Below are 55122 nucleotides of genomic sequence, written 5' to 3' on the forward strand. Positions count from 1 at the left end.
TCAGGGCAACGATGATCACCTTGGTGAGCTTCTGTTTCAGCCCATCGAGGTCTTGTCAACGCTGGGGGTGGTGCTCACCACACCACTGAACGTGTGAGCGGATATGGACAACCCTTTGGGATTAAACCTCCGGAGCATTTGAGAGGTCCTAGAGGTCCACAAGGTCCTCTAGGTGAAAAAGGTCCAAGAGGTGAATCACCAAAAGGTCCTCAAGGTCCTGAAGGTAAAAAAGGTCCTACAGGTGCCATAGGTGAAACCGGCGTGCCCGGTCCTGATATTGATATGGAACCTGCACTAAAAGACAAACTCAAATCTCTGAAGGCACTTTTAGAGCGTCTTGAACAGATTCACTCAAGTAAGTGAGTTCAATAGGAGCACTCCCACATCAAACTTTTTTGGTGTGGGAGTGCTCCCTTCTTAAACAGTTACAGGTAGACACCTGCTTAACTTACTTTGCATCTGCAATTCTATTCACAGTTCAAATCCAAAAGTGTAAATACTCTTGCTAAGCGTTCTTTCCCCAAGGGAACATTAGCGTCGTAATCTTTCTCAAGTGTTTCTAGCATTTTAAAATATAATTCTTTGGCAATACACTTGTCTATTGCTCCATCGTTCCCAGGAAGACAGATATTATTTGCTACAGCAGCAATATTTTGACTTTTTATCTCCACTTCACTGCAAGCAGTTGCTGGGGTCGCAAATAAGAGGCTTAGAAGAAGGACTAGTTTTTCATTAGTTCATTGTATCCCGCATCTTTTGCATCAGCAATTAATAATCTTTTTCATAGCGAAAGTGTTTGACAACCTTTTGGTTAGACCTTACTAACTCTCCATTGCCCATTATTCCTTTCTGCCTCATCTCTTCTGTATAACCAATATACTCCTTTTTATCTTCGTCTGGACTGCATCCTGCAAATAGCATTAACTTACCTTTGTCTTCTTTATCCCTTTTTGCTTCTAGTTGCTCTACTTCTTTTTCAAAGTCTTCAAGTTTGAAACCTTCTTTTAAATCAACAGTAACCCCCTTATCGGATTTGCTTACATTAAAGTATTTGTCTTCAAGTGCATAATATTGCTCATCGATGTCTTTTGATTGAGGCCTGATTGATCTGGTGGTCTCAGCCCATTTAATACAAGCATCATTGGCTTCTTGTTTTGTCTTGTATCTACATCCAACTAAAACAAGTATTAGCAGAAGAGGCGCTAGGCGACTCATGGCTTCATCATTCAAAAAATTCTATCTTAGGATAACAGCAAAAAGCCTTTGATGTTTTCGTCTATTTGACACATCAAGCTTAACCGTTTCTAAGCGGGTTATCTATGTACTTCACGGATAAATGCTGTGCCGAGATAAAACTATTAATGTGAATAGCAGTAATGAAAAAATCTAGGCGATATCATCATGACACTTGGAAGCTAAATAGATTTGCTCTAATACCCTCTGAGAGGGCTTCGTAAGCGTATCTGGCAGGCTTTAAGTATCTATTAGCTGTCATCCATTCATCTAGGTATGTGACACCTTCTAGAGCCTTAATTGTTCGTTTCAGAAGGTTTGGCTAAGATAAAATATCTGCAATAATCCAAATGTCAGAAGAGCAGCTCAAAGCCTTCCTTGAAAAAGTCAAGGGCGACACAAACCTTCAGGATAAGCTCAAAGCTGCAGCAAATGCCGATGCAGTGGTAGCAATTGCTAAAGAATCGGGATTTGTGATTTCGACGGATGAATTGAAGAAAGCCGAAGCAGAGATTTCCGACAAGGAACTTGAAAAAGCAGCTGGCGGCGATTGCATTTTAACCCACAAAATTATTGAAGATTATACAAATTTATCCTGCTGGATAATCTGTTAATGGCGACCTTTTGATGCGACGGGTCCAACAGGAGTGTGTAATCACTGCGCTACAGATAATGAAAACATCAGCCTCTAGTGCCTGGCACCATTGAGCGCAGTAAGCATAAGCCAAAGACACTGCAGCAGACCGTTGCTATGACTGCTGGACAGGCCTCATACCCATGTCAGAAGAGCAACTCAAGGCATTTCTCTCCAAAGCCAAAGGCGATTCCAGTCTTCAGGAGAAACTAAAAGCAGCTAAGTCACCTGAAGATGTTGTAGGTATTGCTAAAGAACATGGTCATGAATTTACTGCTGATAAGATTAACCAGCTCAGTGAAGAGGAGCTAGAAAGTGTGGCTGGTGGTGCAAATATTTGCACTGGTTGCCAAATTGCAACAACTTGCATAGATGATAGCCAGATGCTTAAATATACTAATTCTGGCTGAGGAGCATTGGTCTTCAAAATGACAGAAATCTCTGCATTCAAATATGCGGATTTTATTGATTTAGAAAACTCATAAATTGCCTCCAGTATCTAATGCGATTGTGCGCAGTTTTGGAAATAATGCCCAAACTAAATCGCAGTCTTACTTGCTAAATTTTGGCATAATTTCCTGATGCCTATTATCGTATGTGGAAGGAGGCAAATTCCTCCAGGGCATGGGTGCGATCCTCTGTAAGTACCTGCACGCCAGGACATAAGGCAAGGTATTTAGATCACCAAGTGCCATTTCGGCAGCTTTCCGAAAGGATGCAGATGACCACACCTACTGCGAATACTTGCATCTGCTAATACTATTGATGATGGTCATTGCTATTTAGATATGTAATCTAATGGTTCGACACAGTCGTGCCGCTGAACAGGCAGTGCCAGCACATAACACCACTATGTTGCACACTGGCTCTACAATCGCCCGTAACAGGCCTAAGGCATGTTACGGGCAGGGATTTTCTCCTAAGCACTGCCTTCCGCTTGATACAGGTGCATACAGATGCCATTCGTATCGATATAACTGGGATCTCAGGCGCTCAGCTGCTAGGTGCATGCCAGCCATTCACTGCTACCCATTCAAACAGTGCTTGTTATCGCTGTGTTGGACATGGTTCCTGCAGTTTCTAGTGAATTGAACTGTTGACTGGCTAATAGATAGCGACACAATGACTGGTGCTATGTATAAACAATAGGCACTATCCATGGTGTGCAAATTTTAAGAGTATCGGCTAGAATTAAAGGTTGATTATCTTTCATCAGTTTTGTATTTATTTCCTTTCTTTAGTGGACATGAAAGAAGAGGAGAGATTTGCTCTTGCCCTCCTCTTTCTTTATGCCCTATTCTTATCATTCTCCAAAGCAATCAATCAGGACCAGGAGTATCTCGTTAATCAGGACCACCAGGGTCCCATGGTGGTGGTGGTGGCATCCCTTCTAGTCCAGAACCTCCTCCAGATATTCCCTCTAGGTCTTCCTCACTCAACTCTTGCTTGAGTTCAGGTGACTCCTTCTCTTTCTTGTCGTCCTTGATGTTCTTGGGGTCTTCCATGGTGTTGCTACAGGCCTTGTATTAGTGATAGCAACGCTGTTGGCTGCTGGCATGCCAACCACAGGTTGTGACTATTTGATAGCTGAGGTGATAGGCAATGCCTGAAAGGTGTAGTTGGTATTTACCGATTTGTTCACTAGCTGTTCTCAATACCAACTGCTTTTTGCGATACCAACAGCAGAAGTTCATACCAGCGCCTTACCAGCTGCAAAGCACCGTTGAGAGTCACTGCTACTACTCAGACCATGTGACAGCCAGGGGATTCGCAAGATTTGCAGCCTGTCTCTGCGGTAATGCTTGATCTGCCCTGTGATCCTCGGCATCGCGTAGCTGCTGATGCGGTGGCCGCGACCGGCCTCAAAACGTTCAAGAGCGCGAATCAGCCCATAGCGGCCTTCTTGCACCAGATCGTCCTGTTCGCCAGATCCGTTGTGCAGCAGACGGTTGGCACCGAGATGGGCCAGTCCCAGGTGCATCAGCACAGCGTCATTCCGTTGCAGGATGTGGGCAGGGATTGGGCGGCGGCGTTCATGACGTCGTTGTCGTTCAAGCCGTCGTTGAATGGCCGCTGGTGGTGTGCTGGTGGTCATGATTGACATCAAGCAGGAACCCCTTCACGGTCTGCTGAGTCCTGGTTGGCTCACCTCCCTCCTGCGGATGAAAGGATTCGTCCTTGGGGGGGATGAATGGGCATTGCATCAGTGCTTGCCGGTGCGCCCGATCAAGTAGGAGCTGAACGCCAACATGAGCACACCTGCGCAGTACTGAATCAGTTCGGTGATCGAGGTCACCTCAAAGCTCACCATCACCTTGAACGCCGTCACGATCAGGGCAACGATGATCACCTTGGTGAGCTTCTGTTTCAGCCCATCGAGGTCTTGGATGTTGAGCAGGTTGCGTCTTGAAGTCGATGCATCGTTCTGTCGCGGGTCGATGTCGGAGATCACCAGCTCGTAGATGCCGTAGCCGAAAATCAGCAGGGCGATGCCGATCAGGTAGTAGTCGATGCCTCCCACCACCTTTCCGATCAGCAGAGTGCTGTTGTCATGGGTGAAGTCACCTCGAAAGACTTTCTGGAGAACGCTGATCTCTGCATAGGTCCCGATCACAAAACAGCTGATGCTCCCCAGCAGGCTCATCAGAACGGGAATCAGCGTGACCAGTCGGAATTTCCAGATCAGCCCTTCAAACCTGCGTTCCAGTCGGTTCGATCGGTTCATGCTCGGCTTGTTCATGGGGGGCTTGGTCTGGAATCGGGCAGCTGTGGAGGGATGACTTAAGCGAGGGTCTCCGATCTGGGAGGTCTGGTTGGAGGTGGCGGGCCCAGAAGCGCTGGTATGGAGAGTCCCACAAGGGCTGAGCTCACAGCCAGAAAAACAGCCAAGGGAAGGGGCTTGATCAGTGGCTGCCGTTCCATCACGGTTCCGCAACGGGAGCAAACAGGCAGGGCCCCTTTTGGCGGGTGCAGAACGACCGCTGGACCACAACAGCAATCAGGGCAGCGGAATCGAGGCATGGCCGAAGAGCGCGTCGTGATGCACGCAGTGGCGAACAGTGAATTGCGACAATCATGCGTTGCCGTCAGTGGTCCTGCCATGCCCCTCAGCTCCCTGGTGCGCCTGCTGCAGTGCTCAGCGCTGACCAGTGAGCTCGGCGAACGCATCGATCGGCCCGATCGGCTCTTGCTCCGCGGAGGCGGCCGGGGAGCAAGGGCTCTTGTGGCTAGTGCCCTGGCGCGGCAACAGGACCGGCCTCTGCTAGTGGTCGTGCCGACCCTCGAGGAAGCGGGTCGTTGGACGGCTCTTCTGGAGCTGATGGGTTGGCGCAGTGCCCAGCTCTATCCCACCAGTGAAGGTTCGCCTTATGAACCGTTTGATCCCACCAGTGAAATCACCTGGGGGCAGTTGCAGGTGCTCAGTGAGTTGCAGCTCGATCAACAGAGCCGTGATCTGGCGATTGTGGCCACTGAGCGTTGCCTGCAGCCACATCTGCCTCCGCCGCAGGCTTTGTCTGATCGATGCCGAACCCTGCGTAAGGGTGAGAGCGTCGACCTTGAAGCCTTGGCCATCAGCCTGGCCCAGCTGGGTTATGAACGGGTTTCAACCATCGACCAGGAAGGCACCTGGAGCCGCCGTGGCGACATCGTTGATGTGTTTCCTGTCAGCAGTGAGCTGCCAGTGCGTCTGGAGTTCTTCGGTGATGAGCTCGACAAGCTGCGTGAATTCGATCCCGCCAGCCAGCGTTCCCTCGATCCAATCGAGAGTCTGCGACTGACGCCGACTGGATTCAGTCCCTTGATCGCTGAACAGCTGCGCGATGCCATGCCCGATGGTTTGGATCTGCTTCTGAGTGAGGAATGTCTGTCTGAACTCCTGGATGGGGGCACACCCGAAGGCATGCGCCGCCTGCTTGGTCTGGCTTGGCAGCAGCCCGCTTCCTTGCTCGATTACCTCCCGGATGGCTGTTGTGTGGCGATCGATGAGCGACGCCATGGCCGCTCCCATGGAGACCAGTGGCTCGACCATGCCAAGGAGCATCACGACGAACTGGCGTTGCCGTTGCCGATCCTGCATCGCGACATCGAGGAGGCGATGGGGCTGGCAGAAGCGTTTCCTGGCTTTGATCTGGCTGAGTTGCAGGAAAGTGATTCCCATCCCAACGCCTTTGATCTCAACAGTCGTCCTGTGCCGGCCTATCCCAATCAGTTCGGAAAGCTTGGTGAACTGATCAAAAGCTATGGGAAGGAGAAACAGGCGGTCTGGCTGCTGTCTGCCCAGCCGAGCCGAGCCGTTGCTCTGCTCGAAGAGCATGACTGCATCAGTCGCTTCGTTCCCAATTCTGCGGATGCGCCCGCGATCGAGCGTTTGATCGAGCAAGGAACACCTGTGGCTCTGAAGACCCGTGGCACCGCTGATCTCGAGGGGCTGCAGCTTCCTGCCTGGCGGGTTGTTCTCATCACGGATCGCGAGTTTTTCGGCCAGCAGACGCTCACGAGCACTGGCTATGTGCGCCGCCGCCGCAAGGCGGCCAGTCGCACGGTGGATCCCAACAAGATGCAGCCCGGGGATTTCGTGGTGCATCGCAATCACGGCATCGGTCGCTTCCAGAAGCTGGAGAAGCTGGCGATTAGCGGCGAGGTGCGTGATTACCTGGTGGTGCAGTACGCCGACGGCATCCTGCGTGTGGCGGCAGACCAGCTGGGCAGCCTCGGCCGTTATCGCGCCAACAGTGATGCTCCACCCCAGCTCAGCAAGATGGGTGGATCGGCTTGGGTGAAGGCCAAGGAGCGTGCTGGCAAGGCCTTGCGCAAGGTGGCGCTCGACCTGGTGAAGCTGTACGCCGAGCGACATCAGGCGCCAGGCTTCGCGTTTCCTGTTGACGGCCCCTGGCAAAACGAGCTGGAGGAGTCATTCCCCTATGAACCGACCCCAGATCAGCTCAAGGCCACAGCGGATGTGAAGCGGGATATGGAGAAGTCGCAACCAATGGATCGGCTGGTATGCGGCGACGTGGGCTTTGGTAAAACCGAGGTGGCGATCCGGGCCATTTTCAAGGCAATCACGGCCGGCAAGCAGGTGGCGATGTTGGCTCCCACAACAGTGCTTGCGCAGCAGCACTGGCGAACGCTTTCCGAGCGTTTCGCGCCCTACCCCATCAAGGTGGCTCTTCTGAATCGCTTCCGAACCACCAGCGAGCGCAAATCGATCCTTGAAGGTCTCAAGCAAGGAACCATCGATGCTGTTGTTGGAACGCATCAGCTGTTGAGCAAGAGCACGGTGTTCGACAAGCTCGGCCTGCTGGTGGTGGATGAGGAACAGCGCTTCGGTGTCAACCAGAAAGAAAAGATCAAAGCACTGCGCAAGGACGTTGACGTGCTGACACTTTCAGCGACACCGATTCCGCGCACGCTTTACATGAGCTTGTCAGGAGTGCGGGAGATGAGCCTGATCACCACGCCTCCCCCACTGCGCCGTCCGATTAAGACCCATCTGGCCTCCCTTGATGAAGAGGCGGTTCGCAGTGCCATCCGTCAGGAGCTCGATCGCGGTGGGCAGGTGTTTTATGTGGTTCCGAGGGTCGAAGGGATTGAAGACGTGGCTGGTCAGCTGCGTCAGATGCTTCCCGGCCTGCGTCTGCTCGTGGCGCACGGTCAGATGGCCGAGGGTGAGCTGGAGAGCGCCATGGTGGCATTCAACGGCGGAGAAGCTGATGTGATGCTTTGCACCACGATTGTGGAAAGCGGACTCGATATCCCCCGCGTCAACACAATTTTGATCGAAGATGCCCATCGATTCGGTCTGGCGCAGCTTTATCAGCTGCGGGGACGTGTCGGTCGCAGTGGCGTGCAGGCTCATGCTTGGTTGTTTTATCCAGGCAACGCCTCCCTCAGTGAGGCGGCACGGCAGCGACTGAGGGCCATTCAGGAATTTGCCCAGCTGGGCAGTGGTTATCAGCTGGCGATGCGGGATATGGAGATTCGCGGGGTTGGAAACCTGCTGGGAGTCCAGCAGAGCGGGCAGATGGAAGCCATTGGTTTTGATCTCTACATGGAGATGCTCCAGGAATCCCTGGCCGAGATCCAGGGGCAGGACATCCCAGCGGTCGACGACACCCAGGTGGATCTACAGGTCACTGCGTTCATTCCCGCCGACTGGATCACTGATGCCGACGAGAAGATGGCGGCCTATCGATCGGCAGCAGAGTGTGTCACCAGCGAGTCTCTGGTTGAACTTGCCGCGATCTGGGCCGATCGCTACGGCGCTCTGCCCGGTCCGGTTCAGTCGCTGCTGCTGCTGATGGATCTGAAGCTTCTGGCCAAACGCTGCGGTTTTTCACGCATCCGTCCAGAGAAGCCGAACATTGCCTTGGAAACACCGATGGAAGAGCCGGCTTTCCGCTTGTTGCGCCAGGGTTTGCCGCAGCATCTCCATGGTCGGCTTGTGTATCAGCCTGGCTCTGGTGCAACGGCCAAGGTGATGGCCAGAGGTCTCGGCGTGTTGCCGATGGAGAAGCAGCTTGATGAAATCAAGAGCTGGCTTGAGCAGATGGCAGCTCAGATTCCTGATGCCGATGGACTCACCGCCGACGAGCGTGACAAGCAGCAAACTGAGCGTAATCAGGCCGTTCTCAGCGTTTAACGCTTGGCCCTGATCGCGCTCGACGGGCCAAAATGAGAAAGTTCCTACACAATGCGCAATTCTTCGTTACACTACGCCGAGATAATCAGACCTCGTGGGCGAATTCATCGATCCGATCAGCACAGTGGGTCCAATGGGTCTCTTTTCAAGCCTGATTGGTGCTGCCGCTCTTGGCGTCTACGCCCTCTGGCAAGACGATTCAAAGAACAACGATGACGATGATTCCACGCCTGGTGGTGGCTTGATGCAGCCAGTGGCTTGACCTGCTTTACACCCTTCAAATTGTTCTCAGTCACATTCCCTCATAACCATCACCCATTTGGGTGATGGTTTTTTTGTATCCCCATAAGAGCTTGGAACAGTCCCACGCTGTTCAGGGCATTTGAACCGACCTTTACTTCGATGTTGGTGGTGTTGGCTTCCAGTGGTCTGCCTGCCCTTTCTTCTTGCCATTCCTGCGCAGGCGGCGTCCTGGGAGGCCATCGATGTGTTGCGCAACAAGCTCACGCGGGCTGGCGTGCGCGTGGTTCAGAAAGACTGCTCTCAACGTGGGCTTCAGGGCCTGTATCACCCAAGCAGCGACACCCTTGTGGTCTGTCGGGCGCACAAGTCCCCAGCCCAGGTCTGGGACACCCTTGCCCATGAGGCGACCCATCGTATGCAGCGCTGCGCGGGAGGCCCTATTTCGGATCAGAAACACCATCGCGCCATGTATTCAGCGCTTGCGCGCAGTCATCCGGCCGAAGTGCGTTCGATCCGTGTGTATCCCCGTCAGCAGCAGTTAGCTGAACTAGAAGCCAGGTACACCGCCAAACTCCCTCCCCGCGATGTTCTGCAGCTGTTCGATCGCTATTGCGGAACTCAGGTCCGCGTCTGAACGACGCAGACACCACTTTTTTCACACACATCCACAGGGATCAATCATGAATTCATTACTGATGCAGCTGGCGCTGGCTGCGCTCGGTCAGTTCGGTGGCAATGGCCCCGTGCCGATGGGCGGTTTGTCCACCGGCGGTTTTCCCATGGGTGCTGTGCCGATGGGGGGGCTTCCCATCGGAGGCTTTCCTGCCGGCGGGGGACGTCCCGTTATGACCGTATCCAGGCCAATGCCCCGTTACCCCACGGCACCGATGCCAGGGCGAACCTCATCGCTTCAACTCGCTTCACTGGCCACAGCCACCTGTCTGCTGCGAGAGCGGCAGTTGAGCCGTGCGCAGGCTGTTGAGCTTCTTGACCGTCAGGGGCAGGTCTGGGGATGGGAACCGCGATGGGGACAACGGATTCAGCTCGCTGCAGTGGATGGTGCCATCAACGCTGCCGGAGGCTGCAGAAGCATGGTGCGTAGGATCAAGGACAGTCCAGTGTCCATGCCGCCGATGGCGACAGCTCCGGTGAATCAACGCCCGGTGCGCAGCGGCAGTCGCAGTGAACGGGAGGGGTTCGGGTTGTACCCCTACCGCTGAAGCGCGGAGTGGAGGTTTGCGGATCCCGGTTGATAGGCCTGACCGCGCCCCGGTGAGCGCAGGGCTTTGATCAAGGTGGTTTCGGCAGCTCGGTACTGACTGTCTTTGCCAGTGCCAAGCTGCTCGACGGTTAGCGATTGGATCTCTTGATCGCTCAGTTTTACGTCCACATCCGGGCGAATGCCGTTTTTGTGGATATCGGTGCCTTTGGGCGTGAGGTACTTGGCAATGGTGACCGTCAACCCGGATCCATCCGAGAGGCCGCGGACAGACTGGACCAACCCCTTCCCAAAGGTTTTCTGACCCACCAGAACGGCTCGCTTGTTGTCTTGGAGTGCGCCAGAGAGAATCTCGCTGGCACTGGCTGAACCTTCATTCACCAGCACCACAACAGGACTGTTGGTCAGTGCACTGCCAGTGGCACGTCGGACATCCTGGATGCCGTCTCTTGTTTTGGTGCTGACGATGGTGCCTTCATCTAGCCATTGCCGTGCAATGTCGATGCTGGCTTCCAGCAGCCCACCAGGATTACTGCGCAGATCAAGCACATAGCCTTAAGCACCTTCAGCCTCGAGTTCGCGGATCGCCGCCCGCATTTCTCTTGAGGCATTGGCATTGAACTGCTTCAGTCGGATGTAAACGATCTTTTGGCCGTTCTTGGTTGTGTTCAGTCGACTGTCAACAGCCTTCTGTATTCCAATTGTGCTTCCTTTTGTCTATCTCTCGGAGTGAATGTCGGATGCCTGACTCAAATCTCGGGATGACTGCAGAGGTAATGAGATCGAGCTACGTTAGAAAAAAGTATGTTGACAATGCCAACAAACCTTTGTGATGGTTGTCATGGTGGATGTTGCCGACACTACATCCTTCTAGTGACAGCATTTGACATTATTAGGATTGCTGATGCGCTGGGATTAAGAGAGGTCGATATATGTTCCTTTATCCCTATTAAGGATCAGGACCACTCGCAAGGCGTAATCCTCAAAGAAAATTCTAAACAATTTCCATTCAGCCTACTAACGTTGAAAAAAATAGACAGTGAGGTTATTAAAGGGTCAACGCGCTGTCTTTTTCTTGTTGAAGGTCGCCGCAAGCAACCTTTAAATGGACATGAAACCAATGACCATCCAGGCCAGAACTACTTTGGTAAATGTGGAATCTATCCATTACGACCATTGATGTGCCAAACGTACCCTTATGCGATGGCTAATGATAACGACATGTCATTGATTTCACGCAGCATCAGTGAAGAGAGAATCCTAAAGAATGGATATGAATTATGTCCGTCAACTATGAACTGGCCGTGGGGAGAACAAAACAGCTTCTCTGATGTTGATAGAATTTCTAGCCAACTTGCTCGTGAACAATTTGAACTAAATACATATAAAAGGTTTGTTAAAGTTTGGAACAATAGTGTTAACCTTCATAGTCAAAATGAGTTTTTTAAATTCATGAGAATTGAATGGTCCAACCTGATTAAACGCGGAGCTTGTGAAAATTTTAACGCAAATAATGTTGGAATATTGACGGGTTCTGATGCCATCAGGCAAAATAACAAAGTGCTTAGTCGACTCGATCAAGCTATTAAAAAGAAAAAACTAAATCAATAAGAAGATAAGAGATAGAAAGTAATTAATTGATTGATTGACGCCAACTATAAGATTCTGGTTTAACGATTATGCTAAAGTATTTTTACTGCTATTTGGAGAATGCTTGTATAAGTTGAAATAAAATTTAGATTATTTTTCAATGAGTTTGAACTTAAAGCTTGTAAATCTGATGTGATAAGCCAACAACTCTTGCGAAAATAAAGGCTTTCTAAACATATTTCAAAGTACTGTGCATTGATCATTTTCCAGTTCGTGATAAGGAATGATCAGGCGCACCATTGGTTCTCTGCGTTCCAACTACCCCTACTCAACCCCTTGATCTGGATTAGCCGGTATTTTTGTTGCAATCGGTCTAGCTGGCCCACCGACCTGTGAATGACCGATCCCCTTTCTTATGCGTGCTTTTGCTGCTATTGTATCCGGCGAAAATAGTCCACCTGCGACAGATTCTAATTCATCTAGGTCCATATCCTCAGGAACAGTTGGAATGGGTAAAATAATGGATCCCGCAGGTTCTTCAACAATTTTGAAATCGATATCTTTTAAATCTGATTCATCAAGATCAGTAAGACGAGCAAGAATAAATGATTTTGGATCTTTGATCAATTCTTCCTTTAGACTCGGATCTTCATAAATGCATGATGCAACATGTTCACGCAATGAAGAAAGAATAGAGAGATCTTCTTGAACAGTCATGGTGCAATAGGAAGCTTTTGACTGAAAAGACCAAAGTGGAGTCGGATCACATAATACATTAATATGTTATTCAGATTTCTTTTATTCAGGACGAGTGTTTTGTGGGTTTTTTGTGTTTTTTGGACGTGCAAGGTCCCGCATGCCATCGTCGTTTAAAGCATTGATCGCAACCCCTGCGGCTACTGCGCCAGCTGCTGGAGCTGCTGCTTTGGAAACTGCTGTGATTCCGGCTGCTATTGCCTTGGCAGTAAAGATGAATCCACCTGCGACAGACTCTAATTCATCTAGATCCATATCCTCAGGAACAGTTGGAATGGGTAAAATGATGGATCCCGAAGGTTCGTCAACAACTTTGAAATCGATATCTTTCAAATCTGATTCATCAAGATCAGTAAGACGAGCAAGAATAAATGATTTTGGATCTTTAATCAATTCTTCCTTTAGACTTGGATCTTCACAAATGCATGATGAAACATATTCACGCAATGAAGAAAGCATAGCGAGTTCTTCTTGTACAGTCATGTCGCAGTAAAAATACTGCTTTAAGCTAACGCCGCGGAAAAGAGTGAATTGTATTAACCAATACTTTCAATGGATTCTGAGTGATATTTGCGTTAGAGCAAATAAACAAAAATAAATTATTAAATTCTTTCCGTTATTGGCAACGTTGTTGCTAAGAACAATTTTATGAGTTGTTGATCATGCGCGCAAACTTCTGGAAAAAAATCAGAATTTTGGTCATCAATATGATATTCAGATTTCTTTTCTAAGACGTTAAATTTTTTGATTATTCGTTGTTGCGTGCATCCCTAATTGCATCATTGGCTTGCCCGGCTGCAACCCCTGAGGCAGTTCCAATCGCTACCGTGCCAGCTGGTGTTTTTGCTGCTGCAGTTGCTGCTTTGGAAGCTGCTTTGATTCCGGCTGTTATTGCCTTGGCAGTAAAGATGAATCCACCTGCAACAGACTCTAATTCATCTAGATCCATATCCTCAGGAACAGTTGGAATGGGTAAAATGATGGATCCCGAAGGTTCGTCAACAACTTTGAAATCGATATCTTTCAAATCTGATTCATCAAGATCAGTAAGACGAGCAAGAATAAATGATTTTGGATCTTTAATCAATTCTTCCTTTAGACTTGGATCTTCACAAATGCATGATGAAACATATTCACGCAATGAAGAAAGCATAGCGAGTTCTTCTTGTACAGTCATGTCGCAGTAAAAATTCTGTTTCAAGTTAACTACGCAGAAAAGAGTGAATTGTATCAACCAATACTTTTAATGGATTCTGAGTGTTGTTTGCGTTAAAGCAAACAAACAAAAATAAATTCTTAAATTCTTTCCGTTATTGGCAACGTTGTTGCTAAAAACAATTTCATGAGTTGTTGATCATGCGCGCAAACTTCTGGAAAAAAAATCAGAATTTTGGTCATCAATCGGCAGTTGTTATCGATATTCCAATCAAACTTACCCTTTTTGTTCTCACATTTTTAGGTGCTTGGACTGCATTATGGGCAGTCTTTAGCAAAATACCGATCAATGTAACTGCTGCTGGAATTTTAGTTCCATCAGAAGGTCTTATGGAAATCAAAGCACCCGGTAACGGGATGGTTCTTTTTCCATTTGAGAGTCGCAAAAATCCTTCAAATCAAGAACCTACACGCCCTTTAGACCGTACTGAGCTGATTCCTCCTGCCTGGAGCAAAGAGGCCTACGACTTCCAATGGGGTGTGTCGACAACCGAGCGTTCAACACTGAAAGCAATCCAATTGGCACGATCAATCGTTAATACGATTAATACTGCGACTTGGGCCAGAATCGATAGTAGTAGTCGTGGAGTGAATCTTCAACTTGAATATGGCGGAGATATAGAAGTCGAAAAATATGATCTTGTAGCACTTATCGACAATGCAGCTGTCAGAAATAATCTGATAACTTCTTATGATGAATACATCAAGTCTCAGTCTGTTTTTAAAGACAATCAAGTGATTCTTCGGGCTGACTTAGATAATGCCTTGAAGTTATATAAGACAATGCTAGAGAGATACGATGCCAATGTTTCTCTTCTTAAACAAGGAGCCGTTAATGCCGAGCAGATTCTCAGTTTACAATCAGATTACATTCGACAGGAAACTAGTATTAATGATTTACGACGTCAGCTTAAAAGTAATGAGGAAAAGGCGTTAAATACAGCCAACGAATTACTGTCATCATTAACTTCTTATCTTCAATCTTCTGCTGTTTATGCTTTGGAGGATGCACGAATCACCTCATTTAATGTTGGGCAGAGATCGACTGTTAGTCAAGGAGCACCACTAATGCTTTTAGGTTGGAAAAACGAATTATCTCCTGATGAGGTCCCCATTTTTCTGAACGAGCGTGCATTCGCACAAGTTGCTCCAGGTATGGAAGCTCTAATTACGCCAATAGGATTTAGTGCTTCTGAAATTGGTGGCATTCGAGGCGAGATAACTTCAATCGAAACTATGCCGTTGAGTACTGAGACTATTTCAAGACTTTTAGCTGGTAGTGGAACTACGAATTTATTGCAAAGAGGTTCTCCTAGCAATTATCTTGCTACCGTAAAGCTTTTACGATCTGATAGCGATCAGTTTCAGAAAACGATATCCAGATTTAGAGAGCAAAATGTAAATGATTTGACAGGCGGGTATGTTTGGAATAATAGAAGTGTGCCTCCAAAGCCACCGAGAGAAGGCATACTCTTCGATGTGCAGATAGTGACGAGAGAAATGTCCCCTCTTGAAATATTCTTACCGAAAATCAGGGAGCTTACTGGGTTAATTAGACCACAAAGATTTACTGACTTAGAAAATCAGAATCCATCTTTTGATTGATAAACATGTTGGGTCAGCAACGTTTTACTAAACGAAAGAAAGTTCCATCTGTTCTCCAATTTGAAGCTGTTGAATGTGGTGCAGCCGCATTGTCGATGATATTACGGCGCTGGGGTTTATATCTTCCTTTGAGCGAGGTTCGACTAGGCTGTGGTGTTAATCGCGATGGCTGTAATCTTAAAGATATTGCTCTGTATGCCCAATCCCTTGGTGTCAAGGTTCAAGGCAAACGTCTTCATTACAAACAGCTTCTGAAGCCGAACCAACCTATTTACCCCTGTATTGCTTTTTGGAACTTTTCTCATTTTGTTGTTCTTGAAGGTGTTGGAAGGAATGGAAAGATCTTCATATGTGACCCTGCTCAAGGTCACTACACACTGAGTGAATCAGATTTTTCAAAACGATATACCGGTGTCATCCTTGTTGCGACAAAAACTGATAGTTTTGTCGCTCGTGGAAAACCTGAAAATGAACTGGCTTCACTCATTTATTATCTGAACGATTTCAAATACTCTTTACTGGCCACTGCTGTATTGACCCTTGTATCCGTTATTCCTATCATCATTGTCGCTGGTTTAAAAGGAGCTTTTGTCAATCAGTTTCTAATAGATCGCCGATATGGTTTTGGAATACCAATTATATGGTTGACATTGGCGATGCTTTTATTGACATTTTTCACTTCGCTTACATATAAATTTATTTTTAGAAGAATGCTTTTGAAGTTGATGAGAAAGTTGTCAATATCTATCGCAAAGAAGGTTTTTACTAACGACTATAATTTTTATCTATCAAGGTTGCGTGGTGATATCGCGAGCCGATTTACTCTAGGAATTTATATAGCTCAGACTCTTATTACTGAACTCGTGGCATCTCTTCTCCAGGTTATTAGTGCTTTGCTGATATTACCAATTCTTTTTGTCATGTCGTGGCAACTTGCTCTTGCATCTGCTTTCTATGTTGTTTTTGCTGTTTTATTAATGACATACTTTGCTGCTACATTAAAAGATGTCAACCGATCTATTGATTATGATTCGGCAAAGGTTGAAGGGAAAATAGCCTCCTTTATAAACGAAAGAGAATTGATTGTTTCTACTAGTCAAGAGCAAAATATCATCTCCAATTGGCTTAATAGTTTTGCCTTGGTCTCAACTAAACTTCAAATAAATTTTGTCAAAGTTAATATTTTTGAGTTCGTGTTTTCATTCATGAATTCAGTATATCGCTATGGCACAATTGTTTTGTCTGGTCTTTTAGTTATTAAGGGAGAACTGAATCTTGCTGGATTTATGGCTTTTCAGGCTCTTCGTAGTTATGTCATTGATCCCTTGACTGGCTTAGCTTCCTTGTCGGCTAATCTTCAGGAAGCTGAGGCTTCCCTCGGGCGCCTCACAGATTTGTTTAGCGTTAAAGATGATCCCAAAGTAAGATCACTCAATTCAGTTCATTCACTTGTACGACTAACTGGAAAGATACCATCTTCGATTTCTTCCGAATCAGCTACAACGAAGCTACAGCTCGATCGCGTCTTAAATGGTGATCTAAATGTCAGACGTGTCTTTCTTCAATTTAGCAAGATCAGTAATCCCGTCATATCGGATATATCATTTACTCTAAAAAGTGGCCAGATGATGACGATCGTTGGCCCAAGTGGTTCTGGCAAATCAGTATTAATAAAGCTTTTAACGGGCCTTTATGACCCATCTTCTGGGAGTATTAATTACTCCCAAAAACATTGGCTTGACTATACTAATGAAGCGATCAGAACGCATATTGGATACGTGTCGCAAGAGACATCTGGATTTAGGGGTACAATTCAGGAGAATATTTCCATCTTTGATGATGGCATTCCATTAAATATGGTTCGGGAAGCGAGTCGGTTGGCTGAGATTGATCAAACCGTTATCTCCCTCGATCAATCCTACAATACTTTCTTAGGTGATGGTGGCAGTGGGTTGAGTGGTGGTCAATTACAGCGTCTTGAAATCGCTCGTGCAATTGTTCATCAACCTAAGTTGATTTTTTTGGATGAAGCTACAAGCAACTTAGATATTCCTACTGAAAAAAGAGTTTTGAAAAATCTTCGTGCCACAGGTGCCACTTTAGTATGTGTCGCCCATCGACTATTATCTGCAGAAATGAGTGATTTTGTGATGGTTTTAGACCAAGGTAAGGTTGTCGAATTTGGCTCACCTAGTGAATTAAGAAAGATGGATGGTATTTACACCAATCTATTAGAGCAGGAGAAAATCTATGACTGACAATAAAGGCAGCCGAAAGGAATCGCTGCAAATCTCAATTAATCGATCTGCAGACTCTCTGGATCTCTTCAATTCAAATACTTCACCAAATGATTGTGCTAATCCTACTCAGTCAAGGTTGATTCGTAGGATACGTAAAATTCTTTCAGTTGATCACACTCAGCCGATTCTAGGGGCTAATAATCTTGAAAAACTTTTAGAGATTAATTCGATTTTCTATCGGTTGGCTGAGGTTAATTCGAACAAAGAGTTTTCTCAGCTGCCTCATCTAAGATTTGATCTCAATTTAAAAACTGTTTATTTTGTGTATTTTAAGCAGGGACGTAGGAAGATTTATGATCCCCAAAATGATGTGTTTATTGACCCATCTAATCTTCGATCCATTGCAAGTCCACTTGTTTACGAACTCTACCCTTTGTTGCCATGTCAATGTAGATCACGTTGGCAATTACTTGGATTTATATGGCCAGCAATAAAGAATCAGTTTTACCCTGCATTGATCCTTTCTTTTCTTTTGGCCTTGTTGGCAATTACTTACCCTTATATTACCTCAAATATATTGGGTGATGTAGTTCCATCAGGGAATATTTCTTTGATTGTTAATGCTTTTGTGTTGGGTATGCTTATTGCTACCCTAACTGCTTTTTTTACCTGGTGGAAGCAATATCTTGTTGGTAAGGCTAATTTTTCTTTGACATTGCGCCTTAAGGTTGCAATCTATGATTGGTTTTTCAAAATTCCCCTCCGAAAACTATCGGATTTTACGAACGGAGATTTGGCACTTAGAATTTCGGAGTTGGAAACAGTTGCTGAATTTTTATCCTCCGCCCTTATTCAGGGAACTGCTGATATTTTCTTGCTTATAGGTTTTGGAGCAATGATGATCTATTATGATTACAACTTATCTTTTTGGTTGATCGCTTATACGTTTTTGTGCGCACTTCCGACAATTGTTTTTTCCTATAAACTTTCTTACTATGATCATAAAGTCCAAGGCTTATCTGGTGACTTAAGTAATTTTTCACTTGAGGCATTGGGGTCCATCGTTCAAATTAGGTCGTCTGGAGCAGAGTCTTTTGTTCTTCATAAATGGGTCACTGTCTTAAAGCAATTATCTACGGATCAATATAAATCCCAGAGTGTTGCTGATTTCTTTAGTGCTTTAACGACCGCATTAAGTTCTGGTGGTCAAATTTTTATCTATATTATTATTCTTTGGAGGCTATGGCATGCTGACTCTCTAGAGGATGTGTTGTTGACGACAACAGTATTTATTGTTTTCGTAGGGTCTTACGGTGAATTTAATCGAAGTTTCAATAATCTTCTCTATATCGCTCTCTCCCAGGTTACTGCTATCGAAGTTCGGTGGAAGAGGGTCTTGCCTTTGTTTGAGGCTAGCTTTGCTGAACATGAAAAATTGTCAGAGTTAGAATTCATAGATAAAAAACGCGTCACTGGTGATATTTCTTTCCGGCAACTATCTTTTTCTTATCCTGGTCAAACGATACCCTTGTTTGATTCTCTGAACTTTAATGTGCATCCTGGTAAGGTGAATGCGATTTTTGGTCCTAGTGGTTCTGGAAAATCGACAATTTTTAAATTGATCTTGCGGTTAGAGCAACCTACAAAAGGCTCGATTGTTATGGATACAAAGCCAATCGAAGACTTTTATGTTAAAGACTATCGCCGTCTTTTTGGTGTCATCCCGCAGAAATCATCGCTTTCAGCAGGTTCGATCCGTGATGCAATCCTTGCAGGTCAGGATTACAGTGATGATCAGATTTGGGAAGCATTGGAGCTGGTCAATATACAAGATGAAATTTTCAATATGCCAATGAAGCTTTATACAGTACTTTCGGAAGGTGGAATGAATGTCTCAGGTGGACAGCGTCAACGCATTGCTATTGCCAGGGCAATCCTTCAAAGACCTTTGTTTCTTTTAGAAGATGAGGCAACGAGCGCTCTAGATAATCAATCTCAAGCAATCATATCAAATAATTTGTCTAAACTGGGTATCACAAGATTAGTCATTGCTCATCGTCTGTCTGCCATTGCTCAGGCGGACCACTTGATTGTTATTAATGATGGGAAAGTTGAGGCTGAAGGTAGTTATGCATCAGTGATTGAAAGGAGTGAATTCCTTAACTCAGTCGTTAATTAATATCTATTGATGCCTTAATTCTTAAGCGCTGATTGCAGGTTGGCTGAGCCGGGCTGATACGCCTGGCCTCGCCCCGGTGAGCGCAGGGCTTTGATCAAGGTGGTTTCGGCAGCTCGGTACTGACTGTCTTTGCCAGTGCCAAGCTGCTCGACGGTTAGCGATTGGATCTCTTGATCGCTCAGTTTTACGTCCACATCCGGGCGAATGCCGTTTTTGTGGATATCGGTGCCTTTGGGCGTGAGGTACTTGGCAATGGTGACCGTCAACCCGGATCCATCCGAGAGGCCGCGGACAGACTGGACCAACCCCTTCCCAAAGGTTTTCTGACCCACCAGAACGGCTCGCTTGTTGTCTTGGAGTGCGCCAGAGAGAATCTCGCTGGCACTGGCTGAACCTTCATTCACCAGCACCACAACAGGACTGTTGGTCAGTGCACTGCCAGTGGCACGTCGGACATCCTGGATGCCGTCTCTTGTTTTGGTGCTGACGATGGTGCCTTCATCTAGCCATTGCCGTGCAATGTCGATGCTGGCTTCCAGCAGCCCACCAGGATTACTGCGCAGATCAAGCACATAGCCCTGAGCGCCCTCTTTCTCGAGCTCCCGGATAGCGGCTCGCATCTCCCGGGCGGCATTGGCATTGAATTGTTTGAGACGGATGTAGCCGACCTTCTTGCCATCGCCTGCTGTGTTCAGCCGACTCTCGACCGCATGAATTTCAATGCGTGCTCTCTTGAGAGGCACCGTGACTACTTCACCCTTGCGGCGCAGGCCGAGGGTGACCTGGGTGCCTTCCTGGCCACGGATTAACTTGACCGCATCCTCCGTGGTCATTCCTTTCGTGGATTGGCCGTCGATCGAAACGATCACATCCTTGGGCTGCACTCCTGCTCTGGAAGCAGGGGTTCCTTCAATTGGAGACACCACAAGAATCTCTTTGGTGTCTTTGTCCAGCGTGATCTGGATGCCAACTCCCGTGAGCTCGCCGGAGGTGTCGATCTGCATCTCCTTGAACTCTTTTGGGTCCAAGAAGCGTGTGTAGGGATCGTCGAGGCTGGCGAGCATGCCTCGGATCGCTTCATAGGACTCATCAGTGCCTGCATAGCTCTTGGCCAGCAGATCTCTTCTCAGGCTGGTCCAGGTTTCAGGGGAATACTTTCCTGAAGAGTCAAGAAAATCTCTGTAGACAATCTGCCAGACCTGGTCGATGACCTCCTTGGGGCTGTTGGTGATCGAGGAGGAATTGGTGCTGGGAAGTCCGAGGCCTGGCGCCGCTACAGCAATGGCTGTGGTCAAACCACCTGCTCCAAGAATCAGCAGCAAACCTCTGTGCTGTGACAAAGGCGATCGAGGACTTTTAGTGGTCATTGATGTCCTTCAGGCCCGTGTCCTCAGATTAACGAGTTCAGGCAGGATCTACCCAGCGTCCGTCGTCTTTGATCAGCTGGATTAAAGCTTGAACACCATCGGCTTCCGGTACTTTGCGGATCTCTTCACGACCTCGGTAAAGCGCGATGGTGCCAGGCCCTTTGCCGACATAACCGTAGTCTGCGTCTGCCATCTCACCTGGACCGTTCACGATGCATCCCATCACGGCGATGTCCAGTCCGGAGAGATGAGAGGTTGCGTTTCTCACCTGATTCAGCACCTCCTCGAGATTAAACAAAGTGCGACCGCAGCTCGGGCAAGCCACGTATTCGACCATGGTCTTGCGTAAGCCAATGGCCTGAAGAATCGAGTAGCAGACAGGAATTTCCTTCTCAGGAGATTCAGTCAGCGAAACTCTGATCGTGTCTCCAAGTCCTTCGGACAACAGGGTTGCGATTCCCGCAGTGCTCTTGATGCGGCCGTAATCGCCATCACCGGCTTCGGTAACTCCAAGGTGTAAGGGGAAATTGAACCCTGCGTTGTCGAGCGTGTCGGCCATCATTCGATAGGCAGCGAGCATCACAGGGGCTCTGGAAGCCTTCATCGAAATCACGATGTTGTGGAAATCAAGGTCGTCGCAGATCCGCACAAATTCCATGGCCGACGCCACCATTCCCTCGGGTGTATCGCCGTAGGTGAACAACATGCGCTCCGCCAGGGAGCCGTGATTGACCCCAATGCGCAGGGCTTTGTTCTCCTTCTTCAGTGCCTCCACCAATGGGGAGAATTTGTCCTTAATGCGTTCTCCGATGGCATCGAATTCCTCTTGACTGAAGTCCTGCCGATTGGGGTCAGGTTTGTCAAACACGAACAAACCAGGATTGATCCGCACCTTGTCCACGTGCTTGACCACTTCCAGAGCAATACGAATGCCGTTGTGGTGAACATCTGCCACAAGCGGAACATTGCATCCCTGGGCGCGCAAAGCCGCACGAATCTGTCCCATAGCCTTGGCGTGGGCCAGCGTGGGCGTGGTCACTCGCACGATCTCGCAGCCGACATCAACCAGTCGACGAATGCCGGCCACGGACCCTTCGATGTCGAGGGTGTCCTCATTGATCATCGACTGAACCGCCACCGGGTGCTCACTGCCGATGGGGACTTCGCCGACCATGACCGTTCGCGTGCTTCGCCGGCGAATCACCGTGTCGTAACGGGGATTGATGGCAACTTCACTGCTGCTTTCAGGAGCACTGATCAAGGTGCCGGTCATGGATCGGGAGGGTTCTGAGCCAAACCTTGGCATAGACGTCAGCGCAATGACTTGCGTTTGTCCCAATCGTGCTGCTTTTGGAGTGGCACCGAACATCGATTTCGGTCCGGTTGGACGGTTCAGCTCCCCGTCAGCAGATGCAATCTGTGGCGGGCCTCTCGCAAATCCTGCAACGTCAGATCCTGCGGTGTTCCAGCCTCGCGAGAGCGGAATCGCAACAGGTACGAGGGATGAAACACGGGCATGAAGTCGCGGCCCTCATGGTTCTGCCAATGCCCCCTCAGCTTGCTGATGCCGCTCCGGACACCAAGCACCGCCTGCAGGGCTGTGGCTCCTGAAAGCAACACGAGTGCTGGATCGATCAGATCGATCTGTTGCTTCAGCCAGGGTCTGGAGATCTCGATCTCCTTGGATGTGGGCTTGCGGTTGTTGGGTGGCCTGCACTTGATCACATTGATGATGTAGAGCTCGTGCTGTTCATCCAGGCTTGCTTCTTTGATCAGTTCACTAAGCAGCTGTCCTGAGCGACCCACGAACGGCAAACCACGGGCATCCTCTTCAGCTCCGGGTGCTTCGCCGATCAGCATCAGGCGTGCATTTGGATTTCCGCGTCCAACAACCAGCCGAGGGTTCTGATCAGGACGCTTCAGCTGGTTTCGTTGTGGAGCTGTCATCGAATCGTCTTCTCAGCAGATTCAGTTCGGAGCACAAGCAGCAGGAACCTTTGCCCTTCTGGATCCTCCAGCCAACATTCCGCGCCGAAGCTTTCCAACCTCGGCTCTTCCGTGCTCTTGCCTCCGAGTTGCATCACGTGCTGTTGCCAGGACTGGAGCTCCAGCAGGGGGTCAGCCTTTGCCCGCCTTTGTAGGCATGGCGCCAGCGCTGACCCCGATTCAGGCCATGGACGGTTGCGTGATGGTGTGTAGATCTGGAGACTTCCCTGCGCCTGTAAAGGAACAATCCAGTGATGAGCGGCCACCCCCGGTTTGGGGCTGGTACCCAGCAGATCCGCATAAAACTTCGCCAGTTGCTCAGGCCTACGCGAGGCAAGCACCCAACTCAGAGCAATGTCGTCACCATTCATCCCGATATGTTCTCTGGTCTGGAGGCTGGCTGTGCGATCTGTTTCTTTGTTGTCTTTGACAACACGTCTTCTCTGTGGTTCTGACACCACATCAGGCAGGATGATCAAGCTTTTACCTGCGCATCCACTGGAGGGGTGCCGCTTCGATGTCACGCCCGCTATCCCTTTCAAGCCGGGCTGAAGCCCTCCAGCCTTCTCTCACCCTTGCAATCAGTGCAAGGGCCAAGGCCTTGCAACAGGAGGGTCGCGATATCTGCAGTCTGAGTGCCGGGGAACCCGATTTCGGCACACCCTCATTCATTGTCGAGGCCTCAATTCAGGCACTTCGGGATGGGGTCACGCGTTATGGGCCGGCTGCTGGGGACCCTGCCCTGAGACAGGCCATCGCCAGCAAGATCACCAACGAGAACGGTCTTCCCACCACTGCAGATGAAGTGCTGGTGACCAACGGGGGGAAACAGGCCATCTTCAACCTGTTCCAGGTGTTACTCAACCCCGGCGATGAGGTGTTGATTCCTGCGCCCTACTGGCTCAGCTATCCCGAGATGGCACGTTTGGCTGGTGCCCAGCCAATCTCAGTCCCTTCATCGGCGCTCAACGGTTTCCGCCTTGATATGCAGGCTCTCGAGGCAGCGATTACCCCGGCTAGCCGCTTGCTGGTGATCAACTCGCCGGGCAACCCAACCGGCCAGGTTCTCAGTCTTGATGAGTTGGAGCAACTGGCCGAGTTGGTCCGGCGTTATCCGAGATTGCTGGTCATGTCAGATGAAATCTATGAATATCTTCTGGATGATGGCATCGAGCATCACAGTTTCGCGGCGCTGGCGCCTGATCTCAAAGAACGATGTTTCATGGTGAATGGCTTCGCCAAGGGCTGGGCGATGACTGGATGGCGCCTTGGCTATCTGAGTGGCCCCGCCTCAGTGATTAAGACTGCCTCCGCTCTTCAGAGCCAGAGCACCAGCAATGTGTGCAGCTTTGCTCAGAGAGGTGCCATCGCGGCCATCGAAGGGCCCAGAGACTGTGTGAGAGAGATGGCTCAGAGCTACAACAAGCGCCGGACCATTCTCGTGCAGGGGCTCCAGGCCCTCCCAGGCATCACGCTCGTTCCTCCTCATGGAGCCTTCTACGCCTTTCCGCAGCTTCCCGACGGCTGCGGTGACTCGGTGAGTTTCTGCAAGAGGGCTCTGGAGGAGGAGGGTCTGGCCATCGTCCCAGGTGGTGCCTTTGGTGACGACCGCTGCGTTCGCTTGTCCTGTGCGGTCTCGCGTGAGACGATCGCAGATGGACTTTCTCGGCTCGCCCGCTTGCTCCCCGCAGGCTGAGTGCGCGAATTCGGTCTGATCATCGAATTACGTCTTCAACGACATGCTTTCAGGAGAACGCCGGGCCGTTGCCCTGCTGGCAGTACTGCTCTGCCAAGGGGTCACAGTCTTGCCCGTTGTTGCTCAGCCCACACTCAAGGTTGGGGCGATTCCTGATCAAAATCCTGAGCGACTCAATCGTCTCTATGGACAGTTGGCAGACGAATTGAGCGATCGCCTCGACGTGAAGGTGCGTTATGTACCGGTCAGCAACTATCCAGCGGCTGTGAGCGCTTTTCGCACCGGTGGGCTGGATCTGGTCTGGTTTGGTGGCCTGACCGGTGTGCAGGCGCGCCTGCAGACGCCAGGGGCTCAGGTGCTTGCTCAGCGCGATATTGATGCCCGCTTCCGCAGTATCTTCATTGCCAACACAAGCTCCGGGCTGCAACCGATCAGCTCGATCAACGGTCTCACTAGTTTGCGAGGCAAGCGGTTCTCTTTCGGTTCCGAGAGTTCGACCTCCGGCCGTTTGATGCCGCAGCATTTTCTGGCCAAAGCCGGAGTCACGCCAAGTCAGTTCAGTGGTGGCCGGGCCGGATTCAGTGGCAGCCATGACGCCACCATCGCAGTGGTGCAGAGCGGTGCCTATGAAGCGGGTGCGCTCAACGAGCAGGTTTGGACATCGGCGGTGAAAGACGGGCGCGTGAACACCGAGAAGGTGAGTGTGATCTGGCGAACGCCTGAATACGTTGATTACCACTGGGTTGTACGCCCGAAGCTGGATCAGCGCTTCGGAAAGGGTTTCACCACGCGTCTTCAGAAGGCGATCCTGGGTCTGCAGCCAACCACGCCGCGTCAGGTGACCATTCTTGAGCTGTTTGCAGCCAAGCGCTTCATTCCAGCGAAGGCGAGTCAGTACAAGCCGATCGAAAAGGTGGGCCGGGAGTTGGGCAAGATCCGGTGACAACGCTGTTGGAGCTGAACGAGGTGCGTGTTGACGGTCCCCATGGAGATCGGTTGAACGCTGTCACGTTCAGGCTCCAAAACGGTGAGCGCATCGCCCTGCTCGGACGCAGCGGTGCTGGCAAGAGTTCACTGATCGGTGTTCTCAACGGCAGCCTGCCCCCAGCAGCAGGGCACGTGCGGTTTCAGGGTGTGGCGCTTGCGTCGCTCAGCCGGCGACAGCGTGCACGGATCGGAACCCTCTGGCAGGACCTGCGTCTGATCGAAGAACTCAGCATTGGTCAGAACGTCAATGCCGGCGCTCTCGGTCGCCGTCGCCTGCCGTGGGCTTTGGCCAACCTGTTGTTTCGGGTCGATGCGGAGGCCAGCCGATCCTGTCTGCGTCAGGCAGGTCTGGAGGAGTCACTGCTATCGAACACGGGGCTTGATCGTCCTGTGGGGCAGCTGTCGGGGGGGCAGCGGCAGCGAGTGGCCCTGGCCCGACTGTTTCGTCAACAACCTGATCTGATGCTGGCGGATGAACCCCTTGCCAGTCTTGATCCGGCCATTGCGGCCGAAGTCTTGGAGAGACTTCTCACCTCTGAAGCCGATGGCAGCCTGCGCAGTGGAGCGCAGGCTGTGGTGGTGTCCTTGCATCGCCCGGAGCTGATCGATCGTTTTGATCGGGTGCTTGGCCTGCGCGCAGGACGGCTTGTGCTCGATGCGCCTGCAAAGGCCATCTCAGCAGGTGATCTGCGCGATCTGTATGCGCCGTGATCGTGTCAATGCGGACCACTGCGCCCGCCCTTGTGCTGTTGCCGGCTCTTGCTCTGCTGCCCGTACTGATTGTGGTGTTGAACGGAGCCCATGGCGGTGGGGCGGAGATTTTGGGTTCCTTTGTGGTCGGCGCCGTCAACCCTTCTCTGGACCCTGTTTTGTGGAAGGCCTTGCTGGTCGGTCTGCAGGTGACGGTCGCCACGGCACTCACTGGATGGAGCTGCAGTCTTGTGCTTGGCGTGTTGCTGGGGTGCCTGAGTTCGGAGCGTCTCTGGCTCACCTGGTCTCTTCCTGCCTGGCCAGCAATCGTGCTTGGGCGCCTGATGGCCCTGCCCCGCTCCGTCCATGAGCTGATTTGGGGATTGCTGCTGTTGCAGGTGCTTGGTCTGCATCCCTGGGTTGCGGTGATGGCGATCTCGATTCCCTATTCATGCCTGATCGCTCGGGTCTGGCGTGATCAGCTGCAAAGCCTTGATCCCTCCCAGCTGCAGGCGATGCTCCAGACCGGCTCTTCTCCCATGGCTGCCTGCATGACGGCGTTGTCGCCTGCCATGGGCTCGGTGCTGGTGAGTTATGGGGGCTACCGACTGGAGTGTGCGTTGCGCAGTGCGACCTTGCTTGGGGTCTTCGGTCTTGGTGGTCTGGGGATGGATCTGGAACTCAGTCTCAAATCTCTGCAGTTCCAGGAACTGTGGTCGGGGCTGTGGTTGTTGATGCTGGTCACTATTGCTCTGGAGCAGGGACTCCGCTATTGGAGGCGCTGGGGTGAACAGGCTCAATTCAGACAGCGCCAGGTCATGGGGTTTGCTGTCGCGGTTGCGCTGTCAGCAAGTCTTGGCGGTGTCTGGTTGGCGCACCTGTTTCCCGATGCAGGCTCCCTGAACTGGCTTCCTGTGCAATGGCCTGATTTCAGCAGTCTTCGCCTGGCGGCTCGCGAACTTCCCTGGATCTCGATGCTTTGGGAAACCCTGATCCTGACTGTGCTTGCGGCTGGCATCGCCATCGGCCTACCGCCATTGCTGCTGTTGCTCACTCCCGCGCATCTCTGGCAACGCTGCGTGAGTGGCTTCTGGATTCTGGTCCGGGTGATTCCTCCACCTCTCGCGGTGCTTCTGCTTCTGCTGAGCAACCAGCCAACCCTGGCCATTGGTGCGCTGGCGCTGGGGCTTCATAACAGCGGCGTCATGGGACGTTTGCTCCAGGAGGGCCTGGACCTGCAAGACGGGTCTGCTCAAGTTGCGCTGGTCAGCAGTGGAGCCTCTCCTCGAGTGAGCTGGCTTTATGGCTTGCTCAGCCCCAGGAGTCCCTCCCATCTCGCCTATGGGGCTTATCGCAGTGATGTGATCCTGCGTGAAACTGTGGTGGTCGGTCTGATCGGTGGAAGCGGACTGGGCTGGCAGCTGCTGGAGTCGCTCAGCTCCTTTCACTGGGCCGCGGTGTTGTTGTTGATCACCACCTATGCGGCTCTAACGCTGATCGGTGAATGGCTAAGTGATCTGTCACGGCAGCATTGGCTGCAAAGCTGACCCTGTTCAGCCGAACAGCAGTGAATTCATGCGGGCTCCCCGTCAACTGATCGTGATCGGAGACAGCGGAGTGGTGGGATGGGGTGATCGTGAGCGTGGTGGATGGTGTGAACGTCTTCGCGGCCATTGGATGGAGATGCCAGATGCACCGCTGATCTATGGGCTCGGTGTCCGCGGCGACGGTCTTGAGGCGGTGTCAGCCCGATGGGAACGGGAGTGGGCCTGCCGAGGAGAACTGCGCAGGAAGAAGCCCGAGGCCCTGTTGCTGTCGGTGGGGCTCAATGACACGGCTCGGGTCGGTCGTATTGATGGCCGACAGCCTCTGGATGCGCAGGCTTTTCGCTTCGGCTTTGAACAGCTGCTCCGGTCCATTCAGCCCCATGGCTCCGTTTTTGTGCTCGGGCTGACACCCGTCGATGAGCAGGCCATGCCCTTCGCCGACTGTCTCTGGTACAGCAACAGCGACATCGCTCTGCATGAAGCGCAGATTGAAGAGGCCTGCCTGGAGGCCGATGTCCCTTACCTCTGCCTTCACAGGGCGATGCAAGCGGATCCTGACTGGCTGCAGTGGCTAGAGCCCGATGGCATTCATCTCAATGCCTTGGGTCATTCCTGGATCGAGCAACGTCTGCGCTCATGGAGTGCGCTTCAGCAATGGGCTGGGCTCCAGCCCTTGCAACAGGTCATGCCCTGCTGATCAGTATCAGAATCGTGCTTGTCAGCGAATTGATCATGCGCCTTCTTGCTTGTGCCGCAGCCTCATTGTTGTTGTGTGGTGTTGCCTCGCTGGCGAGGGCTCAGCAAGGTCTCGTGAACTGTGAGGCCTTTTCCAGTGGTTTCACAACACCAGAGGGCTGCATCGACGGTTCTCAGCCCAGTTCAGGACCCATTCCCGCGAACCAGGATGGGATCGATGACGACTGGGGTGACATGCCTTTCGGTTGGTATGGACCGGGTGACTGGATGGATTTTTAGTGTCCGTTGGTTGGGTCTTCCATGTTGATGCTTGGGTTTTTGAGCAGTTGCATGAGCGCTCCAAGCGGCCAGCCGAGGTTGCGCAAATGGCGAGCAAGCGATCTCGATGCCTCGTAATAACCCTCTCCGTAACTGTGGGAATAGCCGATCTCCTTCAGTGTCAACAGCAGTAACCGGTGCTCGCGACGTGTTCCTTCCCTTGCCTCCAGCAATTGGAAACCTCGCTCTCTGAGCTGTCTGAGGGACCGTTCACTTAGGTCGTTATGAAACCCCAAGTACATCACATGGTCAATTTCCCTATACGCAGTGAAAACGCGGGCGCCGCGGTGGATTTCCAGAAATTGATAGCGCTCCGTGACGGCAATCACGGCTTCCATGCAGGGGGCGAGTAGGGCATCCTCGATCTGAGCGATGTTCATGGCGTTGCACTGCCGGCGGCCAGACGTTCCTCGCAGGCCACTTCGTAGTTCCGGACTGCACCGGCAGGGATCGAACCGTTGCTTTTCAGTTGTCTTACTGACAGCTCGACACACTGCAGGACCACGCTGGTCAGCTCACGTCCCTCGCACTGAGCCCAGCTGCGCAGCAACACGTGCAGGCTCGGTGGAACGGAAACCGTGAGCTTCACCTGGTTTTCCCGTGGGGGCGCCATCCGCTGGGTCTTCACGTCAGCTTCACCATAGCTTTAAGTAGCTCCCAAGCAACTGTGCAGTATCTGTATAGTTGCTTCAGGGCTGCTTGGTGTCGCTATTTGGCTTTTTGGGCGGTGTTGGGGCTGCGCTCAATAATCGCGGTTGTTTCTGGGAGTCGGCGCAGGCTCTCATGGTCTCAGCGGACCCAGGTGATCATGCGATTGTTGGCAGGCATCAAGGTGATGTTCTGAAGAGTTAGGCCCGCTTCACAGGCTTGTTTCAGGACTTTCGTCTGGTCACGCACGCCCCAGGCAGGATTCCTTTCCTTTAAGGAGGCATCAAAAGCGCGATTGCTCTCGCTCACGTGATGACCATCAACGCTGAAGGGGCCATAGACGCAAAGCGTTCCACCGCTTGGCAGCAGTGCCGCTGTTTGTGTGAACAGGGCGGTAGTGCAGTTCCAAGCAGAAATGTGGAGCAGGTTGATCGCCACCACTGCCTGAGCAGGCTCTGCAAGTTGTTTCTGCCAATTGGTGTCCCTGACATCCAGTTGCAGGGCCGCCGGCATTTTCAGAGTCAGCTGCTCGTGCCGGATCCAGGCATCGATGCTGCGGCAATGCTCAGGATCAGGATCACTGCATTGCCAGACAAGGTCTGGAAAGCGTTTCTGAAAACTGACGCCATGCTCGCCGGATCCGCTGGCGATCTCAAGAATGAATCCTTCGGCTGGAAGCTGCTCAGCCAGCACATCTCCAATCGGGACGCGGTTGCGCTGGGTTGCTGGGAAGATCAGGCGTTCATCGCCAAGGCCAGAATTCATTTGGTCAATGGTGACGTTTCAGTCTGTTGATGGGCTGTTGATAGTCATCTTTTCAGGCTGCTTTGGGTCAGGATCTCGAACAGATTTCAGTCCATGGTCGTCGTCCCTCCATGCCAAGGCACCTGCTCTGAATGCGTTGAGCATCAAGGCAGCGATCCTTGCCGATAAATTGGATCGATCAATCGGGAGATTGCGTTGCCGCTCAGTTCGGTTGCCGACTATCTCGATTGGGTGATGAATTTTGACGTCTGCAAAGTCCGTCAGGAGGTGATGCTGCTCCGGCGACGCTTTCCGGATGCCACCGGTTATGAGCTTGCGGAGCAAGCTTTCAGCGACGTGCGTCTCCGCGTTGTCACGGCCGGAGCTGCCATGGGTCTGGCGGCGAATCCACTACTGAGTGTGGCTGGTGCACTGGCGGATCTTTCCGTTACCACCAGAGCGCAGCTGTTCGCTGCGGCCTGTGCCGCCGAACTGTTGATTCCCGGTTTCCTCGATAGCGACACAGCTCGTTACGAGCTGCTTGTTCCCGTGCTCGGCTCGAGCGTGATCAGTCAGTTGGCTGTGGAATTTGGTCTCAAAGTTGCAAAAACCGCAACGCGGGATGTTGTGGTCAGATTGATTAACCAACGCAGCCTGCGCTTGATCAATGCTGTGATCACAAGAGTTTTCGGGCGCAGGGTGACTCAGAGGGCCTTGATCACCAAGACGATTCCCCTCGTGGGTTGCCTGATCGGCGGTGCCTGGAATGCCATGGAAGTTGAGGTGATCCGTAACCGCACGCTTCGCTACCTCACGGATCAATTCATGGACCCGGTCAATGTCGTTGACGTTGAAGCAGTTTCTGGCTGATGTTGCAGTCGCCTTTGGCCCCGCAGCAACAAGGGCCTCGACGGCTTGTGCGTTCGACCATGACCAACACATCAGAGTGTTGTGATTCACACAGCTGATCATTGATGCTTGTCGCTGAATGGACTCAGGTGCTTTTTGCGTATGAGCTATGAACCTGGAAGCCTCGACTGTCGTCTGCTGATTGATGCCAAACATCACCTTGAGCTTGCACTCGCTTCACTCAGTGGTCTTCCCCAAAGCGATCACATTCAGAGACAGCTGAAGGCTGTTCATCAGCAGCTTGAGGGCATGCACGATCTCAAGAGGGCGTTGCAGACTGACAACGCTTGATCAATCTCCCCAGCTGACCCAACTTCGATCGATTGGCTGCGCTCTTGGGTGACAATGACATCTCCCACCTCAGCCCGTATGTTCGAAAAGAAGGAGCGCCCCGCCTGGCTCAACTGGTTGTTCCTGGGCATCTTCCTGATCTCGAGCTGGCAGCTCGCCGGCTTCTGGTTTGAGAAGCTGCACGGCTGAAGCCCTCTATCCCTCGGCTGCAATCACCTTGGCAGTGGAGCGAGATACCTCAGCGGCTGGCTTGGCAGACGTTCTGTTGAGTTCACGCTCGAGCGCTTCAACACGGCGCTCACGCAGGCAATATTTGCAACCTCCAGTGGTCTGAAGGTGCCGTTCAGGAGTGATGGTGATTTCCTGAACGGGGTGCTTGCAGCAGCGGATTTTTACAGGGCTCTTGAAGCTCCGCCATTGGATGCCGGAGTAGTCGAACTGATCACCGAAGCGCTGTTTTGCTCGCTTCAGGAACGTTTCCAGCGTGATCCGTGCTCCCATCCCTGCAATCTATGGGTTGTGGTCGGCAACTTCGCTCACGCTGTTATCCGTCTTCACGCTCCATCAAGTCCGCGCGGTCGCCAGAGTGCTTCAGCGTGATGGTGTGCTGGGGATGGCCACAGACGAGGCCGTTGAAGTCATGAACTGGGCCCATCAACCAGCCTGGCTTTCTCCAGATCTCAGCCAGACCTGGATGGATCGCTGTGTGGAGCAGATCAGCTGGGATCAGCCTGAGGTCCGTGTCTATGGGCGATGGCATTTGGTGCCAAGGCTGACGGCCTTTCTTGCCGACCGCCAAGTGTCCTACCGCTACAGCGGTGCGCTGCATCGAGGTGAGGGCTGGCCAGACTGGTTCCTGCCCCTGTTGGACCTCGTCTCATCCCGGAGCTCAGCGCCGTTTAACGGCTGTCTTTTCAATCTCTATCGCGATGGTGAGGACCGAATGGGGTGGCACGCCGATGACGAACCAGAGATTGATGCCTCGTTCCCTATCGCATCGCTGTCATTCGGATCAAGTAGAGATTTGCAGTTCCGCCATCGATTCAATGGAACGCGTTGCGATGTCACGCTCGCTGATGGCGACCTTCTGCTGATGGATCCTGATTGTCAAAGGCTTTGGATGCATGGCCTGCCGGTGAGAAAGCGGGTGAAACAACCAAGGCTCAACCTCACGTTCCGGGTGTTCCGCTCAGTGGACTGATCAGCAGACTCCAAATCGGGACACTGATCAGAGCTGACAGTGTGCTGATCAGGATCAGTTGTGCCGGTCTGGCGGCGTTCAGTTGTTCGGCTTCGGCGATGAGCAGAACGGAGATCGCGGTTGGGGCGGCCGCCTGCAGAACCAACGCCTGACGTGCATAGCCAGGCAGTGGAAAGGCCAGGCTGATCAGCAGCATTAGGGAGGGAAACAAGACAAGTTTGCAGATCAGTGGTGCACTCAGATCGATGACTGGTCCCTTCAACTTTCGTGCTGCGATATCCCCAAGTCGCATTCCCACCACAACCAGCGCCAGCACGATGACCGCGCGCGAAGGCAGCCAAAGAGCATCACGGATCAGCTCATGCCATGGGGTTACCTTCACGATCAGTGCCCCAAGAAGTCCTCTTGTGGCAGGGCTAGCACTGAGATGTGCAAGCAGATCCCGCCAGCGCTCACGGGTCCTTTGCATTTGGCTTTTTCGGTTCAGCCAAAGAGGTCCAAGAGTCCAGACCAAAAGAGTTGCGCCAAGGTCGTAGCCGATGCTCACCGGTAGCGCCTCTGGCGGAAGCAGGGCCAGAGTGGCTGGAATCCCGAAGTAAGCCGTGTTGCCGATGCAGCTGCCCAGCTGCAGATCCGCCCGGCCCAGAGCGGCGATGCCTGCACTCAGCCAGTGCAGGATCATCATCATCAAGGTGATGGCTGTAACCGAAAGCAGCGCCATCCCAAATAACGAACCGTTGAGGCCGCCATGCAGCAGCAGCCCCATCAGGCTCACAGGAACGCCGAAACGCACCAGTGGCAGGGCGAGGGGTGCGATCCACTGAGGTCGCCATCGTCCGATGAGTGCTCCGCCGATGAGGCAGGGAGTCATCTCCCAGAGGAGGTTCAGCACTGGTGATGCATCAGCAAATCAAGACCCTGAACCCAAGCCCTTGTGCCAGACTTCCATCCGTCCGTACCAAAGGACCATTGTGACCATGGCTGCTCCCTCCTGCTTGATTCAGAGGCATTTCCTTCAGCTCAGCACGACCCTGGCTGATCGATGCGAGCAGCTGCAGCTGGAACTGTCTGATCAGGTTGCCAGTCTGCCGTTAGGCAATGAACGTTGGTTGTTGACTGAACGGGAGCTCTCGGCGGCAGAGGATGCGCTGCTACGTCTCCACGACCATGTTGATCAGCTTGTCTCGATCCCGTAGTAGCGAAGCGGGATGCCAAAAGTCACGACGTCATGTGGATCGCTTGGTAGTAGGGCCACAATTGCAAGCTCTCGATCGTCGAATGCTTCCTTGGATTTGAAGACAAATGCTGCTGCATCCGATGCGCTCCATAGAGGTGCTCCATTGCTGCGCTCTTCGCGATACGTCTCGAAGATGGCCTCAAACTCCTCTCCGTAGTCGGCATTGCTGAGCATCAGGTCCAATGCGGAGTTGTCACTCCTGGTTTGGATCAGCTTGAACAGCTGTTGCATCAGTGGATGGTCGATGGTCGTGGAGACCCGGACAACATTGCCGATGGTTCCCACCGCCGTGACATGAAATCGTCTTCTGTCGGAACGGGCATCGATCACCGCTACGGGCAGGGTCAGATCCCACTGACGATGTTCCGCAACGTTGGTTGCAAGACTGCTGAGATCTTTGGCGTGGTCCTCGCAAAGCTGTTGAACCCTCTCACGTTGGTCCATAGCGGGTTAGCGGTGTGGGTGTGCAGACAGTTCGACCGCTCGGCTGCCGGGCAAGCAGAACTCCAGATAGAGGCTGGCGGCGTCTCTCTTTCTGTTGTCCAAGATCAGCATTGATACGCGCTCACGCCACCAGGAGGAAACAGTGGATTCCACTGCGTCGCGGGGGGGGTGTCTCGATGGATCGCTCATCCGATCTCGTCGTTAACGCCCCCTTACCATGGCCAGGTCCTTGGCAAAAAACAGGTTCCTGCGCTTGAGATCCTGCTTAATGCGCCATTTGATTGAGAAAACGCCTGCTGCGCTCCTCCTTCGCCTGGGTGAAAAATGTAGAGGAGTCTGTGAGTTCCACGACTCGCCCCGCATCCATGAACAAAACCCGGTCGGCGACTTCACGCGCGAACCCGAGCTCATGGGTCACAACGATCATCGTCATGCCATCGGCAGCAAGTTTTCGCATTGCATCCAGCACCTCCTTGACCCGTTCTGGATCGAGAGCACTGGTGGGCTCGTCAAACAGCATCAACTCTGGATCCATGGCCAGTGCCCTGGCGATGGCCACCCGTTGTTGCTGACCCCCGCTTAGTTCAGAGGGATATTTGCTGGCCTGATCGGCGATGCCCATCTGCGCCAGAAGTCCGTGTGCCCTTGCTTCTGCATCAACTTTGCTGATTTTCCTCACTCGGATTGGTGCCAGCGTGATGTTGTCGAGGATCGAGAGGTGCGGGAACAGATTGAATTGCTGGAACACCATCCCGACTCGACGGCGAATCCGCCGGATCTGTCGTTCATCCTGCTCCGTATCAAGAGGGATGCCGACGATCTCCAGCTGCCCGGCATCGATTGCTTCAAGACCGTTAAATGTGCGAATCAGGGTGCTCTTTCCGGAACCGGAAGGCCCCATCACCACCAGCACTTCGCCATGGTTGACGCAGAGGTTGACTTGATCGAGTGCCTTCTGTGAACCGTTGAAGGTTTTGCTGATTGATTCGGCTCTGACGGAGACGGTCATGAAGGAATGGCTGAAGTGGAGGCAGAGGGGCCCTGACGTTCAAGTTGACGAGCCATAAGGGCCATGGCGGTGCATACCAGCCAGTACAGAACAGCAAGCCAGATGTAGGTCTCGAGGTGTCGACCGATATAGGCAGGATTGGCCAGCAGGCTGCGACTGATTCCAAGCAGTTCCACCAGTCCAAGAATGGCCATCAAGCTGGTGTTCTGGAGCAAGCCAATGGCTTGATTGGTGAGTGCAGGCACCGCCACGCGCAGTGCCTGAGGAAGCACCACCAGCTGTTGGATCTGCCATGGACCCAGCCCTAATGCAGCGGCTGCCTCGAGCTGCGTGCCCGGAATGGCCTGTAAACCTCCGCGAACATCTTCGGCGACATAGGCGGCTGCGAAGAGCGCGAAAGCCACGACGGCTCTGAGTACCCGGTTGATTTCGATCTCGACCGGCAGAAACAGGGGAAGAAGCAGTTGTCCGAAAAAGAGCACGGCAATCAATGGCACTGCTCTCATGCCATCGATGTAAAAGCGACAGAGATGACGTGGCAGCGTCAGCTTGCTTCTGCGTCCAAGGGCCAGCAAAATTCCAAGTGGTAGTGCCAGCAAACCGCTGAAGCCAGTGAGCAGCACCGTCAGCGTCAGTCCACCCCAGTCCCTCGAGCTCACCGTCTGTAAGCCCGGTCCGCCAGCAAGCAACAGCAGGCCGAAAGGAAGCATGGCGAGCCAGCACCACGAAAGAGCTAGACCACTAATTCGCCATCGTGCAGAAACGAGAGGCTGCAGCAGCGTGACCGCCGTTATGACGCACAGCAGCCCTAGCCAGAGATAAGGCCTCCAGCGCTCGTTCTCTGGGTAGGCACCTACGGCAAAAAGAGGAAGATTCTGCGTGACAATGGACCAATCTGCTCCCACAACCAGCCAAGCAGCTGTGGACCAGACGACCCAAGCGATCAGGGCCAGGATCACAACACTGAACAGTGTCTGCAGTGGGTGATGTCTGGCTTGGAGAAGTCGTTTCCGGTACGCAGTCTGTGACCCGGTCATCAACTCCCGGGCTGCTCCGCAGGTGAGGTGAACAGGTTGAGAGCTGACGTGAACAAGGCGACTCCGAACAGAGTTCCTAAGGCCCAGAGACTGTCGAATGGCCACTCCACTACCAGCAGAACTCCAATCAAGGAGGTGAGTATGCCATCAACAATGCTCAGGCCGCCTGCCGGACCTGATGCACTGGCTCCTGAGGCAAGCTCCATCACACCTTCAACCAGCAGCAGGATGCCTGCGAAGAGGGTGAGGCTGACTTCACTGTCAATGGGATCAATCAGGATGAAGATTGCGCCACCGATGTAAAGCAGTCCTGAGAGAATACGGAACAGTTTCCCCTGACTGTTGCTCTCATCGCCAAGACGCAGAAATTGACCGATGCCTGCGGCAAAAGCGATCCCACCAATTCCAATTGTGAGAAGAGTTGCGGAAGCAAAGGGCAGCAGGATCGCAGCGATTGCGGCGATCACCAACAGCACCGCTGCGATGCGACGGGAATTCATGGGCTAAGGAGTAACAGAGTGATGCTAGGTCCGTTGTGCTGGACGAACCACGATTCGATTTAGCACCTGCATACCACCATTGATCAGAAGATTAAGTGCGAGAAAGCTCAGCAAAAGGATGAGGAATCCTTCGATGGCTCTTCCGGTCTGGGTGATCGCTGTATCACTTACGGCGTAGAGATCTGCAAAGCCAACCGCGATTGCCAGGGTGCTGTTTTTGGCCAGATTTAAATACTGACTGCTCAGAGCAGGAAGAATTGCTGGTAGAGCCTGTGGCAAGACGACCCTCCTCAGTCCCATGGTTTCGCCGATACCCAAGCTCCTAAATGCTTCCCACTGACCCCTAGGGACGGAGTCGAGTCCACCGCGAACGACCTCCGCAATCGCTGCACCGGTGAAGACGCTCAGGCCAACTAAAACCGCAGAGAACTCCACGCTCAGGTTCAATCCAAGAATCGCGATGCCCTGATTCGAGAGGCTGATGAGCGCCCCGAGCGGAGCCATCGGTTCGGACGGCAGGCCAAGAAAAGCCACGAAATACCAGAAGAGAAGCTGCAGCAGTAAGGGAATCTGGCGGATTAAGCCCACATACAAGCCAGCTAGCTGACGCAGCAGAGGATTGAGACTGCGTCTTGCCGCTCCGGCCACAACACCCAGCACCGTGGCAAGCACGATGCTGCAAGCGATCACCCGGAGGCTGTTAAGCCAGCTCACCAGCAAAGCCCAGGCTGTGCTGTCTCCGGGCTGATAGGGAAGTGTGTGTTCGCTAAGGGCGAATCCAGCAGGCTGCCAGAGCCATTCGAAGCTCAGTCCTAGCCCTGTGCGGATCAGATTCACGGCCAGGTTATTGACCAGAATTCCCACAAGCGTGAGAACTACTACCGCCAGGACGATCTCAAGCCATCGAAAGCCCTTCCGTTTCATTGAAACGGAGGTGCAGTAATGACTCCTCCGTCGCGATGCAACTGATTGAGTCCGCGTGGGATTGGAACGGCGCTTTCTGGCCCCAGATGTCGGTTGTAGATCTCTCCGTAGTTGCCGGTGGCCTTGATCACATTCACCACGAAATCATTGCTGAGACCAAGCTTGCTGCCCAGGTCGCCTTCGACTCCAAGAAACCGCCTCAACTTCGTGAGATCAGGATTGTCCTGTGCCTCTTTCAGCTTGTCGTTCACATTGGCCTGGGTGATTCCCATTTCCTCTGCAGTGATCACTCCATAAACCACCCAGCGCATGGCGTCTGAGAGGCGCTGATCCCCACCTGAGGACAGGGGAGCTAGAGGTTCTTTGCTGAGAACATCAGCAAGAATCACGTGCTCCTCAGGTTGTTCAAATCCTGAGCGGGCTGATGCGAGTTGGGATCGGTCTGAGGTCATTGCCTGGCAACGCCCCTGGAGATAACCAGCAACCACTTGGTTGAGATCCTGATATTTGATCGGTTGATAGGGCAACCCAAGTGACTGAAACGCATCATTCAGGTTCTGTTCTGTCGTGGTACCCGAGCCAACACAGATCGACTGACCTTTGAGATCTTTAAGACTGCGGATTCCGCTGTTTCGCCGCACCAATAACCCCTGCCCATCGTGGAAAACGACTGGCGCAAAACTCACCCCATTTCCACCTGAAGCATCCCTACTGAGGTTGAACGTTGTGTTGCGTGAAAGAAGATCGATCTCTCCTGTTTTCAGTGCTGTAAATCGTTCCGGTGCAGTCAGCGGTCTGTATTGCACCTTGCTGGGGTCCTCGAGTATCGCCGCCGCAAAGGCCTTGCATAAATCCACATCCAAGCCTGCGTAGTTGCCATCTCTTTGCAGGAAGCTGAAACCTGGGATCTTTCCACTGACGCCGCAACGCAGTTCCCCTCTGCTGCGAATCAGATCCACTCGGGATGCATCACCATCTCCGAGGCTTGCGCAGGCTGAGAGTGCCAGGCACGCCGAGAAAAGGGAGACAATTGAGCGACGCTTCGTCATACGAGTGGTCCTTGGAGGGCAATTTTGTCAGAACTTCGAGAGGTTTGAGGCGGATACCTGCTGACCTTGGCAGGAATCTCTACTGTTGCTTGCATGTCGATCAAGCTCCGAAAGATGTTTCGGTTCCGAGCGGGATCCTTATTAGCCATGGGATTTGTACTGTCCATGGTTGGTTCTCCTGCTTTGAGCTGGCAGATGGGAGACCGACAGGCTTACAACAACAAGATGGCTTTGCTCAACGTGATGCTTGAGGGGGCTAAGCAGCGTGCTGTTGACACTAACGATCTTCAGACTCTTTGCCTGGTGATGAGCATCGGCAACGATGTGACAGAGCGCTATCTCCAGGAGCATTCCAGCGACCAGCAGATCGAACAGCGGTTGAAAGGAATGCGCAACGACTTCACCTCCTGCTTGGGCCTCCTTTACAGCGTTCAGTGAACCTGTTGATCAATCAGTTCACATATCAACTCTAAGAATTCCCCTTGTCAGCCATGCCCACCATTGGGTTGGGATCCAATCCGTTCAAAGAGATTGAGACTTTCTTCGTTTAATCCCAGCACTTCGACTTTTGATCCGCCTTGCTCAAGCTTGCGAATCACCTGGTTCAGAGCGCTCACACCGCTTTGATCCCAGATATGAGCAGCTGACATATCAATGGTGACCTGGTTGGGATGGTCATGAACATCAAATCCCTGAACAAAATAAATCTTGCTTACGAAAAACAACTGTCCGTTCACGACATAGCGGCGCATCTCCTCATTCACATCCACTGCATCAACACGGATCACTTTGGCCACTTTGCGGCTGAACAAAATGCCTGCCAAAGCCACTCCTGCAATCACTCCAAGCGCCAGATTGTGGGGCGTGGTGAGCATGGTGACGGCGAAGGTCATCAGCATCACCGCCGTGTCGCTCTTTGGGATCGACCGGAGCCGACGCAGCCCGGCGATATCAGCTGTGCTCACAGCGATGCTGATCATCACAGCTACCAGTGCGGCCATGGGGATCTGTTCGAGCCATGGCCGTCCCAGCAGAATCATGGCCAGCAGGCTGACCCCTGAAAAGAGAGTGGAGAGCCTGGTTCGTCCACCGTTGTCGATGTTCATGACCGACTGACCAACCAGGGCGCAGCCGGCCATGCCCCCAAACAGGGAGGACACGATGTTGGCGATGCCCTGACCTCTTGCTTCCACGTTCTTGTTGGAGTTGCTGTCGGTGCGTTCATCGAGGATGTCCTGGGTCAGAAAGGTCTCCATCAGACCCACCAGTGAGATCGCCAGGGCCGTTGGCAGAACGATTCCCAAAGTCTCGAGACTGAAGGGAACCTTGATCTCGTCCGGCGAACCGAACGGCCAGCTCGGAATCGGCAGTCCGGTTGGCAAGTCTCCGAGGCTGCTCACGGTGGGGATATCCAGGCTGAAACCGATCGAGATCACGGTCAGCACAATGATGGCCACCAGCTGTGATGGCACTAGTCGTGTCAGGCGCGGCAATCCATAGATGATCAACAGCCCGAGCACGACCAGTCCCCAGATCACCGGAATCTGGCTGCCTTGAGGCAGCAGGTCATGGGCGTGGCCCGCCGCATCGGTTTCGCCGAAGTGCAGATTGATGCCCAGCTGGGGAAACTGTGCCTGGAAGATCAGCAACGCCAGCGCATTCACAAAGCCGCTGAGCACGCCTAGAGGCACGAAACGCATTTGGTAGGCCAAACGCAGCCAACCCCAGATAATTTGCAGGATGCCTGTGACCACACCGGCAACAAGGAGGTAGGTCAATCCCAGTCCCTCTCCGCGCGCCTCCCCGGTGGCGACAAGCCCAGTCATCAGCAGTGCTGTAGAGCCTGTGGCAGAGGTGATCATCGCTGAGCGACCACCGACAAAGGCGATCGTGATCGACAGCAGAAACGCTCCAAACAGGCCAACCTGCGGATCCACACCGGCAATGCCAGAGAACGCAATCGCCTCCGGAATCATGGCGAAGGCCACCACAAGTCCGGACAGCAGATCCTTGCTTGGGTTGCCGAAGCCGACATTCATCTGCCGAGGCACGGATCCTGAGGCCATCAATCTTCTGTTGAGTGCAGGGACCGTAGTTCAGAGCGGCGGCAATCGTCCTTCCGGATCCAGTGCGCTCTTGAGTTGGCGAAGTTCCGGCAACCAGTCCCCGAAGGCGTCCACCAGTTCCCGTTGATGGCCCGGCAGATGGTCATGCAATTGAGCGAGATGCACTCCAGGGCATGTTGTGCTCAAGTCGGCACTGACCTGATTCATCCACTCAAGACTTTGTTGTCGCCCAGAGCGATCTCCAGGATTCCAGGCTGCTGTGATCCAGGGTTTCCACATGGAATCGCGGTGGACGAAGGAAGAGCTCTCGCGCTTGATTCGCATTGTTGCTCCCCCCAGTTGTTGAGCGCTGATGCGGCACTCTCCATGGGGTCTCTCCTGCATGCGACAGCTCAGCAGCTCCATCAAGGGGCCGGCCTCATGCTTCAGGGCTGGACCGAGACGCGCGAGCACTTCGCTGTGAACGGGTCTAGAAGCAACGGCTTGAGAGGCAAGGCTGCCAAAGGTCGGCTGCTCCAGTTGATCCTTGCAGTGCTGGATTGCAGCGTGCTGATCTCTTCCCAGGATTGGATCAAGTTCTTTCAGCTTTCGGGATATGGGTTTATCGGAGCTGCAGTCCACGGCATAGATCTCCAACCTCTTCCCCCAGCTCCATTGCAGGCTGCAGGTTTCAGGCCAGCTCTCCGCGATCTGGATCAGCTCTGATAGTTGCGACGGAGGGATCAACCCATGGCGCACCTGCAGCGGTTGGAGTCGTTGGGTGCGCAGGCGCAGCCGCGTGACGATTGCCAAGAATGGTGAGGCACCCATCAGGGCGCGCCAGCGGCACACATCCTCTGCTGTTTGATGCTCCGAAAGGGCAAAGGGCTCACCTGACCCCCAGATCCCGTCGATTGCGGTGATGGAGTCCAGGGCAAGCCCCTGGGAACGGCTCAGGGGACCCATTCCTCCCGTGAGGATGAAGCCGCTGCCGGTCAGACCAGAGAGTCCGATGGGAATGCTGCGGTCAGAGGCTCGTAAGACCTGCAGCAGCTCGGCCATCGTCAGGCCGGTTCCGAACTCGATTTCTCTTGAGTTCTCGTGATAGCAGACCTTCCGGTGTCGTCGCAGATCCACTGTCCAGCTGCCATCGCCTGCGCAGCGACTGCTGTTTCCTCCTGAGCAAACCCGCACGGGCACGGATCCGAGCGGTTGCAGCATCAGCTGCTTCAACAGCTCCGGACTGGGAGTCAGGCAACCAAGGCTCTTTGCATCACTCGCCAGCGGGTTCATGGTCTTTGTTTTACAGCCGCGAATAGGTTTGATGCAGATGCACCGCATGTGTGACCCAGCAGATCGTTGCTCCTGCTGCAACCAAACATGGAGTTCTGATTTGTGGTCATGGCAGCCGCAACCGTCTGGCGGTTGCCGAGTTCGAGGGGTTGGCCAACGGACTTAAAGAGCGCCTGACCGGATTGCCGGTGGAATATGGCTTTCTTGAATTCGCACGTCCCATCCTGAGAGATGGTCTGGAAAGGCTGCGCGCGCAAGGAGTCGTCAAGGTGCTTGCCGTTCCGGCGATGTTGTTTGCCGCTGGACACGCCAAGAACGACATCCCGTCTGTGCTCAACACCTACAGCGCTGAAACTGGACTGGAGATTGACTACGGCCGTGAACTGGGCGTGGACCGCTTGATGATCGCCGCGGCAGGAGCACGCATTGAGGAGGCTCTCAATAGGACCTCCAGGGTTGATCTCGCCAACACCATGCTTGTGGTCGTGGGTCGTGGTTCTTCGGACCCTGACGCCAATTCCAACGTTGCCAAGGTCACCAGGATGTTGGTGGAGGGTTTTGGTTTCGGCTGGGGGGAAACCGTTTATTCGGGCGTCACATTTCCTCTGGTGGAACCCGGACTGCGTCATGTGGTGAAGCTTGGTTTTAAGCGCATCATCGTGTTTCCTTATTTTCTGTTCTCCGGGGTGTTGGTCAGCCGCATCCGTCAACACACACAACGGGTTGCGGATGATCATCCCGACGTTGACTTTGTCAACGCGTCTTACTTGGGTGATCACAGCTTCGTTCTAGACACGTTCCTGGAGCGGGTTCAGGAAGTGATGGGCGGAGAAGCCGCAATGAACTGCTCTCTCTGCAAATACAGGGCTCAGGTCTTGGGCTTTGAGCAGGAAGTGGGACTTGATCAGTCAAGTCACCATCACCATGTAGAGGGGCTCACGGAAGCCTGTGCACTCTGCGAACGGGAATGCACGGGTGTATGTCAACCCGACGGCATCCCGATTCCAGTGGGCGCTGGGCACCATCACGATCATGACCACTGCCATGAGCATGACCAGCACAGTCATGACCAGCACAGTCATGACCATGGACACCATCCCTACCCCCACGCCGATCACCCCCTCGGACCGACAACGTTGCGTCGAACGGCACCCCAGCAGGAAGCAACTGGGTCTCAAATCTGAAGTAATTCGGTAGAAACGGCGCACTCAGGCGTCTCTGTCTTGCCTTGGTCTCGCGAGACTTGCTCGCATAAGCGTGACTGATGTCTCGTGGCGCTGTGGAGAAAGGCTGCGGTTTTCCACAGTTCTTAGACGCTTTTCCACTGCTATTTGCTGAAAGCAGTCGCCTGGAGGGAGAGGCTGTGGTTTTGGATTCCGGTGCCTTTCGTGACTTGACAGGGGTCCTCGCTTGATTGCTCGAGTGGTGTGCTGTGTTCGTCTTTCAAGCAAGCCGCCTGTGCTGCAATGAGTCTTGTTTGAGATCAGCGTTTGGTGGCAGCCCGTTGTTCGCTTTGACGATCAGGGAGCTTGTGTGGCTTCCTGTTGGTGGAAACGGGACGCAGAAGCGCGGATGGATTGCAATCACTTGGAGCGCTGCATGGATCCGCAGCCGGCCACTGCATCGGATGGTGAATCACGCTTCGTGAGTCTTGAGGCTGAAATCCCTGAAGCTCTCTACCAGGGCATGAAAGCCTTCGTTGGGTCCAATCAGGCTTGGGATCAGTCCCAGGTCATGAGTTCCGCCCTGGCCCAGTTCCTTTTCCAGAACGGTTGTTCTGAGCGCGCCGTCACGGAGCTCTATCTCGATGATCTATTCAGCCGTTCCAAGGTGTAATTGCTGCCAGGCATGCTCTCCGGGTGATCGCCATCATGGTGAGCGTCGGGCTCTGCCAACCGGAACTGGGCCAGCAGGCGCCGTCCACAACCAGCACATTGGGACATCGCCAGAGACGGTTCCAGCGATCAACCACGCTGTGTTCCTCGTTGCTTCCCATTGCTGCACCTCCGACTTCGTGGATGTAATAGCCCGGAGGTGGAGCGTCCTCCTGAGCCGCAAGAGCCTTCGCGACGAGAGGCTTCACGAGTGGAAGGTGCACCTGATCTGCAAGTGATGTCGTAAGACCACCGGCAATGTTGATGCAGTCCTGAATTGTGTTCTGCATGTGTTGCACCATGGCCTGCTCATTCGCTCCCCAGCTGCAGCTGATGTGGGGTATCGGCACATCAAGTGGGTCGCAGTGTTGCGAGAGGCTCACCTGATTTTCTGAATCTGAGAGCACCTCACCGTGGCCGATCAGAAAGCCAAGCCGACGGTCTGGATTGCGTTTAAGCCACCGGGGCGGATCAAATCGGTTGATGGCTCCCCAGATCCCATAGCCGCGCAGAAAAGGGCGCCCGGCGCAGGTCTCAGGGGCATTTCCGAAGGGCAGGAAGAAGCTTCCTGCTCCTGAAAGCCTGCTGGATGGGTCGGATTGCTGAGCCGCGCCGCGTCCGGTTTCGCTTGGAACCGAGAAGAATCGACAGCAAGACACATGATCCATCAATCCCTTGCCCAGCAGCCCTGAGGGATCCTTGAAGCCCTTTGAATTTGCCTGTTGCTCAGACTGCAGCAGCAGTCTGAGCGTTGCGATCGTGGAGGCGCAGGTCACCACCAGATCGCATTCCAGTCGCTGCCGTTCCCCATTGATGCGGTTGACGACCACAACGGCGCGGGCTCGTTGCTGGGCGGGATCGATCTCCAGGGTCTCCGCCATTGAATTGCACAGGAGTTGCACCCGCCCTGTGGCCAGTGCTCGCTGAAGGCTGCTGCCGTTGCTGCTTGATCGAGGCCACTCGGCTGACGTGGTGCGCTGGGGGGCCTCAAAACCCCGGGAATGGATCAAGGCAATGCCGCGCTCCTTGTGCAGGAGTTCACGCATCCGCTCTTCCTCAGGCATGAAGGGTAAAGCTGGTGCCATCTGTCCATCAGGGAGCTGCTCAAGACCATCCCGCTCACCACGGACTTCAAACAGCTGCTCGAGTGCGCTGTAGTGAGGATCGAGATCGGCATGCGTGATGGGCCAGTTTTGACCGTATCCGTCTTGATCCGCAGCTTTGAACTCATAGTCGGAAAGCCGCAGGGTGATGCCACCCCACGTGAGGCTGCGGCCGCCAACCTGACGACCCTGGGTCCACAGAAATGGTTGATCGTCTGGCGTGCTGTACGGGTACTGACGTTCGTCCGCGTAAAGGGAGGGGTTCTGTTTCCAGTAGCCAGGGTGTTGAATCTGACGCCGATGGCGACCGCTGATCAGACCTTCGGCTCGTCTGAAACTATTGCCAGGTTCGCTCCCGAGGGCTTCCGAAGCTGATCGATCGGGACCCGCTTCCACAACCAAAACACTGAGCCCTGCTTCTGCAAGTGTCATCGCTGCCACACCGCCTGTGGCTCCCGATCCGATCACAATTGCTTCAAAGGGATTCAAGGACACGGCATGAGGATGACCTACTGATAGTGCCCGACGCGGTCGAGAGCTCTGGCCAGTGTCATCGCAGCTACGCCGCCTGTAGTTCCTGAACCTGCACAATCGCTGCAAAGGTGTGCTTTGGCAAGACAGAAAGGGAGTATTTAGATAGTTTGCGACAAGGCATTGTGTTTGATCAATGATCATTCCTTCTTATTTATCTCTGGCTGTTTTGCGGTGGTTGGGTGGTTTTTTTGCGGTCTTAGCGCTCAGATATTTTTTTGGATTTTTAATACGTCGTATAAGGAGAAAGAAGCACAATTTTTCCGAGTTTATTAGACAATTGCTCATAGGTGCGCTTGTTCCAGCTGGGCTGTTGCTGACCCTTGTTTGGGGCTGGGATGCTTTGCCTGACGCCGGTCAGGTAGATGAAATTAGCTATGCAATTGTAAGTTTTATCGCGATGGTCCTTTTGGTGAGGCTGAGCAATACTTCACTGGTGTTTTTTGTTGATAGCTATATCAGGCAGAAGCAGAAAGCATCTTTCAGCCCTGAAATGTTTGCAGCTCTATCACCTATCTTGCGTGTGTTTGTCTGGGTGATAGCGCTGTTGATCTACTTTCGACAACAGGGTCTTCAATTGGGCGCAATTTTCGCAGCTTTGGCTGGAGCAGGGATTGGTGTTGGTATTGCCTTTCAGCGCCCGATACAAAATTGGGCCGACTACATAATAGTTCTTTTTGATAAACCCTTTTCTTTTAATCAACTTATTAGAGTTGGTAAAGTTGTTGGCCGAGTTGAGCAGGTTGGCGTGCGTACCACCTCGATTCGAAGCGTAAGTGGACAACTTATTGTTATGAGTAATAGTGATTTACTCGATTCAACTATTGAACATCTTGATGATTTTCCTAGGCGCCGAATAAAGCAGATCATAGGTGTTGAGTACGGAACTTCTCCCGAGCTGCTTGAGTTGGTTCCTGGGTTGATCGAGACTGCTGTGAATTCAGTCTCTGGAGCGGAGTTTGATCGGGCCAACTTTATTTCTTTTGGAGATTTTGCGCTCAAGATTGAATATGTGTTTTATGTGGCCAGCTCGAAAAACTCCGTTGCCTTGGGTCTCAGGCATAGTATAAACATTCAGATATTGCGATGCTTTGGTAAGCATAATATTAGGTTTGCCGTTTTGTCCTGCCCTGATTGTGTAAGGCGATTAAAATCGGAGGCCCGAAATGGTGATTAGAATGAAATTACCTGCCTTTTAATGTGCTGTAATTGTGTTGAATAGCGCCAAAATAATTATTGATTGATTTTTTATAGTTTGGGAAAGCTTTTCGGTTAGTGATCGCTAGATATCATCTAAATATTTGCATAAAAAGCGCCAACTTGAACTGCAATCTTCGTTTTGATTTGGTGGCGGGGGGGAGATTTGAACTCCCGACCTTCGGGTTATGAGCCCGACGAGCTACCAGACTGCTCTACCCCGCGGTGACCCAATCATCATACAACTTGGTGATCGAAGACACCACTCAATTGTGGTCAGGTTCGCAGCTCACCCTCTACATCAAGGTGAACGCCAGGATTGAGGATCAATAGCTGTTCCTCCAGTTCCTTCAGTCCGCTTGGCGTCATCCAGTCGAGCTGACGCAGTAGATGGAGGGCCACAGCCTGCTTGGCTCGTCTAGCGCCGTCTTCAACCTTGATCGCAACGCCAAGCCCTTCACCGGTTCGGCTCAGGCATTGAATGCCTTCTGCACCCCCTTTGCTGATCACCTGGTGATGGGAGCGTCGCATTAATTCTGTATCGAAGCGCCCCTCTCCAGCTACTAGTTCTGGGTGTGCAAGCATCGCCCGGCTGATCTGTTCCAGTTGCGCGTGGGCTGAAGATCCGAGATGGGCATACAACAGAGCCATCTGGTCGAGCTGAAGGCGCAGTGTGGGAGCTCCGCAGTCATCCCGTTCAGCAACCAGTTCATCAGGGGGCAGACCGAGCAGTTCTGCTACGCGTCGCGTGACCTCCTGCTGCAGGGGATGGTCTCCCTGGAGATAGGTCTCGATCGGCCATCCCATTTTTCGGGCGGTGATCAGAAATGCAGCATGCTTACCTGAGCAGTTGTGCTCCAGGGGACTAGTGCGGCCCAAGGGGATCGGGCATTGCAGATGGTCGCTTTCGAGCTCTGCGTTCCACAGCAACCGGAAGGCCTCACGCGCATGCCCAGGGGTGCCCGAATGGGATCCACAGCTGATGGCGATTCCCCGCTCAGCGCAGTTGTAGGTCTCCGATGCACCGCTGCTGATCAGCGGTAGGGCCTGAAAGGGTTTGAGCGCCGAGCGAATAAACGTTTCGAAGTCAGGCTGTCCAGCTTTCATCAGGACCCGGCCGCGGCTGTCGCAGACCACTGCATGCACTCGATGGGTGGACTCGATGGAAGACCCTCGCCGCAGCCGAACCTCGAGAGGTGGGGTACTCAGGGAGCGCGCCGAGCCGCGGTAACCCGATGGGATCGACATGCCCTGATGTTCCTAAGATTCACAGAGCCTGACAGATGCTTGCTCCACCGAGCATCAGACCTGTGACCAGGGCCATGGCTCGCCCGAGTCGGCCAAGGATGGGCCTGACTTCATGCTGAGCAAGCAGTAGATCTCGCTCCCGCCACGACACAGGTTTTTCCCAGACCTGGCCGTCGTACCACCCTGATTCCTCGTATTCCACCTTTTCCGAGAGCAGGCGTTTGTGGACGTAGGTCCAGCCAAGCCACTGACGGACTAACAGCAGCATCGGCATCACAAGGGCTGCAACACCGCCGGCGAGCAGCAAACGCACTGGATCGTGGCGCAAGGTCCAACTACCACTGGCCACCAGCACGGTGATCGGTGAAATCAGCAGCCAGCTGATCAGTAAAGCCCGGTCGAGAGAGACCTGGGCCGTACAGGGCCATGCAAAAAACCAGGATCGGCTGAATTGAGCAAATTCCTCCTGAGGTCTCTGCTCAGGGGGAACAGGGCAGGAGATGCTCGAGGCCATGCCGGGCCGCCTGTTAATCGTCTGTTGTCCTGGAGGTTAGGTAGGGACGACGTTCCCCGTGACTCCAAAATGCTTCAAGGTCGTAGTAACTCCTTTCCCCAGGTTGGAGCACGTGCACGATAAGTTCGCCGTAATCCAGCAATGCCCAGCGACCCTCGTTCACTCCCTCCTTGCGTAGAGGAAGTCTCTGGACCTCATCCTCGATTCGATCCTCGACTGATCGCGCAATAGCCCTGACCTGGACATCGCTCTGACCACCGGCAATCACCATCCAGTCGGCAAGACTCGAGACCTCATCGACTCGGATGAGCTGGATGTCCACCGCCTTACGGTCATCGCAGGCGTCGGCTGCGAGTTCCGCAAGCTGTTCACTATCCATAGACGTTTTCGCTGCTAACGGATTGACGTGAACCTTGCTGCTGCGCCATTTCAGCGCGAGCTTTTCCAGCACTTTTGCGCAAAGCCTCAAGTCGGTCTTCGTAGAAGCTGCGTTTTTTCTTCTTTCTGGTTTTCTCGACGAGGTCCTTCAGAGCGCCGCCCAGACTTTTGTAAGCATTCGGAACGCTGTAGCCAAAACGACAGGCCAGATCGATGGCCCGCTCATCAGCCGAGATCGCATCGCGCAGCCGTTTTTCCGCATTGTTTTTCAGATAGAGGCGGTAGCCCGCGAATCCCGACAGACCTAAGGCCATGAATAACAGCAGGCCGTCTTGAACCCAGAGCTCACCGATGGCTCCGCCGAGACCGATCGCAAGCGCTGCCATCTCCCAGCCATCGCGGGGAATGGTGTCGTTCTGGATCCGGCCTACTTCATGCCAGAACAGCAGATTGCGGTGGTCGAGGGCAAGATTGTCCCAAGCGTCGAGATCAACTTGGATCTCAACTTCATCCCTGCCGATCTCCTCAAGGGTGATCAAGGCCGGCTCAACGGCGGCGGCCGCCTCGACGAACACCCAGCTCTGCATCTCCGGGGGAAGCAACCCTTTCAGACGCTGGAGCTCACTCATGATTGTCGATGGTTCTCCTGACCCCTAACGCTAGCGACTGCTGGGCACCTACTGCTGCACAGACGCAAGTGGACATGGGGCTGCGTGGGAGACTCAAAAGGTTTGGCTGCTGAGAGAACGCCATGCCCCGGCGGAATGACCTTCGTCGCATTCTTTTGCTGGGTTCTGGGCCGATCGTGATCGGCCAGGCTTGTGAGTTTGATTACTCCGGAACTCAGGCGTGCAAAGCACTTCGCGCCGAGGGCTATGAGGTCGTGCTGGTGAATTCCAATCCGGCTTCGATCATGACCGATCCGGATATGGCGGATCGCACCTACGTGGAACCGCTCACCCCTGAAGTGGTCGAAAGGGTGATCGAACAGGAACGACCCGATGCCCTTTTGCCAACGATGGGTGGCCAGACCGCCCTCAATCTGGCAGTCACTCTTGCTGAAAACGGAACACTGGAACGATTCGGGGTCGAGCTGATCGGTGCCGATCTGCAGGCGATCCGAAAAGCGGAGGATCGACTCCTGTTTAAGCAGGCGATGGAGCGCATCGGCGTGAAGGTCTGTCCTTCGGGAATCGCCTCATCGCTGGAGGAGGCGGAGGCTGTGGGCGCTGCCATCGCCACTTATCCGAGAATTATTCGCCCCGCTTTCACTCTGGGCGGAAGTGGAGGTGGCATCGCTTACAACCCTGAAGAATTTGCCTCGATCTGCAAAACCGGTCTAGATGCCAGTCCCGTCTCTCAGATTCTGATCGAACAGTCCCTCCTGGGTTGGAAGGAATTCGAACTTGAGGTGATGCGCGATCTCGCCGACAACGTGGTGATTGTCTGCAGCATTGAAAATCTCGACCCCATGGGGGTTCACACCGGTGATTCGATCACCGTGGCTCCAGCCCAGACCCTCACGGATCGTGAATACCAGCGACTGAGAGATCAGTCCATCGCCATCATTCGCGAGATCGGTGTTGCTACCGGCGGCAGCAATATCCAGTTTGCGATCAACCCCGCTGATGGCGATGTGGTGGTTATCGAGATGAATCCCCGCGTCAGCCGATCGTCGGCTCTGGCCAGCAAGGCCACTGGATTCCCCATTGCCAAAATCGCGGCGCGTCTCGCCGTGGGCTACACCCTTGACGAGATTCTCAACGACATCACCGGCAAGACACCCGCCTGCTTTGAACCAACGATTGATTACGTCGTCACCAAGGTTCCCCGTTTCGCCTTTGAAAAATTCCGGGGCTCGCCTGCGGTGCTCACCACGGCGATGAAATCCGTTGGTGAGGCCATGGCCATCGGGCGTTGTTTCGAGGAGTCGTTCCAGAAGGCTTTGCGATCCCTGGAGACCGGTCTGGCCGGCTGGGGTGGTGATCGCGCTGAGCCCGAGCTCACAGCGGCTGAGCTTGACCGTTCTCTGCGGACACCCTCTCCGGAAAGAATCCTCACTGTGCGCGCCGCCATGGTGGCCGGACGGACAGATGAGCAGATTCACGATCTCAGCCGCATTGACCCGTGGTTCCTGGCCAAGCTGCGTGGTCTGATCAACACTGAATCTGAACTGCTGAACGACAGGCAGTTGTCGGACATCAGCGCTGCGGATTTTCTCAGGCTCAAGCAGCTCGGCTACTCCGATCGTCAGATCGCCTGGTTCACCGGTTCGGATCAGCTAGAGGTGCGCCAAGCGCGACAGGAACTTGGAGTGCGTCCAGTGTTTAAGACCGTGGACACCTGTGCGGCTGAATTCGCTTCAACCACTCCGTATCACTACTCAACCTATGAACGTCCCTTGTCTCGCCTGGATGCAACGGGGACGTTGACGGTTCAGCCTCCTGCGACGGAAGTCTCTGAGGACAACAGGCCGAAACTGATGATCCTGGGCGGTGGTCCCAATCGCATTGGCCAAGGGATCGAATTTGATTACTGCTGTTGCCATGCTTCGTTTTCTGCACAAGATCGGGGCTTCGCCACGGTGATGCTCAACAGCAATCCCGAAACGGTCTCCACCGACTACGACAGCAGTGATCGTCTCTATTTCGAACCGCTCACGTTTGAGGATGTTCTCAATGTGATCGAGGCGGAACGCCCCGAAGGTGTGATTGTTCAGTTCGGCGGCCAAACGCCCCTCAAGCTGGCGATGCCTCTGCTGCGTTGGCTGAACTCGCCGGCAGGTCAGGCCACGGGCACCCGTATCTGGGGAACCTCACCGGAATCGATCGATCGTGCTGAGGACCGTGAGCAGTTCGAAGCGATCCTGCGTGAACTTGACATCCGCCAACCGCGCAACGGCCTCGCTCGAAGCGAGCAGGAGGCACGCGCTGTGGCAGACAACGTGGGTTATCCGGTGGTGGTGCGTCCCTCCTACGTGCTGGGTGGCCGAGCGATGGAGGTCGTTCACGACGAATTGGAGCTCAATCGCTACATGACCGAAGCCGTGCAGGTGGAACCTGATCATCCGGTGCTTATCGATCAATACCTCCAAAACGCCGTTGAGGTGGATGTGGATGCGCTTTGCGACCGTGATGGTGTGGTGGTGATCGGTGGGCTGATGGAGCACATCGAACCCGCTGGGATTCATTCAGGGGATTCCGCCTGCTGTCTGCCATCGGTTTCTCTTGGTGATGAGGCCCTTGCCACCATTCGCTCCTGGACCAAGGCCCTCGCCCTGCGCCTTCAAGTTCAGGGTCTGATCAATCTTCAGTTCGCGGTTCAGCGCACTGCCTCAGGGGAAGAACGGGTTTTCATCATCGAAGCCAATCCGCGCGCCTCGCGGACGGTGCCATTCGTCGCCAAGGCCACCGGTGTGCCATTGGCAAGAATTGCTACACGCCTCATGGCTGGCGAGAGCCTCGCGGATATCGGTCTCAGCCAGGAGCCCTCTGCGCCGCTTCAAGCAGTGAAAGAGGCCGTCCTGCCGTTCCGGCGTTTCCCTGGTGCCGATTCATTGCTGGGACCGGAAATGCGCTCCACCGGAGAGGTCATGGGGTGGGCTCCGCAATTTGGGATGGCTTACGCCAAGGCGGAGCTGGCTGCTGGGGAGGCACTACCCACCAAGGGCAACGTTTTTTTATCGACCCATGACAGAGATAAGCCTGCTCTCGTGCCGGTGGCCAAGCGATTGCTTGAACTGGGATTTGAGCTCACCGCTACTGCTGGAACGGCGGCCACCTTGACTGAGGCTGGCCTTGAAGTTCAGTCAGTGCTCAAGGTTCATGAAGGGCGTCCGAATATTGAGGATCTGATTCGCTCCGGTGCTGTGCAGCTCGTGATCAACACACCGATCGGTCGTCAAGCGGCCCATGACGATCGCTACTTGCGGCGTGCTGCGCTCGATTACTCCGTACCGACCCTTACCACGCTTGCCGGAGCACGGTCTGCTGTGCAAGGGATTGAGGCGCTCCAATCGCAGACGTTTGATATCCATGCCCTTCAGGATGTTCATCGATAGGGTCAGTCCCGGTAAGGTCGCCTGAGCATCAATGTCTTCACGTGACTGTCACCAGCATTCCCAACGTTGCCCCCGGCAGTGACTGCCGGGATGCTTTTCAAGCTGCTTATCAGAACCGCTACACCTGGGAACCAGGTTTTAGCGGATACAAGGGTCGGTGCATCTGGGAGCAAGGCGACCGACGTGTCGAAGGGCGTTTCCAGATCGGTGCGGATCTGAAGGCCAAGGTCGAGGGCATCGATGATGCTGAGGTTGAGAAGGCGATCGCCTCTCAACTCTGGGAAGTCGCCATCCATCGCGTTCGCAGGCCTTTCGAGCAGGTGCACGGTGCCAACACCTTCACTGCTGGTGACAGCACCGATGAAGGCTTGGAAGTGCTGATCGGAGGCAAGGGTGAGGGTGATCGCTATCGCATCAAAGCTGATGTGGTGACGATGGTTCACCGCCATATCCACGGCACGGTGGTCACGATTCACACAGGAAGCACGACGGACACTGGATCGGGTTATCTGAGTCGCAACTACACGAGTCAGTACTCGGATCCCGCCAGTGGCGAAGTTAAGGGAGCTTCCAGCAGCTTTGAAGACACCTTCGTGCCTCTCGGTGCCCAGGGCAGCTGGGTGCTTGAGCGTCGAGCGATCAGTTCCAAAGATTCCGATGGCAAGGACACGCTTCAGGTGTTCGAGTTCAACGATCTGGCTTCACTCTGATGACAGCTCCTGCAAACGCTTCCGACAACTTCGACAGCGTCGTCACCGCGATCAACGGTCCGATCAGTTCCTTCGCCTGGGGATGGCCGACCGTGGGTCTGATTTCGATCACGGGCATTTTGCTCATGGTCGGTCTGCGGTTCATGCCGATCCTGCGTCTTCCCTACGGGGTGCGCATGATGCTGGCCCCCTCTGAACAACAGGCTGAGGGAGATATCAGTTCCTTCCAGGCTCTGATGACATCGCTCGCCGCCACCGTCGGGACTGGAAACATCGCCGGGGTAGCAGGAGCGATCGCCATCGGCGGTCCTGGGGCGATCTTCTGGATGTGGTTGATTGCCTTCTTTGGCATTGCAACCAAATACGCCGAAGCTGTCCTGGCCGTTCACTACCGCGAGGTGGATGAATTGGGTCATCACGTCGGTGGGCCGATGTATTACATCAGCAAAGGTCTTGGACCTCGCTGGGTATGGCTTGGTGGGCTGTTTGCTGTGTTCGGCATGCTGGCCGGTTTCGGCATCGGCAACGGCGTTCAATGTTTCGAAGTGTCCAGTGCATTGCTCGGGCTGGGTGTGCCTCGTGAAGTGACAGCCGTGGTCCTAGGGGTGCTGGTCTTTGCTGTGATCATCGGCGGTGTGCGCCGTATTTCGAAGGCTGCCTCCGCGATTGTGCCGTTTATGGCAATCGCCTACGTGCTCGCCTGCCTCATCATCCTGTTGGCCAACATCAGCAGTGTCGGCGACGCCATCGCCAGCATTTTCAGCAATGCATTTACCGGACAAGCCGCTGCAACGGGCACGCTCACTCAGGTGATCCTGATGGGATTCAAACGAGGGATTTTTTCCAATGAAGCTGGTCTGGGCAGTGCACCGATCGCCCATGCTGCTGCCCGTACTGATGACCCCGTTCGTCAGGGCACGGTGGCGATGCTTGGTACCTTCATCGACACGATGATCATTTGCACGCTTACTGCCCTGGTGATTTTGGTTAGCGGCATCGCCGGCGGTGGACTGTCAGGGTCTGAGCTGTCGATTGCAGCTTTCAATGAGGCTCTGGCCGGTTCGGGCTGGATCGTTACCTTCGGCCTGCTTGTGTTCGCTTTCACCACCGTTCTCGGTTGGAGTTTCTATGGCGAACGCTGCACAGAATATCTGTTCGGCGTGAAGGCGATTCTGCCCTTCAGGGGCGTGTGGGTCGCCGTGGTTGTGATTGGTTCACTGGTGGGCGATCGCGGTGTGGTGTGGGGTGTTGCGGATACGCTCAATGGCCTGATGGCCATTCCCAACCTGATCGCGCTGTTGCTGTTGTCAGGAACTGTGTTTGAACTGACCC

General features: G+C 53.3%; 60 protein-coding genes, 1 tRNA gene and 1 pseudogene (1 of these 62 only partly in view). 29 read left to right on the top strand and 33 right to left on the bottom strand.

Translation table 11 applies throughout. The annotated features are described in order from the left end of the window. Positions 1 to 93 precede the first annotated feature (93 nt). Positions 94 to 363 (top strand): collagen-like protein, encoded by a 270-nt coding sequence (locus DXY31_RS16775; RefSeq protein WP_170953551.1) that lies wholly within the window; start codon positions 94 to 96, stop codon positions 361 to 363. A 104-nt stretch (positions 364 to 467) separates the two neighbouring features. Here DXY31_RS16775 and DXY31_RS17315 read toward each other — a convergent pair whose 3' ends face one another. Together DXY31_RS17315 and DXY31_RS04400 are read right to left on the bottom strand one after the other, a co-directional pair. Next, positions 468 to 671 (bottom strand): hypothetical protein, encoded by a 204-nt coding sequence (locus tag DXY31_RS17315; protein ID WP_206749792.1) that lies wholly within the window; start codon positions 669 to 671, stop codon positions 468 to 470. Positions 672 to 768: 97 nt separating this feature from the next. Beyond that, entirely contained in the window at positions 769 to 1215 is a 447-nt protein-coding gene (locus DXY31_RS04400; RefSeq protein WP_114992529.1) for a hypothetical protein, read from the bottom strand. 368 nt (positions 1216 to 1583) lie between these two features. On the opposite strand from DXY31_RS04400, the gene DXY31_RS04405 reads away from it, so the two are divergent. Next, positions 1584 to 1847, top strand: a complete 264-nt coding sequence (locus tag DXY31_RS04405) for a Nif11-like leader peptide family natural product precursor (RefSeq protein ID WP_114992530.1) — start codon at positions 1584 to 1586, stop codon at positions 1845 to 1847. A 163-nt stretch (positions 1848 to 2010) separates the two neighbouring features. After that, the gene (locus tag DXY31_RS04410) at positions 2011 to 2277 is read left to right on the top strand and encodes a Nif11-like leader peptide family natural product precursor (RefSeq protein WP_114992531.1); all 267 of its coding nucleotides are present in this window, start codon (positions 2011 to 2013) and stop codon (positions 2275 to 2277) included. Between the two features lie 933 nt (positions 2278 to 3210). Here the strand turns inward: DXY31_RS04410 and DXY31_RS16780 are convergent. From DXY31_RS16780 to DXY31_RS17520, 4 genes are all read right to left on the bottom strand, one after another. Further along, positions 3211 to 3372 (bottom strand): hypothetical protein, encoded by a 162-nt coding sequence (locus DXY31_RS16780; protein ID WP_170953552.1) that lies wholly within the window; start codon positions 3370 to 3372, stop codon positions 3211 to 3213. Positions 3373 to 3557: 185 nt separating this feature from the next. Continuing rightward, entirely contained in the window at positions 3558 to 3962 is a 405-nt protein-coding gene (locus tag DXY31_RS04420; protein WP_244279533.1) for a sigma factor, read from the bottom strand. Between the two features lie 108 nt (positions 3963 to 4070). Then, a complete protein-coding gene (locus DXY31_RS04425; protein ID WP_244279534.1) occupies positions 4071 to 4592 on the bottom strand; it encodes a YqhA family protein in 522 nt (173 codons plus the stop codon). Positions 4593 to 4648: 56 nt separating this feature from the next. Then, on the bottom strand, positions 4649 to 4789 hold the full coding sequence (locus DXY31_RS17520) for a hypothetical protein (protein WP_244279535.1): 141 nt from the start codon (positions 4787 to 4789) through the stop codon (positions 4649 to 4651). Positions 4790 to 4967: 178 nt separating this feature from the next. On the opposite strand from DXY31_RS17520, the gene mfd reads away from it, so the two are divergent. The 4 genes from mfd (at position 4968) to DXY31_RS04445 (ending at position 9973) form a co-directional block, all read left to right on the top strand. Further along, positions 4968 to 8510, top strand: coding sequence for a transcription-repair coupling factor (gene mfd / locus DXY31_RS04435; RefSeq protein WP_114993050.1), 3543 nt, complete (start codon positions 4968 to 4970; stop codon positions 8508 to 8510). A 94-nt stretch (positions 8511 to 8604) separates the two neighbouring features. Further along, entirely contained in the window at positions 8605 to 8772 is a 168-nt protein-coding gene (locus DXY31_RS16785; RefSeq protein WP_170953553.1) for a hypothetical protein, read from the top strand. 120 nt (positions 8773 to 8892) lie between these two features. Next, a complete protein-coding gene (locus tag DXY31_RS04440) occupies positions 8893 to 9387 on the top strand; it encodes a hypothetical protein (RefSeq protein WP_244279537.1) in 495 nt (164 codons plus the stop codon). Between the two features lie 46 nt (positions 9388 to 9433). Beyond that, complete coding sequence (locus DXY31_RS04445; protein ID WP_114992542.1) at positions 9434 to 9973, top strand: hypothetical protein; 540 nt, start codon at positions 9434 to 9436, stop codon at positions 9971 to 9973. Here the strand turns inward: DXY31_RS04445 and DXY31_RS04450 are convergent. After that, positions 9964 to 10659: pseudogene (locus tag DXY31_RS04450) on the bottom strand (S41 family peptidase); the annotation flags it as partial. The gene DXY31_RS04445 and the pseudogene DXY31_RS04450 overlap by 10 nt on opposite strands. A gap of 186 nt (positions 10660 to 10845) precedes the next feature. Here DXY31_RS04450 and DXY31_RS04455 point away from each other — a divergent pair. Next, entirely contained in the window at positions 10846 to 11583 is a 738-nt protein-coding gene (locus DXY31_RS04455) for a YkgJ family cysteine cluster protein (protein WP_244279539.1), read from the top strand. A gap of 303 nt (positions 11584 to 11886) precedes the next feature. Here DXY31_RS04455 and DXY31_RS04460 read toward each other — a convergent pair whose 3' ends face one another. From DXY31_RS04460 to DXY31_RS04470, 3 genes are all read right to left on the bottom strand, one after another. Then, the gene (locus DXY31_RS04460) at positions 11887 to 12279 is read right to left on the bottom strand and encodes a hypothetical protein (RefSeq protein ID WP_114992546.1); all 393 of its coding nucleotides are present in this window, start codon (positions 12277 to 12279) and stop codon (positions 11887 to 11889) included. 81 nt (positions 12280 to 12360) lie between these two features. Next, positions 12361 to 12801: a hypothetical protein gene (locus DXY31_RS04465; protein ID WP_137024898.1), complete on the bottom strand. Its 441-nt coding sequence runs from the start codon at positions 12799 to 12801 to the stop codon at positions 12361 to 12363. Positions 12802 to 13066: 265 nt separating this feature from the next. Continuing rightward, complete coding sequence (locus DXY31_RS04470) at positions 13067 to 13519, bottom strand: hypothetical protein (RefSeq protein ID WP_137024899.1); 453 nt, start codon at positions 13517 to 13519, stop codon at positions 13067 to 13069. 155 nt (positions 13520 to 13674) lie between these two features. On the opposite strand from DXY31_RS04470, the gene DXY31_RS04475 reads away from it, so the two are divergent. Genes DXY31_RS04475 through DXY31_RS04485 form a run of 3 tightly spaced genes read left to right on the top strand, consistent with a single transcriptional unit; the run spans position 13675 to position 19557 of the window. Further along, positions 13675 to 15138 (top strand): hypothetical protein, encoded by a 1464-nt coding sequence (locus DXY31_RS04475; protein WP_114992551.1) that lies wholly within the window; start codon positions 13675 to 13677, stop codon positions 15136 to 15138. Positions 15139 to 15143: 5 nt separating this feature from the next. Then, positions 15144 to 17396, top strand: a complete 2253-nt coding sequence (locus DXY31_RS04480) for a peptidase domain-containing ABC transporter (protein WP_114992553.1) — start codon at positions 15144 to 15146, stop codon at positions 17394 to 17396. Beyond that, complete coding sequence (locus DXY31_RS04485) at positions 17389 to 19557, top strand: peptidase domain-containing ABC transporter (RefSeq protein WP_114992556.1); 2169 nt, start codon at positions 17389 to 17391, stop codon at positions 19555 to 19557. The genes DXY31_RS04480 and DXY31_RS04485 overlap by 8 nt, the downstream gene beginning before the upstream one ends. 14 nt (positions 19558 to 19571) lie before the next feature. Here the strand turns inward: DXY31_RS04485 and DXY31_RS04490 are convergent, their stop codons facing one another. The 4 genes from DXY31_RS04490 to DXY31_RS04505 form a co-directional block, all read right to left on the bottom strand. After that, complete coding sequence (locus DXY31_RS04490) at positions 19572 to 20924, bottom strand: S41 family peptidase (protein WP_114992558.1); 1353 nt, start codon at positions 20922 to 20924, stop codon at positions 19572 to 19574. Between the two features lie 37 nt (positions 20925 to 20961). Beyond that, a complete protein-coding gene (gene ispG / locus DXY31_RS04495) occupies positions 20962 to 22197 on the bottom strand; it encodes a (E)-4-hydroxy-3-methylbut-2-enyl-diphosphate synthase (RefSeq protein WP_114992560.1) in 1236 nt (411 codons plus the stop codon). Positions 22198 to 22316: 119 nt separating this feature from the next. Continuing rightward, complete coding sequence (locus DXY31_RS04500) at positions 22317 to 22871, bottom strand: uracil-DNA glycosylase (protein ID WP_114992562.1); 555 nt, start codon at positions 22869 to 22871, stop codon at positions 22317 to 22319. Further along, positions 22868 to 23368 (bottom strand): VOC family protein, encoded by a 501-nt coding sequence (locus tag DXY31_RS04505; RefSeq protein ID WP_371639093.1) that lies wholly within the window; start codon positions 23366 to 23368, stop codon positions 22868 to 22870. The genes DXY31_RS04500 and DXY31_RS04505 overlap by 4 nt, the downstream gene beginning before the upstream one ends. A gap of 59 nt (positions 23369 to 23427) precedes the next feature. Here DXY31_RS04505 and DXY31_RS04510 point away from each other — a divergent pair, with 59 nt between their 5' ends. From DXY31_RS04510 to DXY31_RS04535, 6 genes are read left to right on the top strand one after another with little or no spacing between them, the layout of a single operon-like run. After that, positions 23428 to 24606: a pyridoxal phosphate-dependent aminotransferase gene (locus DXY31_RS04510; protein ID WP_114992564.1), complete on the top strand. Its 1179-nt coding sequence runs from the start codon at positions 23428 to 23430 to the stop codon at positions 24604 to 24606. A 43-nt stretch (positions 24607 to 24649) separates the two neighbouring features. Further along, the gene (locus tag DXY31_RS04515) at positions 24650 to 25549 is read left to right on the top strand and encodes a putative selenate ABC transporter substrate-binding protein (RefSeq protein WP_114992567.1); all 900 of its coding nucleotides are present in this window, start codon (positions 24650 to 24652) and stop codon (positions 25547 to 25549) included. Continuing rightward, positions 25546 to 26304: a phosphonate ABC transporter ATP-binding protein gene (locus DXY31_RS04520; protein ID WP_114992569.1), complete on the top strand. Its 759-nt coding sequence runs from the start codon at positions 25546 to 25548 to the stop codon at positions 26302 to 26304. Before DXY31_RS04515 ends, DXY31_RS04520 begins: the two co-directional genes overlap by 4 nt. A gap of 8 nt (positions 26305 to 26312) precedes the next feature. Beyond that, positions 26313 to 27830 carry an ABC transporter permease gene (locus DXY31_RS04525; protein WP_170953555.1) on the top strand — a complete coding sequence of 506 codons (1518 nt, stop codon included), beginning with the start codon at positions 26313 to 26315 and terminating at the stop codon, positions 27828 to 27830. Positions 27831 to 27858: 28 nt separating this feature from the next. Then, positions 27859 to 28527, top strand: coding sequence for a GDSL-type esterase/lipase family protein (locus DXY31_RS04530; RefSeq protein WP_114993053.1), 669 nt, complete (start codon positions 27859 to 27861; stop codon positions 28525 to 28527). Between the two features lie 35 nt (positions 28528 to 28562). Then, a complete protein-coding gene (locus DXY31_RS04535) occupies positions 28563 to 28805 on the top strand; it encodes a hypothetical protein (protein ID WP_170953556.1) in 243 nt (80 codons plus the stop codon). Here the strand turns inward: DXY31_RS04535 and DXY31_RS04540 are convergent. From DXY31_RS04540 to DXY31_RS04550, 3 genes are all read right to left on the bottom strand, one after another. Then, the gene (locus DXY31_RS04540; RefSeq protein ID WP_114992571.1) at positions 28802 to 29224 is read right to left on the bottom strand and encodes a hypothetical protein; all 423 of its coding nucleotides are present in this window, start codon (positions 29222 to 29224) and stop codon (positions 28802 to 28804) included. The genes DXY31_RS04535 and DXY31_RS04540 overlap by 4 nt on opposite strands. Further along, positions 29221 to 29457 (bottom strand): hypothetical protein, encoded by a 237-nt coding sequence (locus tag DXY31_RS04545; RefSeq protein ID WP_066905332.1) that lies wholly within the window; start codon positions 29455 to 29457, stop codon positions 29221 to 29223. Before DXY31_RS04545 ends, DXY31_RS04540 begins: the two co-directional genes overlap by 4 nt. Positions 29458 to 29633: 176 nt before the next feature. Continuing rightward, positions 29634 to 30257 (bottom strand): DUF938 domain-containing protein, encoded by a 624-nt coding sequence (locus DXY31_RS04550; protein WP_114992574.1) that lies wholly within the window; start codon positions 30255 to 30257, stop codon positions 29634 to 29636. Positions 30258 to 30452: 195 nt separating this feature from the next. On the opposite strand from DXY31_RS04550, the gene DXY31_RS04555 reads away from it, so the two are divergent. After that, on the top strand, positions 30453 to 31106 hold the full coding sequence (locus DXY31_RS04555) for a hypothetical protein (RefSeq protein WP_244279541.1): 654 nt from the start codon (positions 30453 to 30455) through the stop codon (positions 31104 to 31106). Positions 31107 to 31247: 141 nt separating this feature from the next. Further along, entirely contained in the window at positions 31248 to 31436 is a 189-nt protein-coding gene (locus DXY31_RS04560) for a hypothetical protein (protein WP_114992577.1), read from the top strand. Between the two features lie 195 nt (positions 31437 to 31631). On the opposite strand, the gene DXY31_RS04565 is transcribed toward DXY31_RS04560, so the two are convergent. Then, on the bottom strand, positions 31632 to 31937 hold the full coding sequence (locus DXY31_RS04565; protein ID WP_114992579.1) for a hypothetical protein: 306 nt from the start codon (positions 31935 to 31937) through the stop codon (positions 31632 to 31634). Here DXY31_RS04565 and DXY31_RS04570 point away from each other — a divergent pair. After that, positions 31921 to 32637 (top strand): alpha-ketoglutarate-dependent dioxygenase AlkB, encoded by a 717-nt coding sequence (locus tag DXY31_RS04570; RefSeq protein ID WP_371639099.1) that lies wholly within the window; start codon positions 31921 to 31923, stop codon positions 32635 to 32637. The genes DXY31_RS04565 and DXY31_RS04570 overlap by 17 nt on opposite strands. Here DXY31_RS04570 and DXY31_RS04575 read toward each other — a convergent pair. Then, the gene (locus DXY31_RS04575; RefSeq protein WP_114993057.1) at positions 32606 to 33508 is read right to left on the bottom strand and encodes an AEC family transporter; all 903 of its coding nucleotides are present in this window, start codon (positions 33506 to 33508) and stop codon (positions 32606 to 32608) included. The two genes, DXY31_RS04570 and DXY31_RS04575, sit on opposite strands and share 32 nt — an antisense overlap. A 106-nt stretch (positions 33509 to 33614) precedes the next feature. Here DXY31_RS04575 and DXY31_RS04580 point away from each other — a divergent pair, with 106 nt between their 5' ends. Continuing rightward, entirely contained in the window at positions 33615 to 33833 is a 219-nt protein-coding gene (locus tag DXY31_RS04580; RefSeq protein ID WP_244279543.1) for a hypothetical protein, read from the top strand. Here the strand turns inward: DXY31_RS04580 and DXY31_RS04585 are convergent. The 6 genes from DXY31_RS04585 to DXY31_RS04610 all read right to left on the bottom strand — a co-directional run bounded on the left by DXY31_RS04585 (position 33812) and on the right by DXY31_RS04610 (position 38837). Further along, positions 33812 to 34318: a hypothetical protein gene (locus tag DXY31_RS04585; RefSeq protein ID WP_114992581.1), complete on the bottom strand. Its 507-nt coding sequence runs from the start codon at positions 34316 to 34318 to the stop codon at positions 33812 to 33814. The genes DXY31_RS04580 and DXY31_RS04585 overlap by 22 nt on opposite strands. 265 nt (positions 34319 to 34583) lie before the next feature. Further along, positions 34584 to 35327: an amino acid ABC transporter ATP-binding protein gene (locus DXY31_RS04590; protein WP_114992583.1), complete on the bottom strand. Its 744-nt coding sequence runs from the start codon at positions 35325 to 35327 to the stop codon at positions 34584 to 34586. Next, a complete protein-coding gene (locus tag DXY31_RS04595; protein WP_114992585.1) occupies positions 35324 to 36364 on the bottom strand; it encodes an amino acid ABC transporter permease in 1041 nt (346 codons plus the stop codon). The genes DXY31_RS04590 and DXY31_RS04595 overlap by 4 nt, the downstream gene beginning before the upstream one ends. Further along, positions 36364 to 36864: an HdeD family acid-resistance protein gene (locus tag DXY31_RS04600; RefSeq protein ID WP_114992587.1), complete on the bottom strand. Its 501-nt coding sequence runs from the start codon at positions 36862 to 36864 to the stop codon at positions 36364 to 36366. Before DXY31_RS04600 ends, DXY31_RS04595 begins: the two co-directional genes overlap by 1 nt. Before the next feature lie 24 nt (positions 36865 to 36888). Next, positions 36889 to 37788 carry an ABC transporter permease subunit gene (locus DXY31_RS04605; RefSeq protein WP_114992590.1) on the bottom strand — a complete coding sequence of 300 codons (900 nt, stop codon included), beginning with the start codon at positions 37786 to 37788 and terminating at the stop codon, positions 36889 to 36891. Further along, the gene (locus tag DXY31_RS04610; RefSeq protein ID WP_114992592.1) at positions 37785 to 38837 is read right to left on the bottom strand and encodes an amino acid ABC transporter substrate-binding protein; all 1053 of its coding nucleotides are present in this window, start codon (positions 38835 to 38837) and stop codon (positions 37785 to 37787) included. The genes DXY31_RS04605 and DXY31_RS04610 overlap by 4 nt, the downstream gene beginning before the upstream one ends. Positions 38838 to 39002: 165 nt before the next feature. On the opposite strand from DXY31_RS04610, the gene DXY31_RS04615 reads away from it, so the two are divergent. After that, positions 39003 to 39275 carry a hypothetical protein gene (locus DXY31_RS04615; RefSeq protein WP_244279545.1) on the top strand — a complete coding sequence of 91 codons (273 nt, stop codon included), beginning with the start codon at positions 39003 to 39005 and terminating at the stop codon, positions 39273 to 39275. A gap of 47 nt (positions 39276 to 39322) precedes the next feature. On the opposite strand, the gene DXY31_RS04620 is transcribed toward DXY31_RS04615, so the two are convergent. After that, on the bottom strand, positions 39323 to 40903 hold the full coding sequence (locus DXY31_RS04620; protein WP_114992594.1) for a SulP family inorganic anion transporter: 1581 nt from the start codon (positions 40901 to 40903) through the stop codon (positions 39323 to 39325). A gap of 30 nt (positions 40904 to 40933) precedes the next feature. Next, positions 40934 to 42175: an FAD-binding protein gene (locus tag DXY31_RS04625; protein ID WP_114992596.1), complete on the bottom strand. Its 1242-nt coding sequence runs from the start codon at positions 42173 to 42175 to the stop codon at positions 40934 to 40936. A gap of 50 nt (positions 42176 to 42225) precedes the next feature. Here DXY31_RS04625 and DXY31_RS04630 point away from each other — a divergent pair, with 50 nt between their 5' ends. The 3 genes from DXY31_RS04630 (at position 42226) to DXY31_RS04635 (ending at position 44011) form a co-directional block, all read left to right on the top strand. Next, positions 42226 to 43359 carry a sirohydrochlorin chelatase gene (locus DXY31_RS04630; RefSeq protein WP_114992598.1) on the top strand — a complete coding sequence of 378 codons (1134 nt, stop codon included), beginning with the start codon at positions 42226 to 42228 and terminating at the stop codon, positions 43357 to 43359. Between the two features lie 80 nt (positions 43360 to 43439). Then, positions 43440 to 43589, top strand: coding sequence for a hypothetical protein (locus tag DXY31_RS16790; protein ID WP_170953557.1), 150 nt, complete (start codon positions 43440 to 43442; stop codon positions 43587 to 43589). A 158-nt stretch (positions 43590 to 43747) separates the two neighbouring features. Further along, positions 43748 to 44011: a DUF2811 domain-containing protein gene (locus DXY31_RS04635; protein ID WP_114993060.1), complete on the top strand. Its 264-nt coding sequence runs from the start codon at positions 43748 to 43750 to the stop codon at positions 44009 to 44011. Here DXY31_RS04635 and DXY31_RS04640 read toward each other — a convergent pair. Beyond that, positions 43992 to 45647 (bottom strand): GMC oxidoreductase, encoded by a 1656-nt coding sequence (locus DXY31_RS04640; protein WP_170953558.1) that lies wholly within the window; start codon positions 45645 to 45647, stop codon positions 43992 to 43994. The genes DXY31_RS04635 and DXY31_RS04640 overlap by 20 nt on opposite strands. 172 nt (positions 45648 to 45819) lie before the next feature. Here DXY31_RS04640 and DXY31_RS04645 point away from each other — a divergent pair, with 172 nt between their 5' ends. After that, positions 45820 to 46860, top strand: coding sequence for a mechanosensitive ion channel family protein (locus DXY31_RS04645; RefSeq protein WP_114992603.1), 1041 nt, complete (start codon positions 45820 to 45822; stop codon positions 46858 to 46860). A gap of 168 nt (positions 46861 to 47028) precedes the next feature. Here the strand turns inward: DXY31_RS04645 and DXY31_RS04650 are convergent. The 5 genes from DXY31_RS04650 to DXY31_RS04670 all read right to left on the bottom strand — a co-directional run bounded on the left by DXY31_RS04650 (position 47029) and on the right by DXY31_RS04670 (position 49649). Then, positions 47029 to 47105, bottom strand: a tRNA-Met gene (locus DXY31_RS04650). A 51-nt stretch (positions 47106 to 47156) separates the two neighbouring features. Then, positions 47157 to 48128 (bottom strand): asparaginase, encoded by a 972-nt coding sequence (locus tag DXY31_RS04655; RefSeq protein ID WP_114992605.1) that lies wholly within the window; start codon positions 48126 to 48128, stop codon positions 47157 to 47159. Between the two features lie 19 nt (positions 48129 to 48147). Continuing rightward, the gene (locus tag DXY31_RS04660) at positions 48148 to 48642 is read right to left on the bottom strand and encodes a CGLD27 family protein (protein ID WP_114992607.1); all 495 of its coding nucleotides are present in this window, start codon (positions 48640 to 48642) and stop codon (positions 48148 to 48150) included. 13 nt (positions 48643 to 48655) lie between these two features. Continuing rightward, positions 48656 to 49021, bottom strand: a complete 366-nt coding sequence (gene rsfS, locus DXY31_RS04665) for a ribosome silencing factor (protein ID WP_114992609.1) — start codon at positions 49019 to 49021, stop codon at positions 48656 to 48658. After that, positions 49014 to 49649 (bottom strand): DUF3318 domain-containing protein, encoded by a 636-nt coding sequence (locus DXY31_RS04670; protein ID WP_114992611.1) that lies wholly within the window; start codon positions 49647 to 49649, stop codon positions 49014 to 49016. Before DXY31_RS04670 ends, rsfS begins: the two co-directional genes overlap by 8 nt. A 122-nt stretch (positions 49650 to 49771) precedes the next feature. Here DXY31_RS04670 and carB point away from each other — a divergent pair, with 122 nt between their 5' ends. The 3 genes in view from carB to DXY31_RS04685 are tightly spaced (at most 41 nt apart) and all read left to right on the top strand, a layout consistent with a single transcriptional unit that may run on beyond the window. Continuing rightward, positions 49772 to 53080, top strand: a complete 3309-nt coding sequence (carB, locus tag DXY31_RS04675) for a carbamoyl-phosphate synthase large subunit (protein ID WP_114992613.1) — start codon at positions 49772 to 49774, stop codon at positions 53078 to 53080. A 41-nt stretch (positions 53081 to 53121) separates the two neighbouring features. Continuing rightward, positions 53122 to 53790, top strand: coding sequence for a DUF3386 domain-containing protein (locus DXY31_RS04680; protein ID WP_114992615.1), 669 nt, complete (start codon positions 53122 to 53124; stop codon positions 53788 to 53790). Continuing rightward, positions 53790 to 55122 carry the 5' portion of a sodium:alanine symporter family protein gene (locus DXY31_RS04685; RefSeq protein ID WP_114992617.1) on the top strand. It continues 41 nt past the right edge of the window, so only the first 1333 of its 1374 coding nucleotides appear in the window; it begins with the start codon at positions 53790 to 53792; the stop codon falls past the right edge of the window. The genes DXY31_RS04680 and DXY31_RS04685 overlap by 1 nt, the downstream gene beginning before the upstream one ends.

Origin of the sequence: Synechococcus sp. UW179A, assembly GCF_900473965.1 — a bacterium.
Lineage (GTDB): Bacteria > Cyanobacteriota > Cyanobacteriia > PCC-6307 > Cyanobiaceae > Synechococcus_C.

Excerpts from the sequence above, each read along its gene's own strand:
- DXY31_RS04400 (WP_114992529.1), bottom strand. The coding sequence starts at position 1,215 with ATGAGTCGCCTAGCGCCTCTTCTGCTAATACTTGTTTTAGTTGGATGT.
- DXY31_RS04405 (WP_114992530.1), top strand. The coding sequence starts at position 1,584 with ATGTCAGAAGAGCAGCTCAAAGCCTTCCTTGAAAAAGTCAAGGGCGAC.
- DXY31_RS04410 (WP_114992531.1), top strand. The coding sequence starts at position 2,011 with ATGTCAGAAGAGCAACTCAAGGCATTTCTCTCCAAAGCCAAAGGCGAT.
- DXY31_RS16780 (WP_170953552.1), bottom strand. The coding sequence starts at position 3,372 with ATGGAAGACCCCAAGAACATCAAGGACGACAAGAAAGAGAAGGAGTCA.
- DXY31_RS04420 (WP_244279533.1), bottom strand. The coding sequence starts at position 3,962 with ATGACCACCAGCACACCACCAGCGGCCATTCAACGACGGCTTGAACGA.
- DXY31_RS04425 (WP_244279534.1), bottom strand. The coding sequence starts at position 4,592 with ATGAACCGATCGAACCGACTGGAACGCAGGTTTGAAGGGCTGATCTGG.
- DXY31_RS17520 (WP_244279535.1), bottom strand. The coding sequence starts at position 4,789 with ATGGAACGGCAGCCACTGATCAAGCCCCTTCCCTTGGCTGTTTTTCTG.
- mfd (WP_114993050.1), top strand. The coding sequence starts at position 4,968 with ATGCCCCTCAGCTCCCTGGTGCGCCTGCTGCAGTGCTCAGCGCTGACC.
- DXY31_RS04445 (WP_114992542.1), top strand. The coding sequence starts at position 9,434 with ATGAATTCATTACTGATGCAGCTGGCGCTGGCTGCGCTCGGTCAGTTC.
- DXY31_RS04460 (WP_114992546.1), bottom strand. The coding sequence starts at position 12,279 with ATGACTGTTCAAGAAGATCTCTCTATTCTTTCTTCATTGCGTGAACAT.
- DXY31_RS04465 (WP_137024898.1), bottom strand. The coding sequence starts at position 12,801 with ATGACTGTACAAGAAGAACTCGCTATGCTTTCTTCATTGCGTGAATAT.
- DXY31_RS04475 (WP_114992551.1), top strand. The coding sequence starts at position 13,675 with ATGCGCGCAAACTTCTGGAAAAAAAATCAGAATTTTGGTCATCAATCG.
- DXY31_RS04480 (WP_114992553.1), top strand. The coding sequence starts at position 15,144 with ATGTTGGGTCAGCAACGTTTTACTAAACGAAAGAAAGTTCCATCTGTT.
- DXY31_RS04485 (WP_114992556.1), top strand. The coding sequence starts at position 17,389 with ATGACTGACAATAAAGGCAGCCGAAAGGAATCGCTGCAAATCTCAATT.
- DXY31_RS04490 (WP_114992558.1), bottom strand. The coding sequence starts at position 20,924 with ATGACCACTAAAAGTCCTCGATCGCCTTTGTCACAGCACAGAGGTTTG.
- ispG (WP_114992560.1), bottom strand. The coding sequence starts at position 22,197 with ATGACCGGCACCTTGATCAGTGCTCCTGAAAGCAGCAGTGAAGTTGCC.
- DXY31_RS04500 (WP_114992562.1), bottom strand. The coding sequence starts at position 22,871 with ATGACAGCTCCACAACGAAACCAGCTGAAGCGTCCTGATCAGAACCCT.
- DXY31_RS04510 (WP_114992564.1), top strand. The coding sequence starts at position 23,428 with ATGTCACGCCCGCTATCCCTTTCAAGCCGGGCTGAAGCCCTCCAGCCT.
- DXY31_RS04515 (WP_114992567.1), top strand. The coding sequence starts at position 24,650 with ATGCTTTCAGGAGAACGCCGGGCCGTTGCCCTGCTGGCAGTACTGCTC.
- DXY31_RS04525 (WP_170953555.1), top strand. The coding sequence starts at position 26,313 with ATGCGGACCACTGCGCCCGCCCTTGTGCTGTTGCCGGCTCTTGCTCTG.
- DXY31_RS04530 (WP_114993053.1), top strand. The coding sequence starts at position 27,859 with ATGCGGGCTCCCCGTCAACTGATCGTGATCGGAGACAGCGGAGTGGTG.
- DXY31_RS04535 (WP_170953556.1), top strand. The coding sequence starts at position 28,563 with ATGCGCCTTCTTGCTTGTGCCGCAGCCTCATTGTTGTTGTGTGGTGTT.
- DXY31_RS04540 (WP_114992571.1), bottom strand. The coding sequence starts at position 29,224 with ATGAACATCGCTCAGATCGAGGATGCCCTACTCGCCCCCTGCATGGAA.
- DXY31_RS04545 (WP_066905332.1), bottom strand. The coding sequence starts at position 29,457 with ATGGCGCCCCCACGGGAAAACCAGGTGAAGCTCACGGTTTCCGTTCCA.
- DXY31_RS04550 (WP_114992574.1), bottom strand. The coding sequence starts at position 30,257 with ATGAATTCTGGCCTTGGCGATGAACGCCTGATCTTCCCAGCAACCCAG.
- DXY31_RS04560 (WP_114992577.1), top strand. The coding sequence starts at position 31,248 with ATGAGCTATGAACCTGGAAGCCTCGACTGTCGTCTGCTGATTGATGCC.
- DXY31_RS04565 (WP_114992579.1), bottom strand. The coding sequence starts at position 31,937 with ATGGGAGCACGGATCACGCTGGAAACGTTCCTGAAGCGAGCAAAACAG.
- DXY31_RS04575 (WP_114993057.1), bottom strand. The coding sequence starts at position 33,508 with ATGACTCCCTGCCTCATCGGCGGAGCACTCATCGGACGATGGCGACCT.
- DXY31_RS04580 (WP_244279543.1), top strand. The coding sequence starts at position 33,615 with ATGGCTGCTCCCTCCTGCTTGATTCAGAGGCATTTCCTTCAGCTCAGC.
- DXY31_RS04585 (WP_114992581.1), bottom strand. The coding sequence starts at position 34,318 with ATGGACCAACGTGAGAGGGTTCAACAGCTTTGCGAGGACCACGCCAAA.
- DXY31_RS04590 (WP_114992583.1), bottom strand. The coding sequence starts at position 35,327 with ATGACCGTCTCCGTCAGAGCCGAATCAATCAGCAAAACCTTCAACGGT.
- DXY31_RS04595 (WP_114992585.1), bottom strand. The coding sequence starts at position 36,364 with ATGACCGGGTCACAGACTGCGTACCGGAAACGACTTCTCCAAGCCAGA.
- DXY31_RS04600 (WP_114992587.1), bottom strand. The coding sequence starts at position 36,864 with ATGAATTCCCGTCGCATCGCAGCGGTGCTGTTGGTGATCGCCGCAATC.
- DXY31_RS04605 (WP_114992590.1), bottom strand. The coding sequence starts at position 37,788 with ATGAAACGGAAGGGCTTTCGATGGCTTGAGATCGTCCTGGCGGTAGTA.
- DXY31_RS04610 (WP_114992592.1), bottom strand. The coding sequence starts at position 38,837 with ATGACGAAGCGTCGCTCAATTGTCTCCCTTTTCTCGGCGTGCCTGGCA.
- DXY31_RS04615 (WP_244279545.1), top strand. The coding sequence starts at position 39,003 with ATGGTTGGTTCTCCTGCTTTGAGCTGGCAGATGGGAGACCGACAGGCT.
- DXY31_RS04620 (WP_114992594.1), bottom strand. The coding sequence starts at position 40,903 with ATGGCCTCAGGATCCGTGCCTCGGCAGATGAATGTCGGCTTCGGCAAC.
- DXY31_RS04625 (WP_114992596.1), bottom strand. The coding sequence starts at position 42,175 with ATGAACCCGCTGGCGAGTGATGCAAAGAGCCTTGGTTGCCTGACTCCC.
- DXY31_RS16790 (WP_170953557.1), top strand. The coding sequence starts at position 43,440 with ATGTCTCGTGGCGCTGTGGAGAAAGGCTGCGGTTTTCCACAGTTCTTA.
- DXY31_RS04635 (WP_114993060.1), top strand. The coding sequence starts at position 43,748 with ATGGATTGCAATCACTTGGAGCGCTGCATGGATCCGCAGCCGGCCACT.
- DXY31_RS04645 (WP_114992603.1), top strand. The coding sequence starts at position 45,820 with ATGATCATTCCTTCTTATTTATCTCTGGCTGTTTTGCGGTGGTTGGGT.
- DXY31_RS04655 (WP_114992605.1), bottom strand. The coding sequence starts at position 48,128 with ATGTCGATCCCATCGGGTTACCGCGGCTCGGCGCGCTCCCTGAGTACC.
- DXY31_RS04660 (WP_114992607.1), bottom strand. The coding sequence starts at position 48,642 with ATGGCCTCGAGCATCTCCTGCCCTGTTCCCCCTGAGCAGAGACCTCAG.
- rsfS (WP_114992609.1), bottom strand. The coding sequence starts at position 49,021 with ATGGATAGTGAACAGCTTGCGGAACTCGCAGCCGACGCCTGCGATGAC.
- DXY31_RS04670 (WP_114992611.1), bottom strand. The coding sequence starts at position 49,649 with ATGAGTGAGCTCCAGCGTCTGAAAGGGTTGCTTCCCCCGGAGATGCAG.
- carB (WP_114992613.1), top strand. The coding sequence starts at position 49,772 with ATGCCCCGGCGGAATGACCTTCGTCGCATTCTTTTGCTGGGTTCTGGG.